Raw genomic sequence first — 47,623 nt, forward strand, 5'->3', positions numbered from 1 at the left:
TGGCTGGCCAATGGCGAGCCGCTGCCGGAGGCCTATCGCCGGCGCAGGGCGAACTGGGTGCCCGATGGCGGCGGCGCATCGACCTGACGGTGATCGACGCGGCCGGACGTTCCGCCAGCGTGGATGTTTTTCTGGAATAGATCAGGCGGCTTCCGCGAGCGCCTTCAAAACCGTTTCGCGCATGGGCATGGGAGCGACTGCGCCAAAGCCCTGTGTGGAAAGGGCAGCGGCCGCATTGGCGTAGCGCGCGGCCTCGAACGGGTCGCCATGGCGATTGAGCTCGGCGAGGAAATTGCCATCGAACGTGTCGCCCGCACCCGTGGCGTCGACGGCGTTGACCCTGATGCCGGGCACGCGGCGGCGCTCATCCGGCGTGGCGACGAGGCAGCCATCCTTGCCGAGCGTCAGCGCGACGATGCCAGCGCCAAGACCCAGATAATGATCGGCGATGGCGTCCGGGTCGCTGATGCCGACCAGCTGTTCGGCGTCTTCCAGACCGGGAAGCGCGATGTCGGCCTTGCGCATGGCGGCTTCGGTGAGTGCGCGGGCGCGCTCGAGCGGCCACAGCTTCAGGCGCAGATTGGTGTCGAAGGAGACTTTGGTGCCGGCGGCGCGGGCAATGTCTATGGCTTCGAGAACCGCATCGCTTGCATCGGCGCTGATGGCCATGGAGATGCCCGACAGATGCAGAATGTCGGCGTTCTCGATGGCGCTGCGGGGCAAGTCGCGCGGAGCGACGCGGCTCGCCGCCGAACCCTTGCGCAGATAGGAGAAGACATGGCCGTTCTCGCCATGGCTGACGAAGTAGACACCCGTATGGGCATCCGGGTTGCGCAGGACCTGGCTAGCGTCCACGCCATTGTCTGCCCAGAGCTGCATGAGGCTGTCGCCGAACTCGTCTGCGCCGAGCGCGGTGAAGAACCCGACCGATGCGCCGGCGCGCGCGGCTGCGATGGCGCAGTTGGAGGTGTCGCCGCCGTAGCCGAAGAGATAGCGGCCCGTGTCGTCCACCTGGTTGAACTCGATCATCGGTTCACCCATGCAGATGATCTTCGGATGGCTCATGACGGTGTTCTCCTCCCCTGACGCTGCGTGCGCTTCTCTTTAAGCGATTGTGCGCCAATGGTGAATGTCTCTTGGGAGAAGATTTTTCACCATACATGGAGAGCCCGGCCTCAGGACCTGGAGCGGTTCATCGTTTCATGGAAACGCTGCGCCACTCCACCTGACTGCAAAATACTCTAGATCGCCGTGCGTCCATCCGGACGCACAAAGGACGATCTAAACCATTGATGGAGCATCGGAACAATCGGAAAACCGGATTCCACTTTTCGGTCCGATGCCCTAGCGGGCGCCGCGACCGAACAGGACGGTGCTGATCGTTGAAAGTATGATGAGCACGTCGAGATCGAATGACAGATGCTTGATGTAATAGAGGTCGTAGGAGAGTTTGTTGATCTCTTCCTGGGTTGTGCCCGCATAGCCGGAATTCACCTGTGCCCAGCCGGTGATGCCGGGCAGCACCATGGTGCGGTGGATGAATTTTGGCTCTTCTGCCTCACTCGCCTGCGCCACATATTCAGCGACGGGGCGTGGTCCCACGAGGCTCATTTCTCCGCGCCAGATATTGATGAGCTGGGGAAGCTCATCCAGCCGCAGGCGGCGCAGCACCCGGCATCCCTTTATGATCCGGTCGTCGTTCGTGCGCGTCGCTCCGCCCTGCCTGCCATGATACATGGTCCGAAACTTGAGCATGTTGAAAGGGCGCCCGCCATAGCCCCGACGGTTTGCACGAAGATCGCCGGCCCGCCATCGAGGGCCCGGATATAGAGCCAGACTGCAAACCCCAGCGATGGTGATCGGCGCCGTGACGATGACGGCGATGAGATCAAGCGCGCGTTTCGCTTTGGAATAGTAGATCTGGCTTGGCGTGTAGGCGAGGTGCGAAACGTCGAACGCGCCCACATCCACGCGGCCTTCGCGCAGCTCGAGAAAGTTGAACCAGGGGGTAACGTCGACCCCGACCATGTAGGCCTTTGTTAGGAAGGTCGACCAATCCGGGTTGTGGTGTGTTCTGGTGTCGATCAGCAGTCGGTCATAGGCGCCGATATCCGCTGTCTTGTCGCTGATCACAGCCACATGGCCTGCAAGCCTCGCTGCAACCTGAGCGGCCTGAGGGAAGTCGAGCAGGGCAACGCGGTCCTCCAGAGACCGGTGAAGCCTCAGATTGGCGACGATCATGGCGATCGTGGCGATCGGGTAGGCCGTCAGAAGAGCCGAGTAGCTCACCGGAATGCGCAGGCCGGACAGAACCGCGACAGCCACGTTGAAACACACGAAGGTGACGAAGATCGCGATGGAAAACGTGTTGCGCTGCCTGCGAAAGCCAAGCAGGGCCAGCGCGACGGCGAAGGGCAGCAAGAAAAGCACCGAGCAGACGATTGCCAGATTGTTCCAGTCGCTGCGTGATGCGTTGAGAATGAAAGCGCTGTAGATCATGCACTGCAAAATGCCGGCGGCCAGAATCTCCGGCAGCATGGGGCGCAGGTTTCGCAGCAGGCGTCGCTGGCGCAGAGATGCACCGTGCTGGAGCACGTCCTCCAGGTCGGGGCTGGGCTCGGCTGGGCTGCGTTTCAGAACGCGCCTGGCGCTGCGATTGGCGGGGCCGTCATCCTTGCCCGCTGGTTTGGACACGTCGTTCAACGTTGCTTCTCGCCCGCACTTAAGAGCTCATACGACCGCGCTTTGCCATGCAGGAACCGGAAGCGCAATCAACGATTGTTCGCATGTCCACAGACAACCCGGATGCAGGCGGTCGGTGTTGCAGCGATTCGACCGACCTTAGACCGGTTCTCTGTTTCATGGAAACGTTCAACTGCACGCCGTTCTGTCCGTCCGAGCATTTGTGCAACAGTTTGCATGTCGAATTATGACGTTGGCATTTACGATTTTGGTCCGAGGCTCTATCAGGCTGAACCCATCGCTGTTCTGACTGTGTACCCATGCACCGCCAAGCCTATGTCTTTCTCTGCCTGACCACGCTCTTCTGGGGCGGCAATGCCGTGGCCAGCCGGCTGGCTGTCGGCCATGTTTCGCCGATGATGCTGACAACGCTTCGCTGGGTCATTGGCTGTGCGCTGCTCGCTGCCTTTGCCTGGCCGCATCTCCGGCGTGACTGGCCGGAGATCCGGCCGAAGCTGCCGTTACTGGCGGCGCTGGGCACGCTCGGTTTCACCGGGTTCAACGCTGTTTTCTACAGTTCCGCCCAGTTCACCTCGGCCATCAACATCGCCATCGAGCAGGGTGCGGTGCCGATGGTTATCTTCGTTGCCAATTTTGTCCTGTTTCGCCAGCGCGTGAGTTTTCTGCAGATTGCCGGCTTCGTTCTGTCTCTGGTCGGCGTAGCGCTGGTTGCCAGCCATGGCGCGTTTTCCCGCCTTCTCGACCTGAATGTGAACTTTGGCGACGCGCTGATGCTTGTCGCCGTCCTGCTCTATGCGGGTTACACGGTCGGGCTGCGGTTAAAGCCGAATATTCACTGGCTGAGCCTGATGTTCGTGCTCTCGTTCTTTGCGCTTCTGGCGTCCCTGCCGCTGGTGGCCTGGGAGATCGCGACCGACCGGCTCATCGCCCCCGACTTTCAGGCTGGATGGTGGTGTTCTACGTTGTGCTGTTCCCCTCCATCTTCGCGCAGACGCTTTATATTCGCGGCAATGAGCTGATTGGCGGTAACCGCGCCGGCCTGTTCATCAATCTGGTGCCGATCTTCGGAACGCTCCTGTCGATCGTCATTCTGCGTGAAGCCTTCTTCACCTATCACGCCGTCGCGCTGTTCATGGTGCTTGGCGGGATATGGCTGGCAGAGCATGGTGGCCGGAAACTGGCTTCCAGAGCTTCAGGCCGCAAAGTGGAGCCTGGTTTCGGGAATTCCGACACTCCACCAACAGGATAGACATGCAAATGCCGGCGCATGACGCCGGCATTGCAATTCCACAAGACTGTTTGCCCCCTATGCCGCCACGTCGAAGGCCAATGGCTTGGCCGAGAGGATCACGTCGGTTGCGCGCAGCTCGCGCAGGACTTCCGGCGGGAAGGGCGCGTCGAGGTAAAGCAGGGCGATGGCATCGCCGCCCGGCCTGTTGCGGCCGAGCTGGAAGTTGGCGATGTTGACCTGGTGCTTGGCGCAGATCGAGCCCAGCAGGCCGATAATGCCCGGCACGTCGTAATTGGTCGTGTAGAGCATGTGCTGGCCGACCTCGGCATCGAGATTGATGCCCTTGATCTGGATGAAGCGCGGCTTGCCGTCGGAGAACACCGTACCGGCGATGGTGCGCGTCTTCTCGGAGGTCTTCACCGTCAGCTTGATATAGCCATCGAACACGCCCGACTTGTCGCGCTTGACCTCCGAAAGAATGATGCCGCGCTCCTTGGCCATGATCGGGGCCGAGACCATGTTGACATCAGCCACCTGCGGGCGGATCAGGCCGGCGAGTGCCGCGCTGATCAACGCGCGGCGGTTCATCTCGGTGGTGGAGCCGTCGAACAGGATCTCCACTTCCTCGATGGCCTCGTCGGTCACCTGACCGACGAATGCGCCCAGCACTTCCGCGAGCTTGATGAAGGGTTTGAGGCGCGGGGCTTCCTCGGCGCTGATCGAGGGCATGTTGATCGCATTCGTGACCGCCCCCTTCGTCAGATAGTCCGCCATCTGCTCCGCCACCTGGATGGCCACGTTCTCCTGGGCCTCGCTGGTGGACGCGCCCAGATGCGGTGTGCAGACCACGTTGGGCATGTTGAAGAGCGGGTTCTCCGTCGCCGGTTCCGTCTCGAACACGTCGATGCCCGCACCGGCCACCTTGCCGGATTTCAGGCCTTCAACGAGATCGGCCTCGACCACAAGGCCGCCACGCGCGCAGTTGATGATGCGCACGCCCTTTTTCATCTTCGCGATGGCATCCTTGTCGATCACGCCACGCGTCTTGTCCGTCAGCGGCGTGTGCAGGGTGATGAAATCGGCGCGTTTGAGCAGCTCGTCGAGTTCGACTTTCTCGACACCCAGTTCCGAGGCACGTTCTGCCGAAAGGAATGGGTCGAAGGCCACCACATGCATCTTCAGGCCGATGGCGCGCATCGCGACCACGGAACCGATATTGCCGCAACCGATCACACCCAGCGTCTTGCCGGTGATCTCGACACCCATGAAGCGGTTCTTTTCCCACTTGCCGTCATGCGTGGAGGTGTTGGCCTCCGGGATCTGGCGGGCAACCGCAAAAAGCATGGCGATGGCGTGCTCGGCGGTCGTGATCGAGTTGCCGAATGGCGTGTTCATCACGATGATGCCGCGGCGCGATGCGGCCGGAATGTCGACATTGTCGACGCCGATGCCGGCGCGGCCCACCACTTTCAGGTTTGTGGCGTTGTTGATGAGCTTTTCGGTGACCTTGGTCGCCGAGCGGATGGCAAGGCCGTCATATTGGTCGATGACGGAAAGAAGCTTTTCCTTGTCCTTGCCAAGGTCGGGCAGGTAATCCACCTCGACGCCGCGATCCTTGAAGATCTGGACGGCGGTGGGCGACAGTTTGTCGGATACGAGTACGCGGGGCGCCATGGCGGCCTCCTGTTTCAATAAAATGAAGTGGGAAGGCGGCTCCGGTTCAGGAGCCGCAGTATCGTGTCAGGCTGCGGCCTTGAGGCTCGCCTTCTGCGACTGGAACGCCCAGTCGAGCCAGGGCATCAGCGCTTCCAGATCGGAGGCTTCCACCGTGGCGCCGGCCCAGATTCGCAGGCCCGAGGGCGCATCGCGATAGTGACCGATGTCATAGGCGACGCCTGCCTTGGCCAGTGCGGAGACCATGCCTTTGGCAAAGGCAGCCTGCTCGCCCGCATCGAGTGCGGCGATCTCTGGATCGACGATCGACAGGCACACCGATGTGTTGGAGCGTGTTGCCGGCACTTTCGCCAGATGGTCGAGCCAGGGCGTGCGGCGCACGAATTCGTCGATCACGGCGAAGTTCGCATTGGCGCGGGCAACGAGACCGTCGAGGCCGCCAATGGCCTTCGCCCAGTTCAGCGCGTCCAGATAGTCTTCCACGCACAGCATGGAGGGCGTGTTGATCGTTTCACCACGGAAGATGCCCTCGATCAGCTTGCCGCCCTTGGTCAGGCGGAAGATCTTGGGTAGCGGCCATGCGGGCGTGTAGCCTTCCAGCCGTTCCACGGCGCGCGGCGAAAGGATGATGACGCCATGGGCGCCTTCACCGCCAAGCACCTTCTGCCAGGAGAAGGTGACCACATCGAGCTTGTCGAAGGGCAGGCGCTGCGCGAAAGCCGCCGATGTGGCGTCGCAGATGGTCAGGCCCGCGCGGTTCGCGGGGATGAAATTGCCATCGGGCACGCGCACGCCGGAGGTGGTGCCGTTCCAGGTGAACACCACGTCGCGGTCGAAATCGATGGAGTTGAGATCCGGCAGATCGCCATAATCGGCTTCGATGCGGCGAACGTCATCGAGTTTCAGCTGCTTGACCACGTCGGTGACCCAGCCGGCACCGAAGGATTCCCAGGCAACCATATCGACGCCGCGCTCGCCAAGCAGCGACCAGAGCGCCATTTCGACGGCGCCGGTGTCGGATGCAGGCACGATGCCGATGCGGTAATCGGCCGGAACCTGCAGAATTTCACGGGTAAGATTGATGGCCTCTGCCAGTTTCGCCTTGCCGATGGAAGAACGATGCGACCGGCCAAGGGGAGCGTCGGCGAGCGCGTCAAGCGACCAGCCGGGACGTTTTGTGCAGGGACCTGAGGAAAAATGCGTATTGGCCGGACGGAGGTCCGGCGTGGGGAGTGTGCTCATGATATATCCTATCCTTCCAGATAGCACGCCTCTCGGTGGGGAGAGGTGGCCCACGGACGGAGTTACGCCGATCCGGTTTTTTCGTCAAGTGCGACATGAGTGCCTCTGGAGACGGGAAATCGGGTTCGCAGGACGCGAGATGGTTCCCACCGGGCTCCGGAGGCTCTATAGAGGCGTTTCGATTTCTTGAGTCATCCAGCGGGGGACCCGCCGGACGTTGCGCCGGAAGGACGTTTTCATGGCAAATGTGGTGGTTGTCGGCTCGCAGTGGGGCGACGAGGGCAAGGGCAAGATCGTGGACTGGCTGTCGGAGCGCGCCGACGTGGTGGCGCGTTTCCAGGGCGGCCACAATGCCGGTCATACCCTCGTCATCGACGGCGTGAGCTACAAGCTGTCACTGCTGCCCTCCGGCGTGGTGCGTCCGGGAAAGCTCTCGGTCATCGGCAATGGTGTCGTGTTCGACCCGCATGCTTTCGTTGCGGAAATGCGGCGTCTTGCCGAGCAGGGGATCGAGGTGACGCCGGACCGGCTGAAGATTGCCGAGAACACGGCTCTGATCCTGTCGCTCCACCGTGAGCTCGACGGGTTCCGCGAGGATGCCGCTTCCAATTCGGGTACGAAGATCGGCACCACCCGTCGCGGCATTGGTCCGGCCTATGAAGACAAAGTCGGCCGCCGCGCGATCCGTGTCATGGATCTGGCCAACAGCGACACGCTGCCGATGAAGATCGACCGCCTGCTCACGCATCATAACGCCCTGCGCCGGGGGCTCGGCCACGAAGAGGTGACGCACCAGGCCATCATGGACGAGCTCACCTCGGTGGCTGACAAGATCCTCCCCTATGTGGATCGTGTCTGGAAAATTCTTGAGGATGCGCGCCGGGCAGGCCAGCGCATCCTGTTCGAGGGCGCGCAGGGAACGATGCTCGACATCGACCACGGCACCTATCCTTTCGTGACGTCCTCCAACACGATTGCCGGACAGGCAGCCACCGGCTCCGGTCTTGGACCGGGTTCCATCGATTACGTGCTTGGCATCACCAAGGCCTATACGACCCGCGTTGGCGAAGGGCCGTTTCCGACAGAGCAGGACAACGAGGTCGGCGAGTTCCTCGGCACGCGCGGTCATGAGTTTGGCACCGTTACCGGGCGCAAGCGGCGCTGCGGCTGGTTCGATGCGGTTCTCGTGCGCCAGGCAGTCGTCGCCAACGGCATGAACGGCATCGCTCTCACCAAGCTCGATGTTCTCGATGGGATGGACGAGATCAAGATCTGCACCGGCTACAGGCTCGACGGCGAACTGATCGATTATCTCCCGGCAGGTCAGGGCGCGCAGGCCCGCCTCGAACCCGTTTATGAGACGCTTGAAGGCTGGAAGGGCACGACCAAGGGCGCACGCAAGTGGACGGACCTCCCGGCTCAGGCGGTTAAATATGTCCGCCACGTGGAGGAACTGATTGGCGCGCCGGTGGCGATTCTTTCCACCAGTCCCGAACGCGAAGACGCCATACTTGTGACCGATCCTTTTCAGGACTAGTTTCGCGGGCGGAACTGTTTTGCGTGTCTGTGGAAATGGCCGCGCGTTCAAGAAGTAAAACAGGTTTGATAAGGCATGGCGGATTTTTCTGCGGTTCTGAAGAAGACGATCGAGGCGTTGTCGGAAAACACTCCGGCGGCGCGCGAGCGCATCTATCAGAAGGCCCGGACAACGATCGAGAACAAGCTTGCGGGCATGGACCCGGCGCCGTCCGCTGCGGTGGCTGACCGCCAGCGCAAGCTGCTTGAAGACGCAATCGCCAAGGTCGAGGCCGAATATGCGCCTCCGCCCCAGCCTGAGGAACCAGCACAGGATGAACTAGACCAGATCTTTGCCGAACTGGATGTCGATCCGGCGAAGCCGGGTGTTTCCGTTCCTCCCGCCTTCGAGACGCCGGCTCCGACGCCGGAACCTGCTCCCCCGGCTGCGGAAGCGCAGAAGGAAGCCGAGGCTGCGTCAGAAGGGAGCGAAACGGACCATGCCGTGCGCTCCGAAGCGCCGATCTCGTCTTCAGGTGAGGATGTCGCCCTGGAGACACCTCCGCCGCCGCCGCGCGCCAGGCCGCGCAAGGGTGGAGCTTCCGGGCTGGTCGCCGGGCTGGGTGCTGCTCCTCGTGGCCGCCATTGCCGCCGGCGCCTGGTTCTACAGGGACGATCTCGCCAGGCTCGCTGATTTCGAGGGTGATGGGCAGACGGTTGCGGAGAGCGGTGAGAGCGGCTCGGAGGCAGGAGAAGGCGCACCGGCGGATACTCAGGGAACCGAGCAGGCTGCAGCCGAGAGCGGTGGTGCTGAGACCAGTCCGCCAGCCGAGCCGGCGCCGGTTCGTAAATTTACCCAGCGGCTGCTCGAAGATGGACGCGAGGTCGATGAGGGCCCAGCCGGTGGAGAACCCGGTCTTGGCGAAGGCACGTCCGTGGCACAGGCAACGGTGCAGGGCGATGAAACAGCGGTGCAACCGGCACCGGTTCAGAACGGTCAGCCGGAGAGCCCGGGCGCCGGCGAAGCGCTGCCCGTGGGCCAGAAGGCGATCTTCTATGAAGAGCGCACGAGCGTTTCGCAGGGGTCCGCGGATCTCGGCGCGGTCGTCTGGTCCGTGGTGCAGGAATCGCCCGGCAACGATCTTCCACCCGAGCCGGCCATTCGGGCCGATGCAACGATCCCCGAGAAAAATCTGCAGCTCAAGATGACGATCCGGCGCAATGCCGACGAGTCTCTGCCGGCCAGCCATATTCTCGAGATCATCTTCCTCACACCGGACGATTTCGACGGCGGTGGTATCGACAATGTCCTGCGTGTGTCCCTGAAGCGGTCCGAGCAGGATACGGGCAATCCGCTGCTTGGCATCCCGGCCAAGATCGCCGACGGCTTCTTCCTCGTTGCGCTCAGCGACAGCACTGCCGATGCCGAGACCAATATGCTCCTTCTGCGCCGCCAGAGCTGGATCGACATACCCGTGGTCTACAAGTCGGGACGCCGTGCGCTTATCACGATTGAGAAGGGCATTCCCGGTGAGAAGGTTTTCACCGATGTGCTCAACGCCTGGCAGAATGCGACGAGCGGCTGACGGGACGGTGGCTTTCCCGCAAGTTGCTTAGATCGTTGATGGAGCATCGGACCGAAAAGTGGAAACCGGCTTTCGGATTATTCCGATGCTCTACAGCGCCGCGCGTTTTACAAGACGCGCAAAGGACACTGTAACACTTTCAAATGATGCATGTTCGTTGTCTTTCAAATGAACTCATTTGAAAGCGACATGCATTAGAAACAACCTCAAAAAAAAGCCGGCGGGAGACCACCGGCTTTTTTCAGTTCATGCAAGTTGCACGTTTCCGTATCAGGCGCCTGCCTGGCGGTGTGCCTCGGCTGCCATGGCCTTGGCGGCCAGTGCCTGCTGGCGAGCCGAGTTCTGCACCGCTTCCTGCACCTTCTCGAAGGCGCGGACCTCGATCTGGCGCACGCGCTCGCGGCTGATGTCGAATTCACCCGAAAGCTCTTCCAGGGTCATCGGATCCTCGGAAAGGCGCCGGGCCTGGAAAATGCGCTTCTCGCGATCGTTCAGCACCGACATGGCGTCGCCGAGCATGCGGCGGCGGGTTTCCAGTTCGTCCTGCTCGACCAGCAAGTCCTCCTGGCTTTCGCCATCGTCGACCAGCCAGTCCTGCCATTCGCCCGATTCGCCCTCGGTCGCCCGGATGGGCGCGTTGAGCGAAGCGTCGCCGGACAGGCGGCGATTCATCGAAATCACCTCTTCCTCGCTGACATTGAGGCGCGTGGCGATTTCCGAAACCTGTTCGGGATTCAGGTCGCCGTCATCGAGTGCCTGAATCTTGCTCTTCACCTTGCGAAGGTTGAAGAACAGGCGCTTCTGGTTCGCCGTAGTGCCCATTTTCACGAGGCTCCACGAGCGCAGGATATATTCCTGGATCGAGGCCTTGATCCACCACATGGCATAGGTGGCGAGACGGAAGCCGCGCTCCGGTTCGAATTTCTTCACGGCCTGCATCAGGCCGACATTGCCTTCGGAAATGACTTCGCCGATCGGCAGGCCATAGCCGCGATATCCCATGGCGATCTTGGCCACGAGACGCAGGTGGCTCGTCACGAGCTTGTGTGCAGCCGCCGTATCGTCATGCTCTGAATAGCGCTTGGCGAGCATGTACTCTTCCTCGGGCTGAAGCATGGGGAAGCGGCGAATCTCCTCCAGGTAGCGGGTCAGTCCGCCTTCACCTGAAGCGATGCTGGGTAATGTCTGGGCCATTTAAGCACCCTCCTTTGCCGGATATGCTCATGCGGGGACGCCTTGAAAACCTGGCGTTTGCTGGAATGAGAGACAGCGCGACCATCTTTGATGCATCGCACCATATCCTATATAGGAACGAATTCCGACGGTTAAAGTTTCATCCTGCTGTCAACATTATGTCACCAGGCGGTGAACAATAATATTATTGTACCGATAATTACAAAATATCCAGCGCGCTTGTCAATGCCATCATGTCGGGAGGCGGATCGGCCTCGAAACGCATGAGGTCACCGGTCTCCGGATGGCGGAAAGCCAACAGGCGCGCATGAAGAGCCTGACGCGGAAAAGCGGCGACTGTAGGGCGTATGTCTTCCGGCAGGCGGTTTACCTTCGTGCGGAATGCGCGGCCATAGTCCGCGTCACCGATAAGCGGGTGACCGATATGGGCCATATGGACACGGATCTGATGGGTGCGTCCGGTTTCCAGCCTGCATTCCACTTTCGCGGCAAACGCCTTGCCGCTGCCATCGGCTCCGTAACGCTTCTGCACCTGATAGCGGGTCACCGCGTGGCGCGCATCGCTGCGCCCCGTCGGCACGACGGCTCGCAATGTCCGGCTCTGTGCATGGCGCCCGAGCGGGGCGTCGATGGTCCCCGCCATCCGCTCCGGTGCACCCCAGACGACGGCGACATAGGCGCGCTCCAGGTCGCCGCTCCGGCCGTGGTCGGCAAAGGTCTCCGAAAGAAGGCGATGGGCATTGTCCGTCTTTGCAACGACCATGACGCCGCTTGTATCACGGTCGAGGCGGTGCACGATGCCCGGCCTGCGCACGCCACCAATGCCCGAGAGTGAGGCGCCGCAATGGTGCAGCAGCGCATTAACCAGCGTGCCCGACCAGTTGCCTGGGGCGGGGTGGACAACAAGACCGGCCGGTTTGTTGATCACGATCAGTGCATCGTCTTCGTAGAGAACCTGAAGCGGAATCGCTTCGGCTTTGGGCTCGGCAGGCTCCGCTTCAGGTATTGTCAGCGCGTAGACCTCGCCCTCCGCGACCCTGTGCTTCGTCTCGGTGACCGGGTTTTCGTCCGTCGTCACTGCACCGGCGCGGATAAGCGTCTGAAGGCGGCTGCGTGAAACGGACGCGCCCAAACGGCTCGAAAGCCAGCGATCAAGCCGTTCTCCGGCATGTTCTGCTTCGACGGTAAACGCTTTGCGCGCACTCGTGTCTTCCCAATCGTTGTGGTCTTCGGTATCAGGATCGCCCATTGGAACTGCTTTCGAAACGGTGAGACATGGCCACGCCACAAGAACAGGAAGACCTGGAGCAGGAAGAGCTCGACCCGGCGGCCGAGCGTGTGCGCCGCAAGATGGTCCGTTTTATGGCCATCAACCTGGGCATTCTCTTCGCAGCGGTTATGGCTGTCGTGCTCGCCTTTGTCTACAAGACGCTCAGCAGTGGCTCCGAAGAGCCCGCCGAGACGATTGCCCTGCCGGGCGATGCCGTTGAAGGGAGCATCGACCTTCCCGAGGGCGCGCGCCTTGTCTCCCAGGCTCTGGACGGTACGCGGGTGTCGCTGCATCTGCGCCTTGCCGACGGCACCGAGGAGCTGCGTCTCTACGACCTGGCGAGCGGTCGGATGATCGCCAGGTTCGCGCTGCAGCCCTGACCATGTCCCGCTCCATCGCGCTCACCACGCTTGTCGTCCGCGACTATGACGAGGCAATCGCCTGGTATCGCGGGAAGCTCGGCTTTCACCTTCTTGAAGACACCGTCGTTTCTGCCGAAAAGCGCTGGGTTGTCATGGCGCCAGGCGCCGGGACGCCCGGCGCGCTGCTTCTGGCGCAGGCTTCGGGAAACGGACAGTCGGCCAGCATCGGCAATCAGGCAGGCGGGCGCGTGTTCCTCTTCCTGCATACGGATGATTTCTGGCGCGATTACCACGCCATGCGGCAGGCTGGCGTGACGTTTCGTGAGGAGCCACGGGAAGAGGCCTACGGAACCGTGGCCGTCTTTTCGGATCTCTACGGCAATCTTTGGGATCTTTTGCAGCGAAATTCGCAGGGAACTTAAAACCGCTGTTGCATTTGCCGGCGAAGGCGACTATATCGCCGCAATCGCTGCGCTCCCATCGTCTAGCGGTCAGGACGCCGCCCTCTCACGGCGGAAACAGGGGTTCGATTCCCCTTGGGAGTGCCACTTTCCCAAACTTTTTCGATTTGCAGGCTGATCGTGCTGCGCTCCAGCGGCAGGCAAGCTCCGTCTGGCAGGGTGCGCTGCGAACACTTCTTATGCTTTGCAAATCGTTAAGCCTTGGCAACCACACTGTTGTTGATGCGTTAAGGTCACGAGAAGGCTCGATTTGTGCCTTTTTAGGGAGCGGACAGTTTTGGGGACCGGCGAGGATTCAGACGTTGGGCAGCGTTTTTGCGGCGATGAACTGGCCGCTCTGCTGCGGTCTGCGCCCGGCTGGGTCTGGGAAGCCGACGAAGCCCATCGGCTGACCTGGATATCGGAAGAGTTTGCGAGAATCACCGGGCTGAATCCTGAGCGTTTCATCGGCCGGTCGCGCATCACGCTGGCCCGCAATGCGTTTCATCCCGTCGGCGATGTCGAGGCCCATGAGAGACTTCTCGCGGCGCGCGAGCCGTTCAGCCAGTTCGTTTACGACCTGGAAGGTGGACCTCCGGACTGCCGCTGGATTTCTGTATCCGGGTTCCCGCTTTTCGACGACCAGGGCCGATTCCGCGGCTACCGGGGTGTAGCCTGCAACGTCACGCCGATGATGGAGCTCCTTCGCGGGGCAGGAGGAGCAGGCGATGGCGTGGATGTGCACGATCATCGCACGGGCAGCGGCGGGCATCTTGCAAGGCTGATGGCTGCACTGGATGTCACCCGCGACGCGTTCTGCTGTTACGACGCAGACGACCGCCTGGTGCTCAGCAACCAGGCCATGCTGGACATGTATGCAGGGCTGGAAGACGTCATCCGCCCAGGGACGTCTTTCGAGGCGCTTTTGCGTGCCGGTCTCGAGCGCAGAATACTGTCTTCAGAAGGGCTCGAGCCGGAGGTGTGGCTTCGCGGGGTTCTCGATCTGCGCAGCCGCGAAGAGGCCTTTGAAAGCGTGCTCCGTTTCACGGACGGGCGCTGGGTCATGCATCGCGAGAAGCGGACCGAGGATGGCGGGGCCATCGGCGTCTGCACCGACATCACAAGGCTCAAGCGGCATGAAGGTGCGCTGGCCGCGGCTCTCGAAAAGGCAAAGCTTGCCGAAGCCATCCTGGATGAACTGCCCAATCCGGTTTTCGCCAAGGATCAGGATCTCCGGTTCGTTCTTGCCAACCGGGCCTTCAAGCGTACGCTTGGCGACGAAGCGACTGAGATTCTCGGTCGGCGTGCCGCCGATTTCACGACACCGGAGCTTGCCGAGACATTCGAGAGCAGCGAGCGGCGCGTGCTCGAAACCCGCGAGGATTTTGAGGTCGAGGAAGACTTCGACCAGCCCGGTATCGGCAAGTACCGTATCGTGCGCAAATGCCGCGTGGAGACGGAGAGTGGCACGTCCTATGTGGTGGGGGCGCTGTTCGACATTTCCGATATCCGCAAGCGCGAGAACGATGCCGAAGATGCGCGCCGGCAGCTTGCCGAGGTTCTGGAGACGCTTCCGGCCGGCGTCGTCATCTATGATCGTGACGACCGCTATGTTCTGGCCAACCGCAAGATGCAGGAGGCACTGCCGGCCATGATACCGGCGATGCGGCCGGGAAAATCGCTGCGGGATGCGGTCGAGCTCGCGCACGATGCGGGATACTTCCGTCAAAGCGGAGATCCGGATCTCGATGCGCTTTATGACACCGATCGGGAAGCCTGGATCGCGGGCTATCTGCGTTCCTATCACGTACATCATCGCATCTTTGAGCGCAGTCATGCCAATGGGCGCTGGGTCAAGGCCATCGATACACGCACCGAGGATGGCACTTTCGTTGGTGTGCGGGTGGATATCACCGAGCTGAAACAGCGTGAGGCCGAATTGCAGGCCGCACGCGAGGAGGCCGTGCTCGCCGACCGGGCAAAATCTGAATTTCTGGCCAATATGAGCCACGAGATCCGGACGCCCATGAACGGCGTTCTCGGTATGACCGAGTTGCTGGCAAAGACAGAACTAACGGCCAAGCAGAAGACCTTTGCCGACATCATCCTGAAATCGGGCAATGCGCTTCTCACCATCATCAATGATATTCTGGACTTCTCCAAGATCGATGCGGGTCACATCGTCCTTGAGGCCGATCCGTTCTATCTCGGAGAGGCGGTCGGCGATGTGGCAACCCTCATGTCGTCGCGGGCAAAGGAGAAGGATCTCGAGCTGATCGTCCGGGTGGACCCGGGCATCACGCGCGCCGTGGTGGGTGATGTCGGCCGCGTCCGGCAGATTCTGACGAACCTTGTGGGCAACGCCGTCAAGTTCACCGAAAAAGGGCATGTTCTGGTGAATGTGAGCGGCAGCGACACACCCGATGGCGCGTTGGCGCTGCAGTTCAGTGTCACTGATACCGGCATCGGAATTCCAAAGGAAAAGCTCCACCTGATCTTCGACAAGTTCAGCCAGGTCGATGCGTCGTCGACGCGCCGCCATGAGGGCACCGGCCTCGGGCTCGCCATCACCTCGCGCCTCGTCGATCTCATGGGCGGTGAAATTGGTGTAGAGAGCGTGGAGGGGCGTGGATCGACGTTCTGGTTCACGTTGATTTTGCCCAAGGCCGCGGGCGCGACCCCGCAACCCCTCGCACCCCGTGAAGTCTCGAACGCCCGTGTTCTTGTTGTTGATGACAACTCAGTCAACCGGATGATCCTCCGCGAACAGATGGAGCACTGGGGTTTTGACGCCTGCGTGGCCCGGGATGCCGGCGAAGGTCTGGATGTGCTGCGTGCTGCTGCAAAGCTGGGACTGCGCGTCGACTGCGCCGTTGTCGACTATCAGATGCCGGGCATGAACGGGCTGGAGATGGTGGAAGCGATGAGGGCGGAGCAGGCGATCGCGGACGTTCCGGTGGTTCTTTTGACATCCGTCGACCAGTCACTTTCCGGCTTTGGGGCACGCGAACTGTCCATTGCATCGCATCTGATCAAGCCAGCGCGATCGTCGGCGCTCCTCGAGGCAATGGTGGCTGCCATGCAGCCCGCCCGAGCCGCAGCGCCGGTTCATGAAGTCGGAATGGTACGGGAGCCCCTCCCGGAAAGCCCAGCGCAATCTACTGAAGTGGACGACGCGGCGTTGCAGAACGAGGATGAGGTCTCTTCCGACATCGACATCCTGGTTGCCGAAGACAATGAAGTGAACCAGCTGGTCTTCCGGCAGATTCTGAGCGAGGCCGGGCTGCGTTTCGATATCGTGGAAAGTGGCAAACATGCGCTGGAAGCGCATCAGCGCAGGAAACCGCGCCTCATCCTGATGGATGTTTCGATGCCCGGAATGAGCGGGCTGGAGGCAACGCGGGAAATCCGCCACCGGGAACGGGAGACGCGGACACGGGTTCCGATCATCGGTGTTACCGCTCACGCCTTGAAAGGTGACCGCGAGCTCTGTCTGGAAGCAGGGATGGATGATTACCTTTCCAAGCCGATCAGCCCCAGGGCGCTCCTGGAGAAAATCAACTCCTGGGTGAGTTTTGTACATCAGAAATCAATCAATAAATGAGTAAAAAAACCTCTTAACTCATTGTTGTTTATTGATTATTCATCTCCCTCGGGCTTTCTCGTGGACTAGCGCGATCGCACCATTTAGGGAATCTGGTGCTCTCATTAAAGTTGAGACAAATGGTCGATAGCTGACCATTATTTTCCGGGCGGGCGGATGTCCGCAGGCCGTGGGTGATCCAAACGAGCCCCAACAGGATCTATCCGGGTTTTAAACCCAGCCAAGTGTGATTTGCCATTCCATATGGTGTTTCCCCCGCCCGGCTTTTTTGGCTCTGCACATCCAGTACGGTCTTCCTGCACACTTCAGTTGGCTCCCGCTTCTTACCCCGGCGACAACCCAGCTGGTATTATCCGGGGTGATGTACACACTCACTGTGACACAGATACAGAGCCGCACGGGGGCATTGTGCCTCTGGCAGAACGGCTGCGCCTGAGGGGCAGCGAAAGCAGCCCTGTCACACGGGCTTCGCCGGCCGCTTCGTTGCAACGGCAATCCGTTCCCCCGCCCGAAAAACCTGTCGTTTCGCCATCGTAATCGGGCTGACACGGAACTGTCATGGAACTGTTACACAGAGTTGTTATTCCGCTCCTCGACGCCGGCAGGGCGTCTGACCGAATTCCGAACAGGGAGCTGTCTCCAATGAAAAAATTCCTTCTTACCGCTTCGGCGGCCACGATCGCCCTTGCCGGTGCGGTCGGTGCGGCCGCGGCCCGCGATCAGGTACAGATCGCCGGTTCGTCGACCGTTCTCCCCTATGCGAAGATCGTTGCCGAGAACTTCGGTGAAACCTTCCCGAACTTCAAGACGCCGGTCGTCGAGTCCGGTGGTTCGTCCGCTGGCCTGAAAGAGTTCTGCAAGGGCGTCGGTGAAGCCACGATCGACATCGCCAATGCATCGCGCAAAATCCGCGAAAAGGAAGTTGCAGCCTGCGCCGAAGCAGGTGTGACGGAAATCCAGGAAGTCCAGTTCGGCTATGACGGCATCGTCTTCGCCACGGATATCCAGGGTCCGGACTGGGCGCTTGAGCCGGTTGATGTCTACAAGGCTCTGGCGGCGAAGGTCGCTGTCGACGGCAAGCTGGTCGACAATCCCTACAAGAAGTGGAACGAAGTCAATCCGAACCTGCCGGACTGGGACATTGCCGCCTACATTCCGGGCGAAAAGCACGGCACTCGCGAAGTCTTCGAGGAGAAGGTGCTTGCGGCTGGCTGTGAGGTTGCTGGCGGTCTCAAGGCAGCCGAAGAGGCTGGTCTCGACGAGGATGCTGCCGAAGACGCATGCATTGCGGTCCGCAAGGACGGTGGTGCGGTCGACATCGACGGCGACTACACCGAGACGCTCGCCCGCATCGACGCCAACAAGACCGGCGTCGGCGTGTTCGGCCTCTCCTTCTACGAGAACAATGCAGACAAGCTGAAGGTCGCCACCATCAACGGCATCACGCCGTCGGTCGACACGATCTCCACCGGTGAATACCCCGTGTCGCGTCCGCTTCAGTTCTACGTGAAGAAGGCCCATATCGGCGTCGTCCCGGGCCTGAAGGAATATGTCGAGTTCTTCCTCGACGACCAGATGGTCGGCCCGGAAAGCCCGCTCGCCGATTACGGTCTGGTTCCGGCTCCGGATGCGGAGCGGGACGCTCAGCGCAAGGCTTTCGAAGCTGGCGAAACCATGTAATCCGGTTTCCGCATGACAACGCAGGCGGCTCCTGCCGCCTGCGTTGGATCCTTGCGGAGAGGTTGTGAACTGGACGCCCGGCCTGGTGCCGGAGAGGGGGCTTCGTGGCCTGGGGACTTCTCCTTACCATCATCGTGTTCATTGGCGTTGTCGGCTATGTTCTCGGCAGTGCGCGTGCAAAAAAGCAAAGTGCATCGGTGGCTGAAAAGCCGCATTCGCGTGCGCATTATCATGGCTGGTGGGTATTCCTGCTCGCCGTTTTGCCGACACTGCTTTTCATGGCGGCCTGGTCGGCCGGCAGCTATGCCTATGTGGATCGCGCGATCAGCGAACGCATGCCCGAGCAAACAGCCGACAGCGCGATCGCGAGCCGTTCGCTTGCCCTGGGCATGGTCCGCAATCTGGCAACCGGTCTGCGCAGGATCGAGGGCGACCCCGCCTTTGCCGAGGTGCCGAAGAGCTTCGAGGCACTGCGGCCCGTTCTTGCCGAACGCGGCGTGGCACTCGCTTCTGACACGCAGGACTACATGATCCCCATCGCGCTCGACCTCAACGCCATGCAGGACAATGCAGCGTTGATCGGTACGGTGATCGCGATCCTTCTGTCGCTTGGCGGTGCCTTTCTCGGTCTGCGGAGCGTGCGTCCACGCGGCCGGGCCAGGAACAATGTCGAGCGCATCATCACCTGGGGTCTGCTGGCCGCCTCCACCATCGCCATCCTGACGACGGTGGGCATCGTCTTCTCGATGCTGTTCGAGACGATCCACTTCTTCCGCTCGGTGTCGCTGAGCAACTTCTTTTTCGGAACCGTGTGGGACCCGCGTTTCGCCGCTGCCGGTGCAGAAGCGCAGGAGGGCCAGTTCGGCCTCATTCCGCTGCTTGCCGGCACGGTCTATATCGCCTTCGTGGCGATGCTGTTCGCCGTCCCGGTCGGTCTGATGGCGGCGATCTACATGGCCGAGTACGCCTCCAAGCGCGTGCGTTCGGTGGTCAAGCCCCTGCTTGAGGTTCTGGCCGGCATTCCGACCATCGTCTACGGCTTCTTCGCCCTGGTCACGGTCGGTCCGTTCCTGCGCGACATGAGCGCGGCGATCGCCGGCGGCCCCGGCTTTATCCAGGCCCAGAGTGTTCTGACGGCGGGTCTTGTTATGGGCATCATGTTGATCCCGTTCGTCTCGTCGCTGTCGGACGACATCATCACCGCCGTGCCGCGCGCCATGCGTGACGGTTCGCTCGGGCTTGGCGCGACGCGTTCCGAGACCATCAAGCGCGTCATCTTGCCCGCCGCGCTGCCGGGCATTGTCGGGGCGCTGCTTCTCACGGCGTCGCGTGCCATCGGTGAGACCATGATCGTGGTTCTGGCCGCAGGCGTCGCCGCCAATCTCACGCTGAACCCGTTCGAGGCAATGACAACGATCACCGTCAAGATCGTCAATCAGCTCACCGGGGATCTGGAGTTCACCTCGCCGCAGACGCTGGTGGCCTTTGCGCTGGGCATGACCCTGTTCGTGCTCACGCTCGGCATGAATGTCTTCGCGCTGTACATCGTGCGCAAATACCGGGAGCAATACGAATGACCGACGCTGTCTACAAAGGGGGCGATGCTCCCCGCGCAGCCGCGCGCCGAGACATCGGCATCAAGAAGCGTTATGCGGCAGAGCAGCGGTTCCGGATGTACGGCATCATCGCGATCGCCATCGGCATCTTCTTTCTTGCCGCGCTTTTGTGGTCGGTGGTGTCCAACGGTTACACCGCTTTCTGGCAGAGCTCCATCAATCTGGATGTCACCTTCGCCGAGAATGTGATCGATCCGGACAATGAGCGCGCCACCGACCCGAACGCGCTTCTGACGGCCAATTATCCGAAACTTGCGACAGATGCCCTGGTGGCGAAGCTAGGGGTCGACCCGGAGAACCGCAAGCTGGTTCGCGAGGTGGGCGGTCTGATCTCGAACGGGGTTCGCACCCAGTTGCGCGACATGGTGGTGGCGGACCCGTCGATCATCGGCACGACCCGGAATGTGTGGGTTCTGGCGAGCGGCGATGTGGATTCTGCCGTGAAGGGTCAGGTCAACCTCGAGGTGGACGAAAGCCGCCGCAAGGTCTCCGACCAGCAGCTCGAATGGATGCGCACGATGGAAGCCGATGGCGTTCTGGAACAGCGCTTCAATTCGGGGCTTTTCACCCGTGGTGCTTCGAGCCGACCCGAAACGGCAGGCATGGGCGTCGCTATTGTCGGCTCGATCTACATGATGCTGATCGTGCTCGTCCTGGCGCTGCCGATCGGTGTTGCCGCTTCGATCTACCTTGAGGAGTTCGCGCCGCAGAACAAGCTGACCGATCTGATCGAGGTCAACATCAACAATCTGGCGGCCGTGCCGTCCATCGTCTTCGGCCTCCTCGGCCTCGCTGTGTTCATCAATTTCATGCATCTGCCGCGCTCTGCTTCTCTTGTGGGCGGTCTGGTGCTGACGCTGATGACATTGCCGACGATCATCATCGCAACGCGCGCAGCGCTGCGGGCCGTGCCGCCGTCGATCCGCTCGGCAGCTCTTGGCCTTGGCGCTTCGCGCACACAGACGGTGTTTCACCATGTGCTGCCGCTGGCAGCACCGGGCATCCTGACGGGTACGATCATCGGCCTGGCGCAGGCGCTCGGCGAAACGGCACCGCTGCTTCTGATCGGCATGGTGGCTTTCGTGGCCGATTACCCGACCACGCCGCTCGATCCCGCAACGGCGCTGCCGGTTCAGATCTATATGTGGGCGAACGAAGCCGAACGCGCATTTGTCGAGCGCACTTCGGGCGCTATCATCGTATTGCTGCTGTTCCTCGCCGTGATGAACATCACCGCCATTATTCTGCGGCGGCGCGTCGAGCGTCGCTGGTAACGGAGTGGAAGGACATGAATATGCTCACTGATGCTGCTGTCGAAGAAGCACTGGATGCGAGCCAGAAGCCAAGGCCCCTCAAGATGCGCGGCGAGAACGTGCGTGTCTTCTACGGCGAGAAGCAGGCGCTTTTCGATGTGAACCTGGATGTTCTGGAGAACCAGGTCACGGCGCTGATCGGCCCTTCGGGCTGCGGCAAGTCGACGTTCCTGCGCTGTCTCAACCGCATGAACGATACGATCGATATCTGCCGCATCGAAGGCAGGATCACGCTCGACGAACAGGACATCTACGATCCCAGGATCGACGTGGTGGAGCTGCGTGCCCGCGTCGGCATGGTGTTCCAGAAGCCAAACCCGTTCCCCAAGTCGATCTATGAGAACATTGCCTACGGACCACGCATTCACGGTCTGGCATCGAAGAAGGCGGAGTTCGACGAGATCGTCGAATCCAGCCTGCAGAAGGCCGGTCTCTTCAACGAGGTGAAGGACCGTTTGCATGAGCCTGGAACGGGCCTCTCCGGTGGCCAGCAGCAGCGTTTATGCATTGCGCGCGCCATCGCGGTTTCGCCCGAGGTGATCCTCATGGACGAACCGTGCTCGGCGCTCGATCCCATCGCCACCGCCAAGGTGGAGGAGCTGATCGACGAACTGCGCGAGAACTACACCATCGTCATCGTGACGCACTCCATGCAGCAGGCGGCGCGCGTGTCGCAGCGCACGGCCATGTTCCATCTGGGCAATCTTGTCGAGGAAGGTCCGACGGACAAGATGTTCACCAACCCGGATGACAAGCGCACCCAGGATTACATCACCGGTCGCTTCGGTTGACGCACAGATAAGGAACCAGATCATGGGCGAGCACACAGTCAGCTCCTTCGATGAGGAACTCGGTGAGATCGACCGCCTCATCCGCGACATGGGCGATCTCTCCGGTGCGATGACCCGCGCCTCAACCAATGCCCTGCTCAATTCCGACACTGCGCTCGCGCAGCGTGTCATCTCCGACGACACGATCATGGATGCCAAGCAGCGCGATCTCGACGAGCGCGCGATCACGCTGATCGCCAAGCGCCAGCCGATGGCGCAGGATCTGCGCAGCGTTGTGGGCGCCATTCGCATGGCAGCCGACCTGGAGCGTATTGGCGATCTCGCCAAGAACATCGCCAAGCGCGTGAGCGCGGTCGGGCAGAGCGCCACGCCGCGCACGCTCGCCCATTCCATCGATGCGATGGCAGGTCTGGTGCTGCATCAGGTCAATGCGGTGGTCGAACACTATGTGAAGCGCGATGCCGAAGCGCTGATCCGGTTGCGCGACGAGGATGAGAAGATAGACATCCAGTATACGTCGGTGTTTCGCGAACTGCTGACCTACATGATGGAGGATCCGCGCAACATCACGTCGTGCACGCATCTTCTGTTCTGCGCCAAGAATCTCGAACGCATCGGCGATCACGTGACGAATATCGCCGAAAATGCCTATTATGTGGTGACGGGGGAACAGCTTCCGGTCCAGCGGCCGAAGCTCGATGAAACACAGATGACGGTCGATGCGGATGCGTAGTCGGCCGTAGCAATGCCCTAGGAGAATGCCTTCCATGATTGCCCCCAAGGTCATGGTCGTTGAAGACGACGAACCGCTCTGCGTCCTGCTGAAATACAATCTGGAGGCCGAGGGTTATCAGGTAGAGATGATTTCGCGCGGCGATGAAGCCGAGGTGCGCCTGCAGGAAAATGTTCCGGATCTGCTCGTTCTGGACTGGATGGTCCCGGCTGTGTCGGGCATCGAACTTTGTCGCCGGCTTCGCATGCGCCCGGAAACCGAGCGCCTGCCGATCATCATGCTCACCGCGCGCGGTGAGGAAAGCGACCGCGTGCGCGGACTTTCCACCGGGGCCGACGATTATCTCGTGAAGCCCTTTTCGACACCGGAGTTCGTGGCGCGTGTCCGCGCGCTCCTGCGCCGGGCCAAGCCGGAGGTGCTGTCAACGGTTCTCTCCGTCGGCGACATTGTGCTCGACCGGGAATCGCACCGCGTTTACCGGCGCAAGAATGAAATCCGTCTCGGACCGACAGAGTTCCGCCTTCTGGAATTCATGATGCAGCATCCCGGCCGCGTTTTCTCGCGCAGCCAGCTGCTCGACAATGTCTGGGGTGAAACGATCTATATCGACGAGCGCACGGTTGACGTTCATGTGGGCCGGTTGCGCAAGGCCGTGAATCAGGGCCGACTTCCCGACGTGATCCGCACCATTCGCGGCGCCGGCTACGCTATCCGTGAAGCCTGAGACAGACCGACACAAAAACCCCGGCGCAGTTGCCGGGGTTTTTTCATATGCTGTTGCAGTCGGTCCGGTCACTTCACAAGCGTGCTTGCGGGCCTGCCATGTTCGTTCCGGGCAACCGCAAAGCTCGTCACCGGCTCAAGGGTGGCCGTCAGCTTGCCGTCGTCCGTAATGTCCCATTCCAGAACCGCGTCGTCGTAGACGAGCGCCGGATCAACGTAGACACATGTCGCCATAACCTGCGGAGCCTCATTTTCGAGCTCGCGCATCGAGAGAGGCCTTTCCGCCTCGCACTCCTCGAACGTCTCATAGACAGGCGTGGGGGCGGGCAGTTCGCGGCATTCGGCCATGTTGCCGGAGCAGCCGACAATCAGAAGAAGCGCAGCGATGTGTTCCATGGCGTTCTCCTTTCACTGTCTCCCCGAAGCGGAAGCCATGGATGGTCCGCCTCGCCGGGTGCCGCATTCGTTTACGTTGCGTCCCTTTGTTTAGCCGCGTCTCCTCAGCAGTCCCATGATCAGGGAAATGGCAAGAAGAGCGAGGAAAATATAGAACAGAATCTGCGCTATCCCCGCTGACGCACCAGCAATCCCGCCAAAACCGAGCGCGCCGGCGATGAGCGCCACGACCAGAAATATAAGTGCCCAGTAAAGCATGCTGTCTCTCCGTTTAGTTATGAATGCTAAACGCCTGCGCACGGAGATTGGTTCCCGGCCGAAAGAAAACCGGCAAAATAAAAGACCGCCCGTGGAGGGGCGGCCCTTAGGAAGCGGTGAAGCCAGCACTCAATCAGGCGGCGGCGCGTGCCTGGTGATCGAAGAACAGCGCCTGACTGATCAGCGCCTTGACCATTTCAGGACTGAACGGCTTGGTGACCAGGAAAGTCGGCTCCGGGCGTTCGCCGGTCAGCAATCTCTCCGGGAAAGCCGTGATGAAGATGACGGGAACGGTAGCCGCTTCGAGAATTTCGTTCACGGCATCGAGGCCCGAGCTTCCATCCGCAAGCTGGATATCAGCAAGCACCATTTTCGGCTGGGTCTTCGCGAACATCTCGACGGCCTGCTTGTGCGTTCGGGCGTTGCCGACAACCCGATGACCGAGGCTTTCGACCATCTCCTCGATATCCATGGCGATCAGAGGCTCATCCTCGATGATCAGGATATCGGTTGCCACCTGGCGGGAGATTTCTTCGCTGGCATCGTGCAGCATTGCGTTGATGCCGTTGAGATCGGTCTCCAGAATCTCCGCTGCCTCCTCCGGGCGAAAGTTCTCGACCGCTACCAGAAGGAATGCCTGGCGTGGACGCGGCGCGAGGGATGACAGGTTGCTCGAGGCGCGCTGCTCCCAGGCGGAGGTAGGGGCGTTGTCGGGCACTCGCACATCAAGCGTTTCGAACAGCGATGTGAACAGCCTGAAGAGCGCGATCCTGTCGGTCGACGCCTCGGGAAAGATGCTCGTGTCGGCGATAAGCGCCTCAAGCACCGCAGCCACCAGGGCGTCACCGCTCGATTGAGAACCGGATACCGCTCTTGAAAAGCGCCGCAGATAGGGAAGGTGCGGAGCGATACGCGCTGACAGGGTCATGGATTTTAGGTCTCCCTCGTAACGTGGCAATGGGAACAATGTATATTTATGATGTGTGAAACGCCCGTTCCGCGAAAATGTTCCGCAGGGACGGAACGATTTCCAAGCGGCGGCGTTTGGCAAGACACAAGACAGTGGTGGCGCGAGGCAATCGGATATGCCCGGGCCAGTGGGAGACAAGACCTTATGGATGAAGACAGGGCATGAATTACGGCAAACCCAAAGCCCGAAGCGGTGTGGAAAGGCGTGGGAAGGGCGATGACCCTCTCGGCGCAAACTCCGAGATCGGGCGCAAGCTCAGGCAATACTACGACGATTTGATTGCGGAAGACATTCCGGACCGGTTCAGCGATCTGCTCAATAAGCTCGAGCAGAAGAGCAGTGCTGACACCGCCGGAAACAAGGATTGATATCTATGAGTGTGTATCCGGGCTTTCGTGATGATCTTCTCGCTGCCGTACCCAGTCTGCGTGCGTTCGCGGTTTCGCTTTCGAAGAATGCCGACCGGGCCGATGACCTGGTTCAGGAGGCGCTCGTCAAGGCGTGGGACAAGCAGGCAAGCTATCAGCCGGGCACAAATCTGAAGGCATGGCTTTTCACCATCCTGCGCAACGAGTTTTATTCGCAGATGCGCAAGCGCAAACGCGAGGTCGAGGACAGCGATGGTGCCATCACCGCCCGTCTTTCAGTTCATCCTCCCCAGGAGGGGTCGGTCGACCTCAAGGACTTCCGCCGTGCGCTCGAGCAGTTGCCAGAAGATCAGCGCGAGGCGATCATTTTGATCGGCGCATCAGGGTTCTCCTATGAGGAGGCCGCCGAGATATGCGGCTGCGCCGTCGGCACGATCAAGAGCCGTGTCAGCCGTGCCCGCACGCGGCTGCAGGAGATACTGGCTATCACCGGTGAGAATGATTTTGGGCCGGATGCCATCTCGACCCAGATCACCAATTCGGTCTTCACCGCTTAATCGGGTTGCTGTCCGGCCCCGGCAGGCGAAGAGCCGATCGCCTGCGCGAGCGCTTCGATAAGATCGCTGTCCTTGTAGGGCTTTTCGACAATCGCGACGCCGTTGAAGGTCTCGAAGACCTGATGGTTCGCGGCATAGCCCGTTGCAAAGATAAAGGGTATGCGCCGGCTTTGCAGAAGACGGGCGAATTCGTCCGTCCAGTTGTCTGAGATCCTGATGTCGAGAATCGCGGTCGAGATGCGGCCCGTTTCCAGAACATCAGGCCCAAGCGCGTTGAATGAGGTGATGGTCACCACATCCTCGGCGCCGTGTTCCTTGCAGAGCGCCTCTATATTCATGGCAATCATGGTTTCGTCTTCGACAAGAAGAACGCGTGCGCCGTCCAGGGTTTTCTTCAAGCGGGCATCCTTCCGAAGCCAGAGAATCCATTTCTTCTGAACTCTCATTAGTTGACTGACTTGTCATTAAAAAAAGACATGCTCCTGACGGAACCGGAGGGTTCAAGATGGCGTTCCTCTTTATCAGCGGATTGAGGCAACCCGTGACAAAAGAACAAGAACTCACTCACAACAGTTTACCGTGTGAAAAATGTCCTCTGCGAAAGCGCGATATTTTCCGTGATTTTGAAGCCGACGAACTCGATTTCGTTGGCCGTTTCAAAAAAGGTGATCTCGCGGTCAAGAAGGGCGCAACTGTTCTGGTCGAGGGGGCGCACAATCCGCATCTCTACACCGTTCTTTCGGGATGGGGCTTTCGCTACAAACTTCTTGAGGACGGCCGCCGGCAGATCGTGAATTATGTGATGCCCGGGGATCTGGTCGGTCTGCAGGGCAGCCTGCTTGGCGAGATGAAACATTCCGTCGAGGCGCTCTCTCAGATGGTCCTGTGCGTGTTCGAGAAGGCGGAGCTGTTTTCGCTTTACCGGAAGTTTCCCGAGCTTGCCTACGACATCACCTGGATCGCATCGCGCGAAGAATGCATGCTGGACGACAATCTGCTGACGGTGGGGCGGCGCACCGCGCTGGAAAAAGTCGCCTATCTGCTGGTGTTCATCCTCGAGCGTAGCCGGCAAAGCGGCCTGACAAAGAACGGTACGCTTTCCATCACCCAGCAGCATGTGGCCGATACGCTCGGCATATCGGTCGTTCACACCAACAAGACCATCGCCCGCCTCATGGAGCGCGGCCACCTGAAATGGGAAGACGGCGGTTGCCGGATACTTAATCCGGAGGCCTTGGCCGAATTGGCGGGCTGGACGGCCGAGCGAGCGGGGAAGCGGCCTTTTCTATAGGCGCATGCGGCACGACCGGCCGTGCCCTTGAGCGCGGTCTGGCGGGCGCTGGAGGCTCTATGCCCGGGATGATGTTGCCGGAGACTGCGTAAAGCGTCAGCAATGCAGGGATCGCAATGAACCCGCCGATGGGTCCCCACATCCAGAGCCAGAATGCGATTGCCAGAAAAACGATGAAGGGGTTGAGCGTCATCCGCCGGCCGATAACGGTTGGCGTGACGAACTGTGCCTCGATCGCGTTTAATCCCAGATAGGTCAGCGGCGGCAGGAAACTCGCCGTCAGAGTGTCGAAAGTGCCAAGCCTACGGCCAGCAGAACGCAGGCCATCACCGCCGGACCGATATAAATCACGAAGTTCAACAGTGTCGCCATGGCTCCCCAGAGGGCGGGAGAGGGGACGCCGAGCAGCCAGAGGGCGATGCTGACAGCGATCCCAAGACCGATATTGATGATCGTGATCGACAGCAGATAGTCCGAGACCGCGTTCTCGACGTCGCGGAAGATGTGGGCAACGCGCCAGCGCAGACGACGATTGAAACAGAGGCGCAGAATGGCCGCCCGCGTTTCGTGCCGGGTGGCCACGAAGAAATAGAGACTGGCGAAGAAGATCAGCAATTGTGCCAGCAGCGAGGGGGCGAGCACTGCCACATTCTCCACGGTGGTGTCTTCTTTCACCGCTACCGTCACACTTGAGCCTCCGGTGACAGACCGAATCTGCTCCTGAAGGTCCTTGATCGTGTTGAGGGGCTGTCTGAGACTGGAAAGCTGCAACTGCAGTTCGTTCCATATCTGGGGCAAGCGGTCGGCCCAGGCTGTAAGCGGGGCCGCGATGGCGGTCAGAAAGCCGCCCACAAGCGCGATGAAGATCAGCACCACGACGACCGCCGAGACGGCCGGCCAGACGCCGACCCGTTCCAGGCGCGTGGCGATGGGGCCGAGCATCAGGCCGATGAAGACCGCGAGCGACATGGGCGCGAGCAGGAAGCGCCCATAGTGCAGCGCGACAATGAAGGCAAGCAGACCCAGGAACAGAACCGAAGCCTGCGCGCCATAGGTCAGCGCCATGTCAAGCGTCATGATATGCGAGCTTTTGCCCGGGCGGTTCCGTGATGCGTCATCCATGCAGTTTTTCCGGTGGCGTTTTCATTGAAAAGCGCGATGACGGGCAAATGGTTCCTTGGGATCGGGAACTTCACGGAGTGTTTCGCGTTGGGCTGTGAGCGAAACATTGTGAGCGAAGCATGGGAGATTGCACATGGCATCGACGACTGCGAAATCCGCCCGCGACCAGAAAAGCAGCGAGGTCACTACAGGCGATCTCGAAAAGGACATCCAGCAGCTGCGCGCCGATATGGCGCAGCTCGTCAGTCATCTGAAAGACATGGGTGGCCAGTCCGGAGAGGCGGCACGCAAGGCGGCAAGCGAGCGCATCGACCATCTGCGCGGGCAGGGCGAAGCCGCTCTGAACAGTGTCAAGGACAGCACGCAGGAGCTGGAGCAGGAGCTGGCCCGCACGGTGCGTGAGCGGCCATTCACCTCACTGGCGCTCGCCGTGGGGGCTGGGTTTCTCATCGCCCTTGCAACGCGCCGCTAGGCCTTCGCCATGATGGCAAGGCTGTTGGCTTCACTGGCGGCCGGAGAGGTTTCAGGCGTCGTCAGGCGCATGCGGGTCGCAACGGCTCTCTATGCGCTGGCCGCGTTTCTCGGCTTGTTCGGCTTTGGCTTTCTGGTGCTCGCCGGATTCATTGCCGCATCCCGGCACTGGGGTGTGATTGAAGCGGCACTCGGCTTCGGCATCGCGTTCATGGCGATGGCGATGGTCGTTCTTGTCAGCCTGAAGGTCTGGAGCCGCATCCAGGTGCGCCGTGCCCGGCGACGCCGGGTATCGGATGCAGGCGTGTTGGCCGGCACCGCAGCCCTGACGCTGCTACCCTCCCTTCTTTCGCGCACCGGACGGCTTGGCACCATCGCACTGCCGGTTCTGGCTGTCCTTGGGTATGCGATCTACCGGGAAAATGCCGGTCGCGACTCTGACAGCGAGTGACCGGGTGACGCAGGTTTCTTCCTGCATTTTTGATGGATGCATTTTCTTGGAACTCTCTCCTGACCTCAGCATTGAACCAGGGAAACAACAGGAGCGGTGACCATGCCCGAAACCGAGAGAAAGACAACGCCGGAGGAAGCCCGCCAGGGGCGTCGAGGCTTTCCCGTACTGATGGTGCTGGTGTGCGGCCTCTTGCTGGCTGCGGTGGTCTGGTGGGGTGTCGAAGTCTACGGCCTGATGCTCGACGATCAGCAGGCCATAGAACTTCCTGCTGCCCAGGACGATCCGACCGGCTGATCCGCCCGATAACTTCCCAAAACATGTTAGTCTAAGGAGAAACCCATGAGCGATGCCGCTGAAGTTCTCAAGCCGAAAACCCATGCGGAGAAAATGAACATTGGTCTTTCCGAAGCGGACCGAAAGGAGATTTCGGCCGGTCTTTCGGAGATACTCGTCGATACCTATCGTCTCCTGATCAAGACGCATATCTACCACTGGAACGTGGTCGGTCCGCTGTTCCACTCGATCCATGTGTTGACCGAGGAACAGTATAACACGCTGTTCGAGGCGACCGACATCATTGCCGAACGCGTGCGGGCGCTGGGTCATCACGCGCCCATCCTCAGCGGCAAGGGCGTCGACACATCGATTGAGCTTCGCGCCTCCGGCCGTTCGGCGCTGGAGATGGTTCAGGATCTGGTCGACGATCACGAGGAAGCCGTGCGCAAGATGCGCGAGATCGGCACAAAGGCGGATGAAAAAGGCGACCTTGTCACAGCGACATGCTCACAGACCGGCTGACCTTCCACGAAAAAGCGCTGTGGATGCTGCGCGCGATCATTGCCGATTGATGCATGATCCGCTTCCACGAAAACCCCGGTCGGTTCGCCCCGGCCGGGGTTTTCTTATGCCGTCCGGTCGTCGCTTTGCGGTGTGAGCACGCGCAGCGCCTTCGGGTGAAGGACGACCCGGGTTTCCTTTGGCAGCGGTCGGAGTTCACCGTCGATGGCGCATTTGAACCGGCGCCGTCTGGAACGGATGCGCACCGTCACTTCGGTTGCCTGATGAATTTCCACCTGTTCGTTCTTCCGCCACCGCCCGATTCCCATGTTGAGGAAGAAGAGAAGCAACTCGCCGCGTGTCCGCGCGTGGGTGATGTAGATGCCAAGCTGACCGCCATCGGGACGATCGGCGAACGGCAGGCGCTGGCCTTCGCCATAGAGATTGTTTGTCACCGCCAGGTTCGAGGTGGTGGCGAGCAGCCTTGTGCCGGGCAACTCCAGTTCCAGCTCCAGCCTGGGCGGCCTGATCATCGTGACGAGGGCTGCGCGCACCGAGGCGAAGATCTTGCCGAGCCGGGAGCGGAACTCCATGCGCTCGCGCAACCGGATCAGCTGCGGGTGCATGCCGATCGACATCTGATGCACGTAAAAGGTTCCGTCGGCCTCGGCTATGTCCACCTCCCGCACTGCGCCACGGGCGAGCGCGCTCATGGCCGCGTGCAGGTCCTGCGGGATGGCAAGGCTGCGCGCGAAGAGGTTCATCGTGCCGGCGGGCAGAATGGCAAGGGCCTTGTCGGAATGAGCAAGCAGACCGGCAGCCAGCGAAATGGTGCCGTCGCCGCCACCCGCCAGCAAAACATCGGCTTTCTCGTCGCGGGCTGCCTCTTCCATCGTCGGCACGAGCTCATCCCCCGCACAGAGCCTGATCTCGAGAGAATGCCCTTCCGTTTCGAAGATGTTTTTCATCTTGTCGGCGAGCGCACTCGTGTCGAGGTTTCGGAGCGTTCCTCCATTGCGGTTGAGAACGGCCAGAACATGCATTGCGGGCTTCCTGAAGGTTTCGCTGCAGTTGGTCTTTAAGGGGGAGCCGAAAGAAAGGTTCCAAAAAGAAGTCTGCCGGCGCGAGAAGAAAATGGCGGAACAAGAATCGGGGCGGCGCGTTCTAAGGATGCAAACGGCCACACACCAATCCTCCCTGGCAGGTTCGGTTCGGTGCGTGGCCTGTACAGAAACACTGCACACGGAGAGCTTATCATGTTCCGCAACCTTTTGGCGACCACCGCTATTGCAACGCTTGTCGCGACCGGCGCGGTCGCACAGACGTCGACCACCACGGGAACTGGCGCACCGGCTGCTGCACCCACCGAGCAGCCCACTGAAATGGTGGTGCGCGCTGACGGCCACCTGGCCACCGATCTGATCGGCAAGACCGTTTACAATGGCACCGGCGAAGACGCCGAGAACATCGGCGAAGTCAACGACCTCGTCCTTGATGAAGAAGGTGAGGTAAGCGCCATTGTCGTTGGTGTCGGCGGCTTCCTCGGCATCGGTCAGAAGGAAGTTGCACTTGAGTACGATCTGGTCGAATGGGCCGAGCAGGATGGCGACCGCTGGCTCGTCGTAGAGACCACGGCCGATGCGCTCAAGGCCCAGGAAGAATTCGACCGCTCTGCCTATCGCCCGATGCCGGCCGATGCAGAGGTCTCGGAAGCGAAGCCTGCTTCCAAGGACGATCTGGCCAACGCGCCGGTCAAGGCTGACGAGAACGCGGAAGAGACCGCGATGGCGCCTGCAACCGATACGATGGGCGGCAACGAAGCCGCGGATACCGATGGTATGGCGGCGGCGCCCGCTCCGGAGACGGATTCTTCCACGGCTCCCGCCGGTCAGACGGCGGATGCAGAGCGCCCGGCGACAGATGACACGATGACGTCCGCCATTGACCGCTCAAGCCTGCAGGAGATGCCGGCGAATGACATCCGCACCGAGCAGCTCACGGGCACCACGGTCTATGGTGCCAATGAAGAGAATATCGGTGAGATCGGTGACGTTATCATCTCGCAGGACGGCAACGTCGATGCCATCATCGTCGATGTCGGCGGCTTCCTCGGCGTTGGCGAGAAGGAAGTGGCCATCGGCATGGACAATCTCGCTTCATGACCGACGGCAACGGCTCGCTCTATCTCTACACCGAGTTCACGCAGGAAGAGCTGGAGCAGCAGCCAGCCTACGACGAGGCGAGCTATGGTGAGCGTCGCGACGAAATGCGGATGCAGGTTCAGTAATCTGTGCGTACCGCATTAAAACGAAAGGCCCCGTGCAATGCGCGGGGCCTTTTGTCTTCTTCGTGTTGACAATGCGTTTGATCGTTGCCGCTTTCATTGACGCATTTTCGTTGCCATCTTGGAGCCAGCTGGCCCGTGCATGAAGAAGGGCCAGGCGCGAAAGGAATTGCCATGCTTACCCATATTGAAGGCATTCATCACATCACCTCCATGGCGCGGGATGCGCAGGTGACGGACCGTTTCATCACCGATACGCTCGGCCTGCGCCGCGTGAAGAAAACCGTCAATTTCGACGCGCCGGAAGTTTATCATCTCTATTATGCCAACGGCACGGGCCGGCCCGGCACGGTCATGACCTACTTTCCTTTTCCCAACATCGTTGCCGGCAGGCGCGGGGCGGGCGAAGTGGGAGCGACCGTCTATGCCGTTCCCGAAGGCAGCCTCGATTTCTGGGAGAAGCGTCTTGAGGAACACGGTGTGACCGGTCTGGCGCGCGAGACCCGTTTCGGCGAGACGCGCCTGCTTTTCGACGGTGTGAATGGCGACGCTTCGCCTTGAACGAGATGAAAGATGACGCGCGGGAACCGTGGAATCGCGCGGGGATTGCCGACGACGTGGCAATCCGTGGCTTTCATTCCGCTTCGCTGGTGCTGCGCGACCGTCGCGGCACCGAGGCGCTTCTTTCGCTGATGGGTTACGAGCCGCTTGCCGAAGAGAACGGCATACTGCGCATGAAGAGAGGCGGCGGCAATGGCGCTGACCTGATCGACCTCGAAACCCGCCCGGATGCGCCCGTGGCGCGGCAGGGTGCCGGCTCTGTCCATCACATTGCCTTTGCGGTTGCCGATGATGCCGCGCAACTCGCCGTGCGTGACGCACTGGTCGCGGAAGGCTTTCAGATCACACCGGTGATCGACCGGGATTATTTCCACTCCATCTATTTCCGCGCCCCCGGGGGTGTCCTCTTCGAGATCGCCACCAACGAGCCGGGTTTCGCCAATGATGAAGACATGGCCCATCTGGGCGAGGCGCTGAAACTGCCCAGCCAGCATGCGCATCTGCGCGAGCGGCTCGAGGCATCGCTGCCGAAAATCGGAGGCTAGCGCATGGCGACCGACAATTACGTCCATCACCTGGCCTCTCAAGGGCCGGGAAAGCCGCTCCTGTTTCTCTTCCATGGAACAGGCGGCGACGAGCGCCAGCTCCTGCAGCTGGGTGCGGAGCTGCGCCCGGAGCCGGCCTTGTGGCGCCGCGTGGCGATGTCAGCGAACAGGGTGCGGCGCGCTTCTTCCGCCGCACCGGCGAGGGCGTCTACGACATGGGCGATCTTGCGCGGGCGGCCGGCCGTATGCGTGAATTCATCGCCGCTCATGTGGAGCGGGAGAGACCGGGTGCGGTTCTTGGTCTTGGCTATTCAAACGGAGCCAACATTCTTGCTTCCGTGGCCTTTTCCGCGCCGCAGCTCTTTGATGCCGCGGTGCTGATGCACCCGCTGATCCCGTTTGCGCCGGTCTGGGGCGAGGGTGCAGTGCGGACGCGGTTTCTGGTCACGGCGGGGCGGAAGGATCCAATCTGCCCGGAACGGCTCACCACACGGCTCACGGATTATCTCGAGGATGCCGGTGCAGAGACCGAGATCGAATGGCACGAGGGCGGGCACGAAATCCGTCCGAACGAAACCGTGGCGGCGGGGCGTTTTCTGCTGCCGTTTCTTGAGGGAGAGTGAAAATGAGTGTGAGTGAATCCATCATTGTCGAAGACACTGACAGCAAGGGGCGGTATCTCTATCGCGCCGATGGCCACGAGGCCGAGATGACTTTCTCCAAGATCGGCACCAGTCAGATCATCATTGACCACACGGATGTGCCGGACGCCTTTCGTGGGCAGGGTGTCGGCCTCGCGCTGGTCACGCGCGCCGTGGAAGATGCGCGCGCCAACGGCATCAAGATCAGGCCGCTATGCCCCTTCGCAGCCGCCCAGTTTCGGCGCCATCCGGAATGGGCCGACGTTCTGGCGCGCTAGAGGGGAACAGTGCGGTCACGTTGAAGGAAACGACACTCAGGCCGCTTCCTTCAACGTTTCCTCCCCCTCTTCAATGAAAGCCCGGTGCAATGCCTTGACGGCTTTTTCCAGGTCTTCACTGCGGACAAGAAACTGTACGTCGACGCCGCGGCCCGTCTCCTGCGAGGCGAGCGGTTTCACGCCTGCCTCGTCGAGCGCTTTAAGGCCTTCCAGCATGACGCCGAGCCCGGTCAGGTCGCGCCCGATCACAGACACCATGCCGGCGCGGCGTGCGGTGATGCGCGCGGCGGGATAGCGTTCGGCCAGATCCCGCTCCACCCGGCGCACGGATTTGAGCGTCGCCTCCAGATGGTGGACGATCGAGTTGGCGTTGGAGCTTTTCGAGACGATGCGCACGCGGTGGCGGGTCAGCGATTCCAGGATCGCCGCGTCATAGCCTTTCACGCCCACCATATCCTGCTCGAAAAGTTCAAGCGAGGTTACGGGCAGGCCGGTGACCATCTCGACACCGACACCATCGGCGGGTTCTGCGTCGATAAGCGTGCCGGGATCCTCCGGCTCGAAGGCATTGGCAACGCGCAGCGGCACGCCTGCCTGGCGCAGCTTTTTCGCTGCCTTCGGATGGATCGCCTCCATGCCCATGTTGGAAAGCTGGTCGGCGACATCGTAATTGGTGCGGCCGATCTTGCGCACATTCTCCGGTCCCACAAGGCGCGGATCGGCGCTCGAAAGGTGGAACTCCTTGTGAATGATCGCCTCGCGCGCGCCAGTCAGCGCCGCGATGGTGGCGAATGTCACTTCGGAGTAGCCGCGGTCGAATTCGCGCATCAGGCCCTCGCGGCATTGCGAATAGCCGGTAACGATGGGCAGTTCGCGCGACAGGTCGATCTCGTCGAATGCCTGTTCGATGCGCTCGTTGAGGCTTGGCTGCGTTTCATCGCGCCAGCCGGTGAGGTCGATGAAGCGTGCATTCACGCCCGAGCGGCGCAGAAGCAGGGCCAGATTGTTGGCCGAGTGCGCTTCACCCAGTGCCGAGAGAAGCTCGCGGATCGTCTGCATGTGCTCGCCGAGCTGGAAATGCCCGTAGGAGCACAGGCGCTGCAGGTCGATCAAGCAGCCGCGCGCACCCTCGATGCGCTCGCGCACGAAGTCGTCGGCGGCGTGCCGGTCGGCGGCCTCTTCGAACATCTCTTCGTTGATGGTGTGCATGGCGCGGCTCACCGCGCTCAGCGCCTCCATCCAGCCATGCTCGTTGTCGGCATGGGAAAACAGTGCGTAGACACCGGGTTCGCCCGACTTTTTGTGCTCCAGCAGCTTGTCCGTGATGCCGCCGAAAGCGGAAACGACGAAAACGCGGTTGTAGAGTGCATCGCCCTTGCGTTTGCCGATCAGGATCGTGTCGAGCAGCTCGCGCGCACGGCTCATCGACGTGCCGCCGATCTTCTCGACGGTGTGGATGCCTCGTTGTTGCTGGTTGGTGCGGCCCTTCTCGGCCGCACCGCTTTCTTGTCGGTCAGTCATGATGTCCAGTTCGGTTTTGGCTTATGCCAGTTTCCCGGTCTTGATTTCGACGGGGGTGGGTTCGCCGCGCTCGGCGAGAAAATCGGGCCGTGCCTTCGCCGCGCCGTATGGCTCTTCGAGCCGGTTCGAAACGGCGTTAAACACGAAGAAGGCGTTGGAGCGCGGAAACGGCGTGATGTTTCCATTGGAGCCGTGGATCGTGTTGCAGTCGAACAGCACCAGCGTGCCGGCCTTGCCCGTGGCAGCGGTGATGCCATGTTCGTTCGCCAGCTTGCCCAGCGCCTCATGCGAGGGCACACCCACTTCCTGTTTCTTCAGCGAAGATTTGTGGTTCTCATCGGGCGTTTCGCCGGCACAGGCGATGAACTGTTTGTGCGAACCCGGCATCAGCATGAGCGGGCCGTTCATTGCGTCATTGTCGGTCAGGAGCAGCGAGGCGGAAACGGCACGCATGCGCGGCATGCCGTCCTCGGCGTGCCAGGTCTCGAAATCCGAGTGCCAGTAGAATTCCTTGCCGGTGAAGCCCGGCTTGTAGTTCAGCCGCGACTGGTGGATGTAGACCTCGTCGCCGAGAAGGAAACGGGCGATGCCCGCAACGCGTCGGTCGCTGGCCAGTCGGTTGAAGAGGGAGCTCTGTTCGGGCAGCTTGAAGATGGTGCGGACCTCATCCGAGCCGGGCTCGGTGATCACGCTGCCATCCATCAGATCGCGCTCGCCATTGCGCATGGCGGCGGATTCCGCCTTCAGCGCCTCGACCTCTTCAGCCGTGAAAATATCTTTGAGGATCAGGAAGCCGTCACGGTCAAACTGGTCGGCCTGCTGTGCTGTCAGAGCGCATCGGGGCGCCACTGGCTCCATACGGTTCGGTCCTGCCGGGGCAGCCAGCGTTCTTCAGGCAGCCTGCTGGGATAGGGATCCTGACTTCTTCGGTCACGTTCCTTCGACATCGCTGTCATGGTCGTTCTCCTTTTCTTTCAGGGTTTTCGCCGGCGGGCGCATGAGCCCGAGCACCGCGCCCGGATGGCGCGGTGTCAAGGCTGTCAAAGGTTATGCATCCTCCAGCGCATATGAGCCGTCGGCCTGGTGCACTTCCTTGCCGGAAACCGGCGGGTTGAAGGTGCATGCCATGATCATCGGCTTTTCTGCGTCGGCGCGCAGAATGTGCTTGTCATGCTTGTCGAGCGCATACATGACGCCCGGCTTGATCTTATGAACTTCGCCGGTCGCGCAGTCCTCGATGGAGCCCGTGCCGTCGACGCAATAGACGCATTCAAGATGGTTCTTGTAATGCATGTGCAGTTCGGCGCCGGCGTGGATGGTCGTGATGTGGAAGGAAAACCCCATCTCATCCGACTTCAGGAGAAGGCGCACACTGTCCCACCCTTCCGAATGGACGTGACGTTCGGTGTTCTTCGCTTCGTTCAGGTCGCGCACGATCATGTTCGTTACTCCGCTGCGATTTTTGTGTTCTGGGTTGTTTCGGCGACGGCAGACTGAAGAATATCCAGACCGCGCGCAAAGGTTTCCTGCTCGATGTTGAGCGGGCAGAGGATTTTCACCACCTCGTCATGCGCGCCGGAGGTCTCGATGATCAGCCGTCGCGGAAGCAGCGCTTGCAGATGTCGCCTGCCAGCTCGCCTGAGCCCACATCCACGCCCATCATCATGCCACGGCCCTTCACGCGGGCATCGGGCAGAAGCGCGGCGATCTCATTGAGACGCTTTTCGAGATAGGCACTGCGCTCGGCAATCGTGGCGCGGAACGTGTCGTCCGCCCAGAATTTCTCAAGCGCCACGCGCGCGGTGACGAAGGCATGGTTGTTGCCGCGGAAGGTGCCGTTGTGCTCGGCCGGGCCGAATACGTCGTATTTCGGCTTCACCAGAACCGTTGCGAACGGAAGGCCGTAGCCCGACAGCGATTTCGCCATGGTGATGATGTCCGGCGAGATGCCCATCTCCTCGAAGGAGAAGAAATTGCCGGTGCGGCCGCAGCCTGCCTGAATATCATCAATGATCAGCAGCGCGCCATGGGCGCGGGCGATCTCGCTCACCCGGCGGACCCATTCACGGGACGCTGCATTCAGCCCGCCTTCACCCTGCACGGTTTCGAGCAGGATCGCTGCCGGTTTTTCAACGCCGCTGGAGGGCTCCGAAAGCATCCGGTTGAGGAGATCGGCCGTGTCGATGTCGCCGCCCATCGCGCCGTCATAAGGGATGCGCGTGACATGGTTGAGCGGCACGCCGGCGCCGCCGCGATGATAGCCATTGCCCGTGGCTGCCAGCGCGCCAAGCGTGACGCCATGGAAGCCGTTTGTGAAGGACACGACATTCTGGCGTCCCGTCACCTTGCGGGCGATCTTGAGTGCCGCCTCGATGGCGTTGGCACCCGTAGGGCCGGTGAACAGGACACGGTGATCCATGTCGCGCGGGCGCAGAATGAGACGCTCGAAGGATTTGAGGAACTCGGCCTTGGCATCGGTGTGCATGTCGAGCCCGTGCGTGACGCCGTCGCGCTCAATATGCTCGATCAGCGCGGCCTTCATGTCCGGGTCGTTGTGACCATAGTTCAGGCTCGAGCAGCCGGCCAGAAAGTCGATGTAGTCCCGGCCTTCGGCGTCTGTCAGGGTCGAGCCCTTCGCCTTGGTGAACACGGTCGAGAAGCTGCGGCAATAGCTGCGCGCTTCCGATTCGCGTCGCGTAAAAATCTGCTTGTCGTCCGTCGTAACGGTCGTCATATCTATTCCTTCGGATTGATCGGTCGTGCGAATTGGGACGCCGCTATCAGGCTGCGTCGTCGCTCCGGGCCTCGTCTGCCTTGCGCAGAGAAATCCAGTTTCCGCGTAAATCGTCGGATGCACCTTCGGCGAACTGGATTGTCACCATGTGCTCGGTGGCATGCTTGCCATCGAAATGCGCATCCTTGCGGAAGTAAGGCTCGTGGCTGAGTTCACCGCCGCGCCTGCGGGCGAGTGAGGAAAACAGGCCCCAGCTTGCCTTGTTGTCGGAGGTGATGGTGGTCTTGAGTGCCTGCACATTTTCGCAGGCTTCCCGGTCGAGCAGTGCGGCAAGCAGCTTCTTGCCGACGCCCATGCCCTGGACACTCTGGTCCACGGCGACCTGCCAGACGAACAATGTGTTGTCCTCGTCCGGCAGAAGATAGGCCGAAACCCAGCCCACCAGCGCTCCATCGCTGGTTCTTTCGGCGGCGATACAGGTGTCGCCGAAATGGTCGCACTGCAACAGATTGCAGTAGAGTGAATTCTCGTCGAGCGGCTCGCAGGACTGGATGAGCCGCCACACGTCCGCGCCGTCTTCCTTGCGCGGGGGGCGATAGACAATTTCGGGCGATCGCTTGCGTACAAGCTTGATATCAGTGGTGGCCATTGGTCTCCTCATAGCGCGCCGAATATTATGACTATCGAAGGATATTTCAACCGCTGGAATTGAAAATGGTTCCATGAGCTGCGCAAACCCATGAAATGCAATGGTTTCCGAGGAAGATTTTATTCGCTAATCAAAATATCTTTTCTCTGCTATTTGTGTGCGAGTGGAGAGCGGCGACCGAGAATCGCCCCTTCGGCCTCCGAGTCCTGGGGAATGGCGGCATGGAAGATCGTACTGAAACAAGCTTGATCGCACTGCGGCGAATCCTGCGTGCAACAGAGCTCAACGCGCGCACGCTTGCCCGGGCGACAGGGCTGACGACACCGCAGCTCATCGTGCTTGAAATTGTCGCTGCGGCAGGCCGGGCCACCCCGAAGGACATCTCCGGCAAGGCCGGTGTCGGGCAGGCAACGGCCACCTCTCTGGTTGACAAGCTGGAGGCGCGTGGCCTCGTCACCCGCACGCGCAGCGAGCGCGACAAGCGTGTGGTCTGGGTGGCGCCGACGGAAGAGGGTCGCGCGCTGTTGAGCGCTGCGCCCGATCCATTGCAGAAGACCTTTTCAGAGCAGTTTCAGGCCCTGCCGGACTGGGAACAGGGCATGATCGTTGCAGCCCTTGAGCGTGTCGGTGCAATGCTCAATGCCGGCGCGCTCGATGCCGCACCGCTGCTGGACGTCGGTGCGGTGGATCGCAAATAGGAGAGGGTAAAGACGCATGTTCGGGACGTCGATGCAGCGTGAATGGCTGACGGATATTGTCGAAAGCCTGCCGTCGCTGGTTTTTGTCGCGCTGTGGCGCAGTGGAGCAGATCAGGAACTGACGGGCTGGATCGGGACAGGGCTTGCCGCATGCATGCTTGTGGGCTTCCGTGTCTGCCGCTGGCGGTTCCACCCGGTACTTCTCGGCATCAACATCCACCTTCTCGTGATCACGCCGCTGATCGTCGGCCTCTACCGTTTTGGCATCCCCGCCTGGGGGGACGCCATTGTCGAGGTCGCTTATAAGGGCGTTCTGATCACTATCTTCGTGACCGGATGCGCGCTGGTCTTCACGCGCCGGGGCTTTATCGGCGTCGACGGGGCGCCGGGCGCTCATCGCCCTTATTCGCTGGCGCTTCTCATTGCGTCTGCGATCACGATCCTCTGGTCCTTCTTCCTTGCCAGCGGCGGCCCGCTCATCACGGTCGCTCTCCCGGTTATGGGGCTTTTCGGGCTTCGTCGCTTCCTTCTGGCGCGACTTGCCGACCGTGACGGTGCAGCCGGTGCGCTGGTGCCAGTCGGAGCCGGCGCAGCGCTTGGCGCCGCCTCCATGGATGACACCTGAGAGTGATCAGAGCCCGTCGATAAACGCCCGCACCTCGCCGCTCAGGCGTTCCATCTCGGTTTCTGCCCGGGCTCTCTCCTCGCCAAGCGAGGCGATCCGGTTTTCCTGTTCTTCAAGCATGCGCATATAGCGTTCTGCCAATGCGCTTTCGCGGGGGACCGACCCCAGGTTGTCGCGGATGCGGGCCTGGTCTCCGGCGGTTCGTTCCAGCGCCTGCCGTACATTTTCGAGTGTGCGTTCGGCAGTTATTGCCTCACGTTTGAGCGCGGCGAGCGCCTTCAGTTTTTTTGTGGTTTCGTCGTCGGTTGCCGAGCCGGCCCAGACATAGAGCGCGTCGGCGCTGGCATCGATCAGGGCGAAGTTCTCCGTGCGGCTGCGTTCCATCACCGTCCTGACGGTGGATTTCCCTCCGGCCTCTACAGTGGCGCGCAGGCGGTAATGCGTCGGCGTGGCGCTGTCGAGCGCATCGGAGGACATCTGCCATCCGTCACGGCGCGGGTGCTCGATCAGAACCGTGCGTTTCGCATCCGCAGCGCCCTTGATCGCATAGGTCGTGGTGATCCGCGAAACCGTCGTCGTGCGCAGGATGCCATCGGTGATGGCCGCCTTTCCGAGGATCTCGTGCGGTTTCGTTTCGGTTGTGATCTCGACCTTGCGGTCGCTGGCGAAGCTCGCCATTCGGCTTTCTCCGGCGGGAATGCCCAGAAGCTGTGCATCGCCCACATAGCCGCTCGCCCCGTCATAGACCGTGACGATGCCGGGCGGCAGGCTTGCCTCGGTGTCGTTTCTCAGAAACACGGCTGCGACCGGGTGGATCCTGCCGTTTTCAGGCTGGAAGACCGAGACCCGCTCTGCCCGGACCTTGGCGTCCACGAACGGCACGGAAAGGCTTTGCCCTGCTGCGAGGTCGATGGCATTCGGCAGTTGGTAAGTGGCGCTCGTCTCGCCCTCGTGCGCCTGGCTGCCATTGGTCGGTGCCGAAGGTCCATAATGGCCATATCCGCAATCGGGGCGGGTGCGGCTGCTCCTCCCAGGGCGCGCATGCGCCGGGGGGCGGCGTTCATTTCGGCCATCTCGATGCCCGCTGCATCGTCCGGCCGCGGCGGCGCGGCGTTGCCCACGGCAACGGGAATGTCCGCGCGTTCGCTCCAGTAGCGCTGATGCAGCTTCTGGGCGAGCGTCACCGGTGCGCCAGAGGAAAGCGTCAACCCGATGCCTTCCCAGTCTTCGCCGGTCGCGTTTTCGATCACCGCCCAGGCCTGCAGGCGGGCGGTCTCCTCTCCGGCCGAAACCAGCCGGTAGGCGGTCTTCCAGACGGGCGCCGGCACCACATAGGAGAGGGCGATGTCGCGCGCGCCCGTTCCCGATAGTGTGACCGCCACGGAGCGGATGGCATCGGTGCGCCCGCGTCCGCTCACCTTCGCGGCCTCCCGCAGCCGCTCCCGCATCGCCTCGTCGCGGATATCGAGCTGGGTGTCGGTTCCAAGCTTGAGAATTTCAACCGTTCCATCCGCCGTCATCACCGAGAGAACCCGCTCGATGCGGGGATCAGTATCGCTGCCCGTCTGTTGCGTGTCGACACCGAGAATCATGCCTTCGACGGTGCGTCCGCCCGAGGTGGCCCGCACGGAGACGCCCTGAAGCGCAGCCGCCAGCGCCGGAACGGATCCCATTTCACCGGGGCTGAAGGGCAGCCGCCGGAACGTCTCCTCAACCGGCGAGAGCCCGTCGAGCGTGACGGCATCGATCGTGCCTGCGGGATCGCTCACTACGAGGCTTTTCAGAAAATCATCCACCTGGTCGAGCGGAATGTCGATGCGCAGCGTGCCGTCTCCGTCGATGCGAGCAGAGCGCCTGACCTCGGCCAGCCCGCCGGATGAGAGCGTGATTCTTTCTATTCTCCCGCTATCGATGATGTCGGCAAGGGCCGGTGGCACAGCCTGAGCAAATGCAAAACAGGCGCCGAACAGGGCGGTGCGGGCAATTTTCCGGTTCACGCCGGGGAAAGGTTTCGCTGTCACGTCATGTCTCCACGCTGCCTTGAGAAAGTCCTGAACGCACCTTCGTTATCAGTGTATCTGGATTGGATCGTGGCGTGTTTGGGGAAAAGTGCGCATCGCAGGCCGGCAGGGCAGCGTCATCGGGCTGGGCGCAGCAAAAATGGCGATCCCGACAGGATTCGAACCTGTGACCCTCAGATTAGGAATCTGATGCTCTATCCTGCTGAGCTACGGGACCGCTGAGCCCTCTCATAACGCGATGAAGCCGGTTCGCCAAGATCAAATGGGACGGCGTGCAGGGCGCCGTCCCCTCCGTCATGCCGCCAGGGCGGTCTCGGCCAGGCGCACCCAGTAGCTCACCCCGTGCGGGATGGCGTCGTCGTTGAAATCGTAGGCCGTGTTGTGCAGCGCGGCGCTGTCGCCATTGCCGATGAAGATGAAGGCGCCCGGACGGGCTTCCAGCATGTAGGAGAAATCCTCGCCGCCCATCGTTGGCGTGATGTCGGTGTCCACATTGGCCGCGCCGGCGATCTCGCTTGCTATCGCGCTCGCAAAGGCGGTTTCGTCGGCATGGTTGAACGTCACCGGATAGTTGGAATCGTAGTCCACCTCCACCGTGGCGCCATGGGCGGCTGCCACGCCCGCGCAGATCGTGCGCATGCGGCTTTCGGCATCGGCGTTCACGTCCTTCTTCAGGGTGCGCACGGTGCCGGCAAGCTCCACGGAATCGGGAATGACGTTGAAGGCGTCGCCGGCGTGGAATTTTGTGACCGAAACCACCACCGAATCGAGCGGATGCACATTGCGCGAAGCAATGCTCTGCAGCGCCGTCACGATCTGGCTTGCAGCGAGAATCGGATCGACCACCGTATGCGGCATGGCGGCGTGGCCGCCGCGCCCTTTCACGGTGATCACGAACTCAGCCGTGGCCGCCATGATCGGCCCGGGGCGGATGGCGAACTGGCCGACGGGCAGGCCCGGCAGATTGTGCATGCCGAACACGCGCTCGATGGCGAAGCGCTCCATCATCCCATCCTTGACCATCTCGTTGCCACCACCGCCGCCTTCTTCGGCGGGCTGGAAGATCACCGCGACACGGCCCCTGAAATTGCGCGTTTCGCAGAGATATTTCGCAGCGCCGAGCAGCATGGCCGTGTGCCCGTCATGGCCGCAGGCATGCATCCTACCGGGGATGGTGGAGGCCCAGGGCCTGCCCGTCATCTCCGTCATCGGCAGAGCGTCCATGTCGGCGCGCAGGCCAATGGTCGGCCCGTCGCCGAGATTGCCTTCGATGATGCCCACCACACCGGTCTTGCCGAGCCCGGTCACAACCTCTCCGCAGCCGAATTCCGTGAGTTTCTCCGTCACGAAGCCGGCGGTGCGGTGCACATCGAAGAGAAGCTCGGGATGACGGTGGATGTCACGGCGCCATTCGGCGATTTCGGCCTGCAATTCCGCAGAACGATTCAAAATCGGCATGTTTTGCTGTTCCCTTCAAATTTTTGCCGGCATTTTGGCCTTCATGGCGAGGCGGGTTTCGCGCAGGTACCGGAGGGGCCGCATTTATCCCGTGGTCATCTTCCTGAAGTCAGCAATAGGTAAGATGTGATCACGCGTGATTGCAAGCTGATCCGGTTGGACCAGCTTGGGCTTTTGTTCGCTCCGCATCGGTATTCTGGAGCGCGAAGCAGGCGCCGGCTTTGTGGTTTTTTGCTATAAGTGCCCGGTTCGCGTTAAATGCACCCGGACGCGCCGATATGGAGCGAACGGGGCTTGAGGCCGGTCGTTGACCACCTGTCGCAGGCACAGGTGACAATAACCGGTATACGGGTCAACAACAGAGCCTGATATTTCAGGCGGACATGAAATTCGGATAATGCGCATGTGTTTCGCAAGGTTTGCCGCGCCGATGGTGGCCGGGGCAGTGATGGGGATGGTCGCGGCAGTCATGCCGGCGTCGGCAGGGCCGACAATCGTTCTCGACGTCAACAGCGGCAGGGTTCTGTCTCATGAAGACGCATTCCAGCGCTGGTATCCGGCATCGCTCACAAAGCTGATGACGGCCTATGTGGCGTTCGAGGCGGTCAGGGATGGCGAGTTGCAGTTCAACTCTCCGGTGACGATCTCCAAACGTGCGACGCGGGAGCCGCCAAGCAAGATGGGCTATCCGGCAGGCTCGGTGCTGACGCTCGACAACGCCATCAAGCTGATCATGGTCAAGTCCGCCAACGATGTCTCCACGGCGATTGCCGAGAATGTCGGCGGTTCGGTCGGTGCGTTTGCAAAGCGCATGAATGCGGCCGCCCGCAAGCTCGGCATGTCCGGAACGAATTACGTAAACCCGCACGGTCTCTTCTCAACCGAGCAATACACCACCGCCCGTGATCTGGCGCTTCTCGTGCGGGCCATCCGCACCGAGTTCCCGCAGCACGCGCATTATTTCTCTATGGAGGCCATCCGCACCGGCGACAGGGTTTTGCCGAATTACAACTGGCTGATCGGTCGTTTTCCCGGCGCGGACGGCATGAAGACGGGTTATGTGTGCTCGTCCGGCTTCAATCTCGCCGCCACGGCCACGCGCAACGGCCGCACGCTTGCGACGATCGTGCTGGGTGCTCCATCGCAGGTGGAGCGCGGCGAGGAAGCCGCACGCCTGCTTGCCGAGGGCTTCAAGATTCAAGGGGCGGTCTCGCCCTCCATCACCGCGTTCGCGCCTTATGGCGAAGGTCGCAATGTGGCGGTCGACCTGCGCCCCGAGGTCTGTTCCGAAGCGGCGGTCAAGGCCCGGTTCGAGCGCGGTGACGACGACGGTCTCCTGGTTCAGCGCTCGCCTTACCTGTCGGCGATGGACCACGAGCCGCGCGCCGTAACGATCGCTCTGGGCGGCGCCACCGGCCCGGCACCGTCGGTGCCGCGCTATGCCGATGTGCCGATCCCCACGCCGCGGCCGGACTATCCGCTGAAAAGCGCCACCGCCGACACCGCGCAGGGTGGCTGATCACCATGTCCAGCACCATCGCGTTGACACTCGTCACGGGCTTTCTCGGCGCCGGCAAGACAACCCTGATCAATCGGCTGCTGCGCGATCCGGCACTTTCGGACACCGCCGTGATCGTCAATGAGTTCGGTGCCGTGGGCATCGACCACCTGCTGGTGGAAGAGGCATCCGACGGCATCATCGAACTGTCGGATGGCTGTCTGTGCTGCACGGTTCGCGGCGCGCTGGTGGACACGCTTCTCGGGCTGGATGAGCGCCTCGCGGGTGGCCGTGCAGACAGTCTCAAACGTGTCGTCATCGAAACCACCGGCCTTGCCGACCCGGTGCCGGTTCTGCAGGCTCTCGCCGCGCATCCGGCACTGGCTGCGCGTTACCGGCTGGACGGCGTTGTCACGCTGGTTGACGCGATGCACGGCCGTGAGACGCTCGAAGCGCACGAAGAGGCGCGGCATCAGGTGGCGGTGGCCGACCGGCTTCTCCTCACCAAGACCGATGCGGTTGTGGCGGACGCGTTCTCCGGTCTGGAATCGTACCTCGCAAAGCTTGCACCGGGTCTCCAGCCGCTCGTGGCAGAGGGGATGGAGGCTGCTGCCATCATTGACTGCAGTGCGCTCGACATCGGCGCACGCGCCGCAGGGGTGCTGCATGATGCCCCGCCATATCATCATCACGATCACGATCACAACCATGGGCACGACCATCACCATGACCACGGACACAGTGCAGCCTACGACACGATCCTGCTGACGCACGACCGGCCCATTTCAGGCTCGGCGCTTGATAATTTTCTGGACCTTCTGCGCAGCCAGTGCGGACCGCAGATCCTGCGGCTGAAAGGCATTGTCGAACTGCAGGGGCAGCCGGATCGTCCGCTTGTCGTGCAGGGGGTTCGACAGGTTCTGCACGAACCGCGCCTTCTGGCGAAATGGCCTGACGACACGCGCGGCGTGCGTCTCGTCATCATCGGTACGGGGCTCGACGAAGCCTATGTGAAGGGGCTGTTCTCGGCGTTCATGGGCGATGCGGCGGTCGACACGCCCGACAGGGCTGCGCTTGAGGACAATCCGCTCGCCATAGCGGGCTTTCGCCGTTGAACCGCGCGCCGCGTCGACGCAATTGGGAGCTGACCCAGTGTTTGGGAAGAATGTGGGACGGATATGTTTCTGATTTCTGCGCCGTTTAAAGTTCAGGTCATTTAACGCGACTGCTGACCTCCGGCTTGGATCGCCGTGCGTCGATGCGGACGCACAAAGGACGATCTAAACTATAAATGGAGTATCGGAACAATCCGAAAACCGGATTCCACTTTTCGGTCCGATGCTCTAACCTCGTTCCACGAGAAAGCGATGCCCGTCGCTTGTCGCTTCCGTCTCCACGAGCAGATGTCCGTTCTCGTTGCAGAAGGCGGGAATGTCGATCACCGCCAGCGGGTCGGTGGTTTCAAGCCAAAGCCGGTTGCCGCGCGGCATGCCGGCAAGGCGCTTGCGCGCTTTCAGGACCGGCAAGGGGCAGTTGAGCCCCTTGAGGTCGTATGTCTGCGGTGCAACAGTCACGGTCAGCGGCTGAAGATGTTCTGAATGCGGCGACGCAACGAAGGGGCCTGGCCACCCGTGGCCGGAGCAGGGACGGATGCCGTGCGTTCTGCGCTCGTATCCGGTCGCGGTGTCGGGCTCGGAACGGCGCCCTCTGCCGGCACCGGTGCCACGGCCGCGGCGGTGCTTTCCGCCGGCTGCTGCTGTTCGGGCTGG

General features: G+C 61.3%; 45 protein-coding genes, 2 tRNA genes and 5 pseudogenes. 29 read left to right on the forward strand and 23 right to left on the reverse strand.

All coding sequences use genetic code 11. The annotated features are described in order from the left end of the window. Positions 1-141: 141 nt before the first annotated feature. Together JCM21793_RS09440 and JCM21793_RS28195 are read right to left on the reverse strand one after the other, a co-directional pair. Positions 142-1,065: a sugar kinase gene (locus JCM21793_RS09440; RefSeq protein ID WP_025030215.1), complete on the reverse strand. Its 924-nt coding sequence runs from the start codon at positions 1,063-1,065 to the stop codon at positions 142-144. A 279-nt stretch (positions 1,066-1,344) separates the two neighbouring features. Further along, the gene (locus JCM21793_RS28195) at positions 1,345-2,694 is read right to left on the reverse strand and encodes a sugar transferase (RefSeq protein WP_155983407.1); all 1,350 of its coding nucleotides are present in this window, start codon (positions 2,692-2,694) and stop codon (positions 1,345-1,347) included. Positions 2,695-3,002: 308 nt separating this feature from the next. Here JCM21793_RS28195 and JCM21793_RS25060 point away from each other — a divergent pair. After that, positions 3,003-3,952: pseudogene (locus JCM21793_RS25060) on the forward strand (DMT family transporter). A 57-nt stretch (positions 3,953-4,009) separates the two neighbouring features. Here JCM21793_RS25060 and serA read toward each other — a convergent pair. Next, positions 4,010-5,608 carry a phosphoglycerate dehydrogenase gene (gene serA / locus JCM21793_RS09455; protein WP_025030217.1) on the reverse strand — a complete coding sequence of 533 codons (1,599 nt, stop codon included), beginning with the start codon at positions 5,606-5,608 and terminating at the stop codon, positions 4,010-4,012. Positions 5,609-5,674: 66 nt separating this feature from the next. Further along, positions 5,675-6,850 (reverse strand): phosphoserine transaminase, encoded by a 1,176-nt coding sequence (locus JCM21793_RS09460; RefSeq protein WP_025030218.1) that lies wholly within the window; start codon positions 6,848-6,850, stop codon positions 5,675-5,677. 238 nt (positions 6,851-7,088) lie between these two features. On the opposite strand from JCM21793_RS09460, the gene JCM21793_RS09465 reads away from it, so the two are divergent. Together JCM21793_RS09465 and JCM21793_RS25065 are read left to right on the forward strand one after the other, a co-directional pair. Further along, the gene (locus JCM21793_RS09465) at positions 7,089-8,387 is read left to right on the forward strand and encodes an adenylosuccinate synthase (protein WP_007010592.1); all 1,299 of its coding nucleotides are present in this window, start codon (positions 7,089-7,091) and stop codon (positions 8,385-8,387) included. A gap of 75 nt (positions 8,388-8,462) precedes the next feature. Continuing rightward, positions 8,463-9,951 (forward strand): annotated as a pseudogene (locus tag JCM21793_RS25065) (hypothetical protein). Between the two features lie 270 nt (positions 9,952-10,221). Here the strand turns inward: JCM21793_RS25065 and rpoH are convergent. Together rpoH and JCM21793_RS09480 are read right to left on the reverse strand one after the other, a co-directional pair. Then, on the reverse strand, positions 10,222-11,145 hold the full coding sequence (gene rpoH, locus JCM21793_RS09475; RefSeq protein WP_007010590.1) for an RNA polymerase sigma factor RpoH: 924 nt from the start codon (positions 11,143-11,145) through the stop codon (positions 10,222-10,224). A gap of 199 nt (positions 11,146-11,344) precedes the next feature. Next, positions 11,345-12,394, reverse strand: a complete 1,050-nt coding sequence (locus JCM21793_RS09480; RefSeq protein ID WP_025030219.1) for an RluA family pseudouridine synthase — start codon at positions 12,392-12,394, stop codon at positions 11,345-11,347. A gap of 26 nt (positions 12,395-12,420) precedes the next feature. Here JCM21793_RS09480 and JCM21793_RS09485 point away from each other — a divergent pair, with 26 nt between their 5' ends. The 10 genes from JCM21793_RS09485 (at position 12,421) to phoB (ending at position 23,678) form a co-directional block, all read left to right on the forward strand. After that, positions 12,421-12,795: a hypothetical protein gene (locus tag JCM21793_RS09485; protein WP_025030220.1), complete on the forward strand. Its 375-nt coding sequence runs from the start codon at positions 12,421-12,423 to the stop codon at positions 12,793-12,795. Positions 12,796-12,797: 2 nt separating this feature from the next. Further along, positions 12,798-13,199: a VOC family protein gene (locus JCM21793_RS09490; protein WP_025030221.1), complete on the forward strand. Its 402-nt coding sequence runs from the start codon at positions 12,798-12,800 to the stop codon at positions 13,197-13,199. Between the two features lie 51 nt (positions 13,200-13,250). Beyond that, positions 13,251-13,325 (forward strand) — tRNA-Glu (locus tag JCM21793_RS09495). 190 nt (positions 13,326-13,515) lie between these two features. After that, positions 13,516-16,821, forward strand: a complete 3,306-nt coding sequence (locus JCM21793_RS09500) for a response regulator (protein WP_025030222.1) — start codon at positions 13,516-13,518, stop codon at positions 16,819-16,821. Between the two features lie 642 nt (positions 16,822-17,463). Then, complete coding sequence (locus JCM21793_RS09505) at positions 17,464-18,501, forward strand: PstS family phosphate ABC transporter substrate-binding protein (RefSeq protein WP_007010227.1); 1,038 nt, start codon at positions 17,464-17,466, stop codon at positions 18,499-18,501. A 104-nt stretch (positions 18,502-18,605) separates the two neighbouring features. After that, on the forward strand, positions 18,606-20,078 hold the full coding sequence (gene pstC, locus JCM21793_RS09510) for a phosphate ABC transporter permease subunit PstC (RefSeq protein WP_025030223.1): 1,473 nt from the start codon (positions 18,606-18,608) through the stop codon (positions 20,076-20,078). Continuing rightward, positions 20,075-21,391 (forward strand): phosphate ABC transporter permease PstA, encoded by a 1,317-nt coding sequence (pstA, locus tag JCM21793_RS09515; protein ID WP_025030224.1) that lies wholly within the window; start codon positions 20,075-20,077, stop codon positions 21,389-21,391. Before pstC ends, pstA begins: the two co-directional genes overlap by 4 nt. 14 nt (positions 21,392-21,405) lie before the next feature. Next, entirely contained in the window at positions 21,406-22,221 is an 816-nt protein-coding gene (gene pstB / locus JCM21793_RS09520; RefSeq protein ID WP_025030225.1) for a phosphate ABC transporter ATP-binding protein PstB, read from the forward strand. A 22-nt stretch (positions 22,222-22,243) separates the two neighbouring features. Beyond that, positions 22,244-22,954 carry a phosphate signaling complex protein PhoU gene (gene phoU, locus JCM21793_RS09525; RefSeq protein ID WP_007010231.1) on the forward strand — a complete coding sequence of 237 codons (711 nt, stop codon included), beginning with the start codon at positions 22,244-22,246 and terminating at the stop codon, positions 22,952-22,954. A gap of 37 nt (positions 22,955-22,991) precedes the next feature. Next, positions 22,992-23,678, forward strand: coding sequence for a phosphate regulon transcriptional regulator PhoB (gene phoB / locus JCM21793_RS09530; RefSeq protein WP_025030226.1), 687 nt, complete (start codon positions 22,992-22,994; stop codon positions 23,676-23,678). Positions 23,679-23,746: 68 nt separating this feature from the next. Here the strand turns inward: phoB and JCM21793_RS09535 are convergent, their stop codons facing one another. The 3 genes from JCM21793_RS09535 to JCM21793_RS09545 form a co-directional block, all read right to left on the reverse strand. After that, positions 23,747-24,073 (reverse strand): hypothetical protein, encoded by a 327-nt coding sequence (locus JCM21793_RS09535; protein WP_025030227.1) that lies wholly within the window; start codon positions 24,071-24,073, stop codon positions 23,747-23,749. A gap of 90 nt (positions 24,074-24,163) precedes the next feature. After that, positions 24,164-24,331: a DUF1328 domain-containing protein gene (locus tag JCM21793_RS28690; protein WP_007010234.1), complete on the reverse strand. Its 168-nt coding sequence runs from the start codon at positions 24,329-24,331 to the stop codon at positions 24,164-24,166. Positions 24,332-24,464: 133 nt separating this feature from the next. Beyond that, positions 24,465-25,259 (reverse strand): response regulator, encoded by a 795-nt coding sequence (locus JCM21793_RS09545; RefSeq protein WP_025030228.1) that lies wholly within the window; start codon positions 25,257-25,259, stop codon positions 24,465-24,467. 203 nt (positions 25,260-25,462) lie between these two features. Between JCM21793_RS09545 and JCM21793_RS09550 the strand changes: the two genes are divergently transcribed. After that, on the forward strand, positions 25,463-25,669 hold the full coding sequence (locus tag JCM21793_RS09550) for a NepR family anti-sigma factor (protein WP_025030229.1): 207 nt from the start codon (positions 25,463-25,465) through the stop codon (positions 25,667-25,669). A gap of 5 nt (positions 25,670-25,674) precedes the next feature. Next, entirely contained in the window at positions 25,675-26,226 is a 552-nt protein-coding gene (locus tag JCM21793_RS09555; RefSeq protein WP_025030230.1) for a sigma-70 family RNA polymerase sigma factor, read from the forward strand. On the opposite strand, the gene JCM21793_RS09560 is transcribed toward JCM21793_RS09555, so the two are convergent. Beyond that, a complete protein-coding gene (locus JCM21793_RS09560) occupies positions 26,223-26,624 on the reverse strand; it encodes a response regulator (protein ID WP_025030231.1) in 402 nt (133 codons plus the stop codon). The two genes, JCM21793_RS09555 and JCM21793_RS09560, sit on opposite strands and share 4 nt — an antisense overlap. A 143-nt stretch (positions 26,625-26,767) precedes the next feature. Between JCM21793_RS09560 and JCM21793_RS09565 the strand changes: the two genes are divergently transcribed. Next, positions 26,768-27,517, forward strand: a complete 750-nt coding sequence (locus JCM21793_RS09565; RefSeq protein ID WP_007010239.1) for a Crp/Fnr family transcriptional regulator — start codon at positions 26,768-26,770, stop codon at positions 27,515-27,517. Here the strand turns inward: JCM21793_RS09565 and JCM21793_RS30905 are convergent. Then, positions 27,447-27,899 (reverse strand): AI-2E family transporter, encoded by a 453-nt coding sequence (locus tag JCM21793_RS30905; protein ID WP_280113505.1) that lies wholly within the window; start codon positions 27,897-27,899, stop codon positions 27,447-27,449. The genes JCM21793_RS09565 and JCM21793_RS30905 overlap by 71 nt on opposite strands. After that, a complete protein-coding gene (locus JCM21793_RS30910) occupies positions 27,797-28,639 on the reverse strand; it encodes an AI-2E family transporter (protein WP_280113504.1) in 843 nt (280 codons plus the stop codon). Before JCM21793_RS30910 ends, JCM21793_RS30905 begins: the two co-directional genes overlap by 103 nt. A 133-nt stretch (positions 28,640-28,772) precedes the next feature. On the opposite strand from JCM21793_RS30910, the gene JCM21793_RS09575 reads away from it, so the two are divergent. From JCM21793_RS09575 to JCM21793_RS25075, 4 genes are all read left to right on the forward strand, one after another. Further along, the gene (locus JCM21793_RS09575) at positions 28,773-29,111 is read left to right on the forward strand and encodes an ElaB/YgaM/YqjD family protein (protein ID WP_025030232.1); all 339 of its coding nucleotides are present in this window, start codon (positions 28,773-28,775) and stop codon (positions 29,109-29,111) included. A gap of 24 nt (positions 29,112-29,135) precedes the next feature. Further along, the gene (locus JCM21793_RS09580; protein WP_244439708.1) at positions 29,136-29,561 is read left to right on the forward strand and encodes a hypothetical protein; all 426 of its coding nucleotides are present in this window, start codon (positions 29,136-29,138) and stop codon (positions 29,559-29,561) included. 102 nt (positions 29,562-29,663) lie between these two features. Next, a complete protein-coding gene (locus tag JCM21793_RS09585) occupies positions 29,664-29,858 on the forward strand; it encodes a hypothetical protein (protein WP_007010243.1) in 195 nt (64 codons plus the stop codon). 45 nt (positions 29,859-29,903) lie between these two features. Next, positions 29,904-30,362, forward strand: coding sequence for a Dps family protein (locus JCM21793_RS25075; RefSeq protein WP_007010244.1), 459 nt, complete (start codon positions 29,904-29,906; stop codon positions 30,360-30,362). 104 nt (positions 30,363-30,466) lie between these two features. On the opposite strand, the gene JCM21793_RS09595 is transcribed toward JCM21793_RS25075, so the two are convergent. Beyond that, positions 30,467-31,384, reverse strand: a complete 918-nt coding sequence (locus JCM21793_RS09595) for a diacylglycerol/lipid kinase family protein (RefSeq protein ID WP_025030234.1) — start codon at positions 31,382-31,384, stop codon at positions 30,467-30,469. A 213-nt stretch (positions 31,385-31,597) separates the two neighbouring features. Between JCM21793_RS09595 and JCM21793_RS25080 the strand changes: the two genes are divergently transcribed. The 5 genes and pseudogenes from JCM21793_RS25080 to JCM21793_RS09615 all read left to right on the forward strand — a co-directional run bounded on the left by JCM21793_RS25080 (position 31,598) and on the right by JCM21793_RS09615 (position 34,650). Further along, on the forward strand, positions 31,598-32,503 hold the full coding sequence (locus JCM21793_RS25080) for a PRC-barrel domain-containing protein (protein WP_370671637.1): 906 nt from the start codon (positions 31,598-31,600) through the stop codon (positions 32,501-32,503). Further along, positions 32,500-32,628 carry a hypothetical protein gene (locus JCM21793_RS31450; protein ID WP_370671638.1) on the forward strand — a complete coding sequence of 43 codons (129 nt, stop codon included), beginning with the start codon at positions 32,500-32,502 and terminating at the stop codon, positions 32,626-32,628. Before JCM21793_RS25080 ends, JCM21793_RS31450 begins: the two co-directional genes overlap by 4 nt. A gap of 171 nt (positions 32,629-32,799) precedes the next feature. Beyond that, positions 32,800-33,731, forward strand: a pseudogene (locus JCM21793_RS25085) (ring-cleaving dioxygenase). Between the two features lie 3 nt (positions 33,732-33,734). Next, positions 33,735-34,354, forward strand: a pseudogene (locus JCM21793_RS25090) (alpha/beta hydrolase). 2 nt (positions 34,355-34,356) lie between these two features. Further along, positions 34,357-34,650 carry a GNAT family N-acetyltransferase gene (locus JCM21793_RS09615; protein WP_007010250.1) on the forward strand — a complete coding sequence of 98 codons (294 nt, stop codon included), beginning with the start codon at positions 34,357-34,359 and terminating at the stop codon, positions 34,648-34,650. A 36-nt stretch (positions 34,651-34,686) separates the two neighbouring features. Here JCM21793_RS09615 and JCM21793_RS09620 read toward each other — a convergent pair whose 3' ends face one another. The 5 genes and pseudogenes from JCM21793_RS09620 to ectA all read right to left on the reverse strand — a co-directional run bounded on the left by JCM21793_RS09620 (position 34,687) and on the right by ectA (position 39,554). Further along, positions 34,687-36,171: an aspartate kinase gene (locus JCM21793_RS09620; RefSeq protein WP_007010251.1), complete on the reverse strand. Its 1,485-nt coding sequence runs from the start codon at positions 36,169-36,171 to the stop codon at positions 34,687-34,689. A 21-nt stretch (positions 36,172-36,192) separates the two neighbouring features. Beyond that, positions 36,193-37,020 carry an ectoine hydroxylase gene (gene thpD / locus JCM21793_RS25095; protein WP_244439709.1) on the reverse strand — a complete coding sequence of 276 codons (828 nt, stop codon included), beginning with the start codon at positions 37,018-37,020 and terminating at the stop codon, positions 36,193-36,195. Between the two features lie 198 nt (positions 37,021-37,218). Continuing rightward, positions 37,219-37,611, reverse strand: a complete 393-nt coding sequence (locus JCM21793_RS09630) for an ectoine synthase (RefSeq protein ID WP_007010253.1) — start codon at positions 37,609-37,611, stop codon at positions 37,219-37,221. Between the two features lie 5 nt (positions 37,612-37,616). After that, positions 37,617-38,905 (reverse strand): annotated as a pseudogene (gene ectB / locus JCM21793_RS25100) (diaminobutyrate--2-oxoglutarate transaminase). A 46-nt stretch (positions 38,906-38,951) separates the two neighbouring features. After that, a complete protein-coding gene (gene ectA / locus JCM21793_RS09640) occupies positions 38,952-39,554 on the reverse strand; it encodes a diaminobutyrate acetyltransferase (protein WP_025030235.1) in 603 nt (200 codons plus the stop codon). Between the two features lie 221 nt (positions 39,555-39,775). Here ectA and JCM21793_RS09645 point away from each other — a divergent pair, with 221 nt between their 5' ends. Both JCM21793_RS09645 and JCM21793_RS09650 read left to right on the forward strand, forming a co-directional pair. Continuing rightward, entirely contained in the window at positions 39,776-40,252 is a 477-nt protein-coding gene (locus tag JCM21793_RS09645) for a MarR family winged helix-turn-helix transcriptional regulator (RefSeq protein WP_007010256.1), read from the forward strand. A gap of 16 nt (positions 40,253-40,268) precedes the next feature. Beyond that, a complete protein-coding gene (locus JCM21793_RS09650) occupies positions 40,269-40,877 on the forward strand; it encodes a hypothetical protein (RefSeq protein WP_025030236.1) in 609 nt (202 codons plus the stop codon). A 6-nt stretch (positions 40,878-40,883) separates the two neighbouring features. Here the strand turns inward: JCM21793_RS09650 and JCM21793_RS30200 are convergent, their stop codons facing one another. The 4 genes from JCM21793_RS30200 to JCM21793_RS09665 all read right to left on the reverse strand — a co-directional run bounded on the left by JCM21793_RS30200 (position 40,884) and on the right by JCM21793_RS09665 (position 44,356). Then, entirely contained in the window at positions 40,884-41,675 is a 792-nt protein-coding gene (locus JCM21793_RS30200) for a hypothetical protein (protein WP_051556150.1), read from the reverse strand. Beyond that, complete coding sequence (locus JCM21793_RS30205; protein ID WP_051556151.1) at positions 41,666-42,898, reverse strand: DUF4139 domain-containing protein; 1,233 nt, start codon at positions 42,896-42,898, stop codon at positions 41,666-41,668. Before JCM21793_RS30205 ends, JCM21793_RS30200 begins: the two co-directional genes overlap by 10 nt. Before the next feature lie 140 nt (positions 42,899-43,038). After that, positions 43,039-43,115 (reverse strand) — tRNA-Arg (locus JCM21793_RS09660). Positions 43,116-43,192: 77 nt separating this feature from the next. Beyond that, entirely contained in the window at positions 43,193-44,356 is a 1,164-nt protein-coding gene (locus JCM21793_RS09665; protein WP_025030237.1) for a M20 aminoacylase family protein, read from the reverse strand. Positions 44,357-44,759: 403 nt separating this feature from the next. On the opposite strand from JCM21793_RS09665, the gene JCM21793_RS09675 reads away from it, so the two are divergent. Both JCM21793_RS09675 and JCM21793_RS09680 read left to right on the forward strand, forming a co-directional pair. Then, positions 44,760-45,875, forward strand: a complete 1,116-nt coding sequence (locus JCM21793_RS09675; RefSeq protein ID WP_007010259.1) for a D-alanyl-D-alanine carboxypeptidase family protein — start codon at positions 44,760-44,762, stop codon at positions 45,873-45,875. Positions 45,876-45,880: 5 nt separating this feature from the next. Beyond that, positions 45,881-46,969, forward strand: a complete 1,089-nt coding sequence (locus tag JCM21793_RS09680) for a CobW family GTP-binding protein (protein WP_025030238.1) — start codon at positions 45,881-45,883, stop codon at positions 46,967-46,969. A 228-nt stretch (positions 46,970-47,197) separates the two neighbouring features. Here the strand turns inward: JCM21793_RS09680 and JCM21793_RS09685 are convergent, their stop codons facing one another. Further along, the gene (locus JCM21793_RS09685; protein ID WP_025030239.1) at positions 47,198-47,428 is read right to left on the reverse strand and encodes a sulfurtransferase TusA family protein; all 231 of its coding nucleotides are present in this window, start codon (positions 47,426-47,428) and stop codon (positions 47,198-47,200) included. Between the last annotated feature and the right edge of the window lie 195 nt (positions 47,429-47,623).

Source organism: Nitratireductor aquibiodomus NL21 = JCM 21793, assembly GCF_000615975.1.
In the GTDB taxonomy this organism is placed as follows: Bacteria; Pseudomonadota; Alphaproteobacteria; order Rhizobiales; family Rhizobiaceae; genus Nitratireductor; species Nitratireductor aquibiodomus.

Bases quoted from the DNA above. Each gene is read 5' to 3' on its own strand.
- JCM21793_RS09440 (WP_025030215.1), bottom strand. From the start codon at position 1,065: ATGAGCCATCCGAAGATCATCTGCATGGGTGAACCGATGATCGAGTTC.
- serA (WP_025030217.1), bottom strand. From the start codon at position 5,608: ATGGCGCCCCGCGTACTCGTATCCGACAAACTGTCGCCCACCGCCGTC.
- JCM21793_RS09460 (WP_025030218.1), bottom strand. From the start codon at position 6,850: ATGAGCACACTCCCCACGCCGGACCTCCGTCCGGCCAATACGCATTTT.
- JCM21793_RS09465 (WP_007010592.1), top strand. From the start codon at position 7,089: ATGGCAAATGTGGTGGTTGTCGGCTCGCAGTGGGGCGACGAGGGCAAG.
- rpoH (WP_007010590.1), bottom strand. From the start codon at position 11,145: ATGGCCCAGACATTACCCAGCATCGCTTCAGGTGAAGGCGGACTGACC.
- JCM21793_RS09480 (WP_025030219.1), bottom strand. From the start codon at position 12,394: ATGGGCGATCCTGATACCGAAGACCACAACGATTGGGAAGACACGAGT.
- JCM21793_RS09485 (WP_025030220.1), top strand. From the start codon at position 12,421: ATGGCCACGCCACAAGAACAGGAAGACCTGGAGCAGGAAGAGCTCGAC.
- JCM21793_RS09490 (WP_025030221.1), top strand. From the start codon at position 12,798: ATGTCCCGCTCCATCGCGCTCACCACGCTTGTCGTCCGCGACTATGAC.
- JCM21793_RS09505 (WP_007010227.1), top strand. From the start codon at position 17,464: ATGAAAAAATTCCTTCTTACCGCTTCGGCGGCCACGATCGCCCTTGCC.
- pstA (WP_025030224.1), top strand. From the start codon at position 20,075: ATGACCGACGCTGTCTACAAAGGGGGCGATGCTCCCCGCGCAGCCGCG.
- pstB (WP_025030225.1), top strand. From the start codon at position 21,406: ATGAATATGCTCACTGATGCTGCTGTCGAAGAAGCACTGGATGCGAGC.
- phoU (WP_007010231.1), top strand. From the start codon at position 22,244: ATGGGCGAGCACACAGTCAGCTCCTTCGATGAGGAACTCGGTGAGATC.
- JCM21793_RS09535 (WP_025030227.1), bottom strand. From the start codon at position 24,073: ATGGAACACATCGCTGCGCTTCTTCTGATTGTCGGCTGCTCCGGCAAC.
- JCM21793_RS28690 (WP_007010234.1), bottom strand. From the start codon at position 24,331: ATGCTTTACTGGGCACTTATATTTCTGGTCGTGGCGCTCATCGCCGGC.
- JCM21793_RS09545 (WP_025030228.1), bottom strand. From the start codon at position 25,259: ATGACCCTGTCAGCGCGTATCGCTCCGCACCTTCCCTATCTGCGGCGC.
- JCM21793_RS09550 (WP_025030229.1), top strand. From the start codon at position 25,463: ATGAATTACGGCAAACCCAAAGCCCGAAGCGGTGTGGAAAGGCGTGGG.
- JCM21793_RS09555 (WP_025030230.1), top strand. From the start codon at position 25,675: ATGAGTGTGTATCCGGGCTTTCGTGATGATCTTCTCGCTGCCGTACCC.
- JCM21793_RS30910 (WP_280113504.1), bottom strand. From the start codon at position 28,639: ATGGATGACGCATCACGGAACCGCCCGGGCAAAAGCTCGCATATCATG.
- JCM21793_RS09575 (WP_025030232.1), top strand. From the start codon at position 28,773: ATGGCATCGACGACTGCGAAATCCGCCCGCGACCAGAAAAGCAGCGAG.
- JCM21793_RS09585 (WP_007010243.1), top strand. From the start codon at position 29,664: ATGCCCGAAACCGAGAGAAAGACAACGCCGGAGGAAGCCCGCCAGGGG.
- JCM21793_RS25075 (WP_007010244.1), top strand. From the start codon at position 29,904: ATGAGCGATGCCGCTGAAGTTCTCAAGCCGAAAACCCATGCGGAGAAA.
- JCM21793_RS09595 (WP_025030234.1), bottom strand. From the start codon at position 31,384: ATGCATGTTCTGGCCGTTCTCAACCGCAATGGAGGAACGCTCCGAAAC.
- JCM21793_RS25080 (WP_370671637.1), top strand. From the start codon at position 31,598: ATGTTCCGCAACCTTTTGGCGACCACCGCTATTGCAACGCTTGTCGCG.
- JCM21793_RS31450 (WP_370671638.1), top strand. From the start codon at position 32,500: ATGACCGACGGCAACGGCTCGCTCTATCTCTACACCGAGTTCACGCAG.
- JCM21793_RS09615 (WP_007010250.1), top strand. From the start codon at position 34,357: ATGAGTGTGAGTGAATCCATCATTGTCGAAGACACTGACAGCAAGGGG.
- JCM21793_RS09620 (WP_007010251.1), bottom strand. From the start codon at position 36,171: ATGACTGACCGACAAGAAAGCGGTGCGGCCGAGAAGGGCCGCACCAAC.
- JCM21793_RS09630 (WP_007010253.1), bottom strand. From the start codon at position 37,611: ATGATCGTGCGCGACCTGAACGAAGCGAAGAACACCGAACGTCACGTC.
- ectA (WP_025030235.1), bottom strand. From the start codon at position 39,554: ATGGCCACCACTGATATCAAGCTTGTACGCAAGCGATCGCCCGAAATT.
- JCM21793_RS09645 (WP_007010256.1), top strand. From the start codon at position 39,776: ATGGAAGATCGTACTGAAACAAGCTTGATCGCACTGCGGCGAATCCTG.
- JCM21793_RS09650 (WP_025030236.1), top strand. From the start codon at position 40,269: ATGTTCGGGACGTCGATGCAGCGTGAATGGCTGACGGATATTGTCGAA.
- JCM21793_RS09665 (WP_025030237.1), bottom strand. From the start codon at position 44,356: ATGCCGATTTTGAATCGTTCTGCGGAATTGCAGGCCGAAATCGCCGAA.
- JCM21793_RS09675 (WP_007010259.1), top strand. From the start codon at position 44,760: ATGTGTTTCGCAAGGTTTGCCGCGCCGATGGTGGCCGGGGCAGTGATG.
- JCM21793_RS09680 (WP_025030238.1), top strand. From the start codon at position 45,881: ATGTCCAGCACCATCGCGTTGACACTCGTCACGGGCTTTCTCGGCGCC.